Source organism: Marixanthomonas spongiae (genome assembly GCF_003095375.1).
Taxonomy (GTDB): domain Bacteria; phylum Bacteroidota; class Bacteroidia; order Flavobacteriales; family Flavobacteriaceae; genus Marixanthomonas; species Marixanthomonas spongiae.
Genome location: NZ_QEHR01000002.1, coordinates 173,015 through 230,685, shown reverse-complemented (window position 1 = coordinate 230,685; position 57,671 = coordinate 173,015). Strand labels below are relative to the sequence as shown.

Below are 57,671 nucleotides of genomic sequence, written 5' to 3'. Positions count from 1 at the left end.
TTAATTTGATGCGGGTCAGCACTTTTTTGGTGTATAATGGAAAGTCCGCATTTAACAGCCAACCAAAATAGCCGGGTTCTTTTTCAATGATATCGGTTACTTTTTTGCCTCTGTGCTTTCCGAAACTGAACACTTCTTCGCCTTGTTTATTATACCCTACAAACCCAGCAAAATCTGCGTAGTTTTTATGGGCACTAAAGGTGGAAAGGAAGTTAATGTCGTTTTCTACATCCTCATAACGGTCCAACTGGGCTTTCAACACTTCGTAAGTGGCATTGGTATCGGCTTCGGCGCTGTGGGCATCGGTCAAGTCTTTATCGCAATAAAATTTGAACGCCGCTTCCAAGGTGCGTTTTTCCTTTTTATGGAATATGGTCTGTACATCTACCGCTTTTGCTTTTTTTAGGTCAAAATCCACTTCGGCTCGCAACAGTTCTTCGGCCAATAACGGGATATCGAACCGGTTGCTGTTATAGCCGGCCAAGTCGCTGTCTTTCATCAACTCCTGCACTTTATGCGCCAGTTCTTTAAAGGTAGGTTCGTTTTCCACCATTTCGTTGGTAATACCGTGAACAGCTGTAGTAGAAGGCGGTATGGGCATCTCAGGATTTACGCGCCACGTATGGCTTTCTTTGTTTCCGTTGGGGAATACTTTCAAGATGGAAATTTCCACAATCCTATCTTTGGCCACATTGGTCCCGGTGGTTTCCAGGTCGAAAAAACAAATAGGTTTGGTTAGGTTTAATTCCATAATTTGGTTTCAGGGTTTTAAAAGTTGAATGGCCTCGGAAGTATTTATTTCCGAAGGATATTTCGCCAAAAAACTTAACTTATATGTCTCTATTCACATCCCAAGCCTCCAGGTAATCGGCCACGGCTTTTACAAACTGGCCGCCCAAGGCACCATTTACCACACGGTGGTCATAACTGTGGGAGAGGAACATCTTGTACCGGATGCCGATGAAGTCGCCTTCTGGGGTTTCAATAACCGCCGGCACTTTGCGAATGGCGCCGAGTGCCAAAATACCCACTTGTGGCTGGTTGATAATAGGCGTTCCCATAATGCTGCCAAAGGTCCCCACATTGGTCACCGTGTAGGTTCCGCCTTGAATTTCGTCAGGTTTTAATTTGTTTTGACGAGCACGGTTCGCTAAATCGTTCACCGCTTTGCTCATCCCAACCAAGTTAAGTTGATCTGCATTTTTAATGACCGGAACAATCAAGTTGCCATCTGGTAAGGCAGCTGCCATACCCAGGTTTACGTTTTTACGTTTTATTATTTTATCACCGTCAACAGCAATGTTCATCAACGGGTAGTCTTTCAATGCTTTGGCAACGGCTTCCATAAAGATGGGCGTAAAGGTGAGCTTTTCGCCTTCGCGCTTTGCAAAATCGCCTTTCACTTTGTTGCGCCAGTTCCAGATATTGGTCACGTCGCATTCCACGAAGGACTGCACGTGTGCTGACGTTTGCACGCTATCGACCATGTGCTTGGAGATCATTTTGCCCATACGGGTCATTTCGATCACCTCATCCTCCCCATTTACCGAAACGGCAGGTTTTGGTGCCGGTGCCGGTTTTGATGCTGCAGGCTGTTGAGCGGTTTCCTGTTTAGGCTGCGCTGGTTGTTCGCCTCTGTTTTCAACATAGGCCAACATATCGTTTTTGGTGACGCGGCCGTCTTTTCCGGTTCCTGAAATGGAATCCAGTTCCGATTGAGATATACCTTCTTCTTTGGCTATATTCTTTACCAGGGGTGAGTAGAAGCGCTCGTCGCTGCTTTCTATTTCGGCTTGTGTGGTTTGTTTTGCGGTTTCCACCTTTTCGGCAACGGCATCTACCATTTCCTTGTCCGGTTTGGTTTCTACGGTTGACGATTCGGGGGTACTGGTTTCTTCACTGCCATCGCCTTCGGTTTCTATAATGGCAATGGTTTGCCCTACTTGCACCACATCGTCTGTGTCGAACAATTTTTCAACTAAAACGCCATCCACTTCGCTGGGGACTTCACTGTCCACTTTATCGGTAGCGATTTCTAGAACGGCCTCATCGGCCTCTATGGTATCGCCTACTTCTTTAAGCCAGTTTGTAACGGTTGCCTCAGCAACACTTTCGCCCATTTTAGGTAGTTTCAATTCAAATTTTGCCATAACGTTGTGCAAGTGGTTTTTTTCGATTTAACGGTGCAAAATTAATCAAATTTTAATCGTTTTATGTTTCAAAAACCTTAAAATACAAGAACGCTGCCTTTTTCGTCGCTTTTATCGCTGCCAATTATAAAATTACAGCCCGGCGGGCGTATCCTGAATTGGTTGTCCTGGTTTTTGAACTTGCGCATCACCATAAAAATCTGCCGGTAAGGCATATAGTCCACATCAAAGATGAACAAAGTGTTTGTCAATTCCGTTTCCTGAAAAATTGTTTTGGAAGAGGCCGTTAAGGGAATGCCTATTGTTTCTGAAAGCGATTTCAGCAATTGCAGGTTTTCGGTCAACACAATGGCTTTTTTGGGTGTAAGATCCTGTTTTTTTCTTTTTTCGGAAGAAGAACCTTTTACCCTTTTCGCCAACGATACCCCCGTATTCACTGAAGCATTCAGCAGCACGTTGGAATTAAAGTGCTTTTTGTAAAAGATCTGCATCGCTCCATAAAACCGATCCAGGTACGCAGCATCTTTCTGGGTGCTTTCCCCTTTGTAGTGCAAGGTTTCGGTAGCACCAATGTAATAATTGTTGTAGCCCGCTTGTTCAATTTTATAGGAAAGGTCGATGTCTTCGCCATACATAAAGTAATCTTCATCAAAGCCGCCCACTTGGTTGTACACGCTGCGTTTTAAAAACATAAATGCCCCCACCAATACGGGCACTGGGGCTGTTGCGTTTTTTGAAACCCTTGTGGCATAATATTTTTTAGTCAGGCCCAATATTTTCAACAACGAGACCCAAGGCGTGGGGATGTTGCGTTTGCTTTCGGGAAGGAAATTGCCCGTACCGTCTAAAAGATAGACCCCGACCGCTCCTATTTTTTTGGAAGACTCTGAAATACCCAGGCATTTTTCAAACGTTCCTTCGGCCACGGCAGTATCTGGATTTAAAATACACACGTATTCTCCTTTGGCGACTGCTACGGCTTGGTTGTTCGCCTTGCTGAAGCCTACATTTTCTTTGTTTTCAATCAGCGTGATTTCAGGAAAAAGCTCTTTTACCATTTGGCAACTGTCATCTGGCGAGGCGTTGTCGATCACGATGATTTCTGCGTCAATGTTTGTAACGGCCCGTTGTACGCTCACGATGCATTGGTGCAGAAAATACCGTACGTTATAGTTAAGGATGACTACGGAAAGCTTCAAACGTTATTGGTTTTTTAAAGAGGTTTCAAACGGAATGCGGTTCACGATGCTGCGGCCCAAGGTCACTTCGTCTGCATATTCCAGCTCATCCCCTACCGAAATACCGCGGGCAATGGTTGTGGTGGTTATGTTGTAGGGTTCAATTTGCTTAAAGATATAGAAATTGGTGGTATCGCCTTCCATAGTGGAACTCAAGGCAAAAATAAGTTCCTGTACCGTTCCTGCTTTCACTTTTTCAACCAACGAATGGATGTTGAGCTCGCCGGGTCCCATGCCGTCCATTGGTGAAATTTTACCGCCCAGCACGTGGTAGTGGCCTTTGTACTGGCTGGTGTTTTCAATCGCCATGACGTCTCGGATGTCTTCGACCACACAAACAATTTCTTCAACTCGGTTCGGGTTAGCACATATTTCGCACAGTTTTTTATCTGAAATATTATGGCAATTGGCGCAAAAATTTATCTCTTCCCGCATTTTCCACAAGCTTTCTGAAAGTTGCCGCGTTTGGTTTTCGGGCTGCCGCAACAAATGCAACATCAACCTAAGGGCGGTGCGTTTTCCAATGCCCGGAAGCTGGGACACTTCGTTTACAGCGTTTTCCAATAATTTTGAAGAAAATTCCATGCGTTATGGTAAGATAAAAAAATGCTTCAGAAATATACCATTCCTGAAGCATTTTTAAACATTATAATTGTATTTAATTTTTAATGAATTTTTTGGTCACCGTTCCTGCTTCGGTATTGAGCCTTACAAAGTAAATTCCTTTGTTTAAACCTGAAACAGGTATTGTGTGTGTTCCGGTAATCGAAACGTTTGGTTGATACACCACCAATTTTCCGAGGGTATCAAAAATACGGATATCAGCTTCCAGGTTCTGCGATAGTTTTAAGTTCAGCTCATCATTTGCTGGGTTTGGAAAAATCTGTATGTTTTCTTCAGAAATCTTATCCTCAACCCCCAAGGTAGGTACTTCAACAGGCGATGCCCAAAGGCCTCTTCCGTAGGTTGCGGCATAAATCATGTCGGTTTCGTTGTTGATCTCCAATTCGTTTACCTGAACATTCGGGATGTTGTTGCCGTATGGTTGCCATTCGTTCAGTTCGTTGTCGATGTAATAAATTCCGTAGTTCATTCCCAAATAGAGTCCATCGGCGCCATTATCGTCCCAAACTATTGAAAGCGCGCTAAAATTTGGTAGGTTTTTACGATACCCTTCCCAAGTTTCACCGCCATCGTTAGACACCATCACTTTATTATTACTTGCAACGGCTACAGCAACTTTGTTTGGGTTTGTAGGATGTACGGCAATATAGTTTATCCTACCACTGCCTTGAATTGTATTACTATCCCAATTTGTAGCACCGCCGTCATTAGTTTTATAAAATGTAGATGACCTACTGGCATACATCACTTGATTATTAGAAGGCGCTATTTTTAAGTTATCTAAATTCCCTCCAAAGCTTTGGGATATTGACGACCAGCTATTTCCTCTGTTTACTGATTTATATACCCTACCGTAACCTGTATATAATGTTGCAGGCACTACGGGATCCTGTTCAAATGGGGTGACCCAATTTCCGGAAGCAGGCTCGTTAAGCCCTACATAGCTCGCTCCACCATTCGATGAACGGTATAAGACTCCATTTTGTGATGTTCCATATAGGTAGTTTGAATTGTCATAATCCACAAAACCTTCCATACCATCGGCACCCAGCCAGTCTCTCCAACCTGTGACTTCTGTATACACCGAAGACCCATTATCTTGAGAACCTCCGGTAACGATAATGTCTGGGGTTTGCGAAACGCCTATTTTATAAAACTGGCGAATGCCGAGCCCTTCAGTTAGGTCGGTGTAGTAATTGGCATTCACGTTATTGGTGTCATCGGCTTTAAAAATTCCGCCATCAGTTCCTAAAAACAAGGTGGTGCCTACGAATTCCATAACATCCACATCGGCATGACAGTATCCTATGTTTGCTCCAGCAGCATTACCTGGAATCCAGTCTGAAGTTATATTAAAGGTAACTCCTCCATTGGTTGAACGCCACGTTAAAATACCTGCAATATGAACCTCACTTGCATCTGTTGGGTTTACGGCTATGTCCATATCCCTTGGCGCTTGCCCTCTGTTGTCCTGTGCGGTGGTACTGTAACCAAAATAGTTTTTGCCCGAATGGTTCAGCTCTGTAAAACTATCGCCTGCATCGTTCGAAACATAAAAACCGCCAAAGGTTCCTCCGTTAGTGGCTTCCAAAACATAAACCACCGAACTGTCATCGGCCGAAACACCGATCATTTTTGGGCCGCTGCTAAACCCTCCCACTTGGGTGAAGGTAGCCCCACCATCAGTCGATTTGTAAAATCCATTTCCGGAAGCATACACCACAGAGGTGTCATCTGCTTTAAATTCTACATCGTACGACCTTGAATCGGAGGTTACCTGTTGCCAGTTGGCACCGCCATCGGTACTTCTATAGGTGCCTGCGTTTTGGGAAGATGCAAAAATTATGTCCGTGTTATCGGGATTGATCACTATTTTATTGATGAGTGAGTTGCTAATGTCTGCCAATAGGTTCCAAGTAGCGCCAGCATCGGTTGATTTAAAGATCATCCCGCTCGTAGAACCGAAAAAATACGTATCAGCGTCTGTAGGATCCATGGTTACGGCATAGACGCTCAAATTGGTAAAGTTGTCGTTCAACGGGGTCCAGTCCTGGCCGCCGTTGGTGGTTTTCCACACGCCACCTGTATTGGCTCCAATGATTATATGGTCGTTGTTGGCAGCTTCAACCGCAAAACCGGTAATTCGGCCTACACCAGGGTTCCATCCTGAGGTTGCGTTCCAGTTTGTTGGCCCCAATTCGGTCCAGTTGTCATTTAATACTTCCCTGGAATCGGCTGTTCGGTTTAAATAAGCATTGTAGCGTTGCAGCTCTTTTATATTTTCGACAGCTGGAGTGATGTATCCATTTTCATTCTGAAGGCGCAAGGCATTGTATTCCCAACGTTTAAATTGTTTGTAGCCTGTGCCACGGCCTTTGTCCTTTCCAGCGAAATAGGTTTCGGCACTGTCGATTATATCCTGTACTTTATAGGTACCGGCATCGATCATTTTCAAATATTCTTGAGAAAATGCCGTCGTTGCCATAAGGGCAAAAACAGCAATAAGTAAAAGTTTAAAACGCATCATTTCAATAAGTTAAAAGGGTAATAAGACTAATTTTACATAAAGTTTCCAAATGTAATCAAAAATAAAGTTTCACAGCTCGTTAAACTTTGTATTTTTGACCCATTCTTACAATAAGCCTAACATTTTATGCAGCCTTTACACATTCTTTTATTGATTGCGGGGTATTTTGGGATTTTGATGCTTATTTCCTATTTCACCGGAAAGAACGATAGCAACGAAGCCTTTTTTAAAGCCGAAGGGAAATCACCTTGGTACATCGTGGCCTTTGGAATGGTAGGCGCATCGCTCTCTGGGGTTACGTTTATCTCGGTGCCCGGTTGGGTGAAGGATTCGCAGTTTAGCTACATGCAAGTGGTCTTGGGCTATTTGGTGGGGTATTTTGTCATCACCTTTGTTTTGTTGCCTATCTATTACCGAATGAACGTCACCTCCATCTACCAATATCTGAATAATCGTTTTGGCATTGTAAGCTATAAAACAGGAGCGTTTTTCTTTTTTGTATCGCGGGTTCTGGGAGCCTCGTTCCGGCTGTTTTTAGTGGCTACCGTATTGCAGTATTTTGTTTTTGAGGCTTGGAACGTTCCTTTTTTCATTACGGTTATCCTCTCTATTTTATTGATCTGGATTTACACCGCGCGTGGCGGCATTAAGACCATCGTCTGGACCGATACACTCCAAACCCTGTTCATGCTGGGCTCGGTCGTGATAGCGATTTACTTCGTTAAAGACGAACTGAACTGGACCTTTGCCGAGCTCTTTTCGGCCCCTGAAATAGCCCCCTACACCAAAACGTTTTTTATGGACAGCTTTTTGGATAAAAATTATTTTTGGAAATCATTTTTTGGTGGGATGTTCATCACCATTTGTATGACGGGGCTCGACCAAGATATGATGCAGAAAAACCTGACCTGCAAAAGCTTGAAAGACGCCCAAAAAAACGTGCTCTCCTACAGTTTTGTGTTTATTCCGGTTAACTTATTGTTTCTTTTCTTAGGCGCATTGCTTTTTGTCTATGCCCAACAAAACGGGATTGGCGTGCCTATGCTCGATGGAAAAGAAAAAACAGACCTGCTATTTCCCGAGATTGCCCTGAACGGCGGAATGGGATTGGGGCTTAGCATTATGTTCCTATTAGGCTTGATCGCTGCTGCCTATTCCAGTGCCGATAGTGCCCTTACTTCGCTCACCACGAGTTTTTGCATTGACTTTTTGGGCATTGAACGAAAAGAAGTAAAGCACCAAAAAAGCATTCGCAAACAAGTGCATATAGGGGTTAGCGTGCTATTGGTCATCGTGATCATCGCGTTTAAATACTTGTTGGATAGCAGCGTGATCGATCTATTGCTGAAAGCCGCCAGTTACACCTACGGCCCGTTATTGGGACTATTTGCCTTTGGTATCTTCACCAAGATGCAGATAAAGGACAAATGGGTATGGTTAGTCGCCATCCTCTCTGTAGCCATTACCTTTTTTATAGGAAGCATCCCCCCAGAGTACATAGGCGGCTACCACTTTAATTACGAACTGTTGATCGTAAACGGCGCTTTGACCTTTTTGGGCCTAATATTGATTAGACGCCAAAAGAACTAAGGTACAGGCCACTTCAACTTCGATGTTGTTTTTTTTCAGAAGATCGTAAAATTCAGGATTTTCGGTTCCAGGGTTAAAAATTACCCGGTTGGGCTTCAGTGATATAATATAATCGTAATATTCCTCTTGCCGTTTTGGGTTTAAATACAAGGTAACGGTATCGATGTTTTTAAAACCCCTCTTTTCCGTGGATATTTGCACCCCGGCCACTTCGCCTTTGCGCAGGCCCACTGCTTCGACAGGATGGTTGTTGTTCACCAATCTATTTATGGCAAGATTAGAATACCGCGACGGCTTTAAACTGGCGCCCAAAACAAGTGTTTTTTTCATAATGCTGTAGTTTTTTCGGTATTGAATATACAGTGCAACCCGCCAACTTTCGCTAAAACTATGTTAAAAACCAACATTTGTGTAACATAGTGGAGGCAGGCTCGTCTATTGAGTAGCATTAATTTCGACTTTGTTGTGAAATTTTTACGTTGATGGTTAGTGTTAATATTAGCAACAAAGTCATAAACCCGGAGCCTTGTGTTCCGGGTTTGTTATTTATATGTTAAAGCTGCCAAAAAGTGAAACATTCTGTATTGCGAACCGTCTTTTAAGTGATTGTTAGGTTATCGACAATTTATTTGAATTGGAGATCAAAATCGATTTTTGTTTGTTAAGCTATAAAAGCCTTCCTGAAACTGGGAAGGCTTTTTATGTTTTTGCTATGTTTAGGAAATTACCACCTAATGATCACACTTCCCCAAGTAAACCCACTTCCAAAAGCAGCTAAAACCACTATATCGTCTTTTTTAATTTTTCCGGCTTTGTGGGCCTCAGAAAGGGCGATGGGGATAGATGCTGCCGTGGTGTTTCCATATTTTTGTATGTTATTGAACACTTGGTCGTCGCTCAACTTCAACTTCTGCTGAATAAACTGTGATATACGCAAGTTGGCTTGATGCGGAATAAGCATGTCAATATCGCTTGTGGTAAGCCCGTTTGCTTCCAGGCCTTCGTGAATCACTTCTGCAAAACGGACAATCGCGTGTTTAAACACAAACTGTCCGTTCATATAGGGATAATATGGAATGTCCTCTTGGGGGTTTTCAGCTATTATCTCTGGCACCCAATGCTCGGTGCTGGGTCCTTGAAGGGCCAACTCGTCTTTGTGTTTCCCTTCGCTGTGCAAATGGGTCGATAAAATCCCACCTTGGTCATCTTCGCTCCGGGAAACCACCGCTGCCCCGGCCCCATCACCAAAAATTACCGAAACACTGCGGCCGCGGGTGGTAAAATCGAGTCCGCCACTGTGGTTTTCACTTCCTATCACCAAAATATTTTCATACATTCCGGTCTTTACAAATTGATCGGCTACCGACATCGCATAGACAAAACCGCTGCATTGGTTGCGCACATCCAGTGCCGGGATGGTTTTCATATCCATGAGTTCTTGCACTTCTACACCTCCGCCTGGAAAATACATGTCGGGACTCAAGGTGGCGAAGACGATCATGTCGATGTCCGTTGCCTTCAGATTGGCTTCTTTTAGGGCCATTTTGGCTGCCTTAACGCCCATAACCGAAGTAGAGTTGCCATCGCCTTTTTTTATGTGGCGACGTTCCTTAATGCCTGTACGCTCTTGTATCCACGCATCGTTGGTGTCCATTAGTTTTGAAAGATCGTCATTGGTAACGACATTTTCGGGCACGTAATGGCCAAGCCCTGTTATTTTTGAAGTAAACATATAAATAAGGTATAAACGAACAGGCAAGATAAGCAAACAAGTGTTTGGAGCGAAATAATTATTCTTCTTATAGTATGCGCGCATAGTATTTTTGAGAAGCCGCATTGCATTTTTTTGAGTATCTTTTCAAAAAAATTATAATCCTCATGAAAAAATTTTCAACATTATTTATTTTTCTGCTTATTGCTTCAGCATTTTATGCTCAAGTTGACAAAAATTATCAAAAACCCCCTAAAGAAATCCTCGATTTAGTGGAAGCACCTCCCGCTCCCTCTGTTATTATCGATGATGAAGGCGACTATGTCGTTCTCTTGTACAGAAATGCCTATAAATCGATTGCAGAACTTTCTGAACCCGAAATGCGCCTGGGCGGTTTACGCATCAACCCACAAACGAACATTGGCAGCCGCACCAACTACTACAACAATATTGAAGTAAAAAAAGCCACAGACAAAGGATCGCAAGCTGTTTCCGGACTTCCTAAAAACCCCCGACTGTCAAACTTTAGCTGGTCGCCCAACCAAAAAATGATTGCTTTTTTACATACCGGTGAAGACGGTGTTGAAGCCTGGGTTTTAGATGTGGAAAAAAGTTCGGCTAAAAAATTGACGCCGGCCACTGTCAACGCCAATATGGGCGATGTGTTAAATTGGTTTAAAGACAGTTCGGCCTTACTGGTAAAAATGCTTCCCGAAAACAGGAAAGCGTTAATCAACACTGAGGAAGCCGTACCCGAAGGGCCAACTATTTCGGTAAGTGACGGAGAAAAGGCACAAAACCGCACCTATCAAGATTTGTTAAAAAACCCGAATGATGAAGCCAATTTTGAACAACTGGCGCTTTCAGAAATCAAAAAAGTCTCCGTTAATGGAACGATCACACCTTTTCTACCTACCGCGATGTACCGAACTATCAGTTTTTCGCCCAATGGGAACTATATTTTGGTTTCAGCAATCAAAAGACCGTTTTCGTATTTAGTACCCTATTATCGTTTTCCTTACCAGCAAACGGTTTACGACACCAACGGCAATGTGGTTACAGTGGTAAATAACGTGCCTTTGGACGAAGTTAGACCAAAAGGGTTTATGGCTACGCGAACCGGCAAACGAAACTTTAACTGGCGCAACGATCAACCGGCAACCTTATACTGGGTAGAAGCTTTAGACGAAGGAGACCCAGACAACGATGTAGAGTTTAGAGATGCCGTGTACCAAGTGAAAGCCCCGTTTAGCGGTAAAGGAAAAGAAATTTTAAAAACGAAAAACAGGTTTTCAGGCATTATTTGGGGCGATGCACAAAACGCCATCGCTTACGATTATTGGTGGAACGACCGAAATACCAAGACCTACCTTTTTAACCCTTCAAATTCAAAACAACAACCCGTTATTATTTCAGACCGAAATTACCAAGACCGGTACAGTGATCCGGGTAATTTTGTGACCACTCAAAATAAATATAACCGTCCTGTTCTGGACCTCAACAACAACACAGCCTATTTAATGGGTGATGGTTATTCTGAAAAAGGGCAGTTTCCTTTTGTTGACGAATTCAATTTAAAAACCCAGAACACCAAACGTATCTACGAATCGAGCTTTACCGATAAAAAGGAAGATTTGTACGATGCGATTGATATGAAAAAAGGAAAAATATTGGTTAGGATTGAATCGCAAAATGAATACCCCAATTATTATTTCAGGAATATCAAGAAAAAGAACGATTTAACGCCTGTAACCTCTTTTGAAAATCCTTTTAAAAGTTTACAAAACGTTCATAAAGAAGTAATCACCTACAAACGTGATGATGGACTTGAACTGGAGGGAACGTTATATCTGCCCGTTGGTTACGATATGGACAAAAAAGAAAAAAAGCCGATGATTCTTTGGGCATATCCACGGGAGTTCAAGGACAAAAGCAGCGCATCGCAAAACACGACCAATCCCAATGAATTTATCTACCCGTTTTGGGGAAGCCCTATTTACTGGGTGACACAAGGCTATGTGGTGTTGGACGATGCCGCTTTCCCTATTGTTGGTGAAGGCGACGAAGAGCCTAACGATACCTTTAGAACGCAGTTGGTCGCCAATGCAAAAGCAGCCATCGATGCAGTGGATGCCAAGGGCTATATAGACAGGGACCGCGTTGCCGTTGGCGGGCATAGTTATGGGGCATTTATGGTGGCCAATTTATTAAGCCATAGCGATCTGTTTGCTGCAGGTATTGCCCGAAGTGGCGCCTATAACCGTACGTTGACGCCTTTTGGTTTTCAAAGTGAAGAACGCAGTTATTGGGACTCACCGGAAACGTATTACACCATGTCTCCCTTTATGCATGCCGATAAAATGAAAACACCGCTATTATTGATTCACGGTCAAGCTGACAATAACTCGGGCACCTACCCGCTGCAAAGCGAACGGTATTTTAATGCCCTAAAAGGCTTAGGCGCAACTGCGCGCTTGGTGATGTTGCCAAAGGAAAGCCACGGTTACCGCGCCAAAGAAAGCATTTTGCATTTACTTTGGGAGCAGGATCGATGGTTGGATATGTACGTGAAAAACAAAGAGAATTAACTGAGTGGATTTAAAAAAGGGTGCGGAAATCGCACCCTTTCAAACAACCTAACCAATAAATAATTGGTAACTTTTTACTTTTTCATAGCAATTTTTCAAAGTAATCCAATTACTTGATGTAAAGATACGCTTTTTGTGTTTAATTTAATTGCTAAAAAGCTAAACAAAAAGTTAAATCTTTGCTAAATATACCGCTTATAATTATCGATATTCACCTGTGCGCCCAGATCGTTCAGCAGGTTATACAGGCCAAAAAATGTTCTATTGATGTACAAGAAGTGTTTGGAGCCTCTATTTCCATTCATTTTACGCAATTCGGTGTCTTTGGAATATTTATCGCTTAGTTCAGCAATTTTTCCGAAGAACTCCTCATCGGAAAAATCAAAGGTTTCCCCATGGAAGGGCTTTGTGAACAGGCTCAACATTTCGTGGAACAACTCTGAAAAAAATTTCATTTCTTCGGGAGAATCGTCCTTTCGTAAAATTTCGAGTTCGTACATTTTTTCCATAAAAACATCGGGGTTGTTGATGTTTTCTGGCTTTGCCAGCTCAAAATATGGCGTATAAAATGCTTCGGGCACATTTTTTATGCAACCAAAGTCAATAGCGATTAAGTTCGCCTCTTTGTCAACCAAAAAATTACCGGGATGTGGATCGGCGTGCACGCTTTTCAGCTCGTGCATTTGAAACATATAGAAATCCCACAACGCTTGCCCTATTTTATTAGCTTTTTCTTTGTTGGTATTGTGCTTGGTAAATTCCGAAAGGTGTTCGCCGTGCATCCAGTCCATCGTGATAATGCGATCGGTTGACAATGCTTCGTAATACTTCGGAAATTTTAAATTCGGAATCATAGCACAGGCTTCAGTAGCCGCCTTACTTTGGGCAACTTCCAGTTTATAATCGGTTTCTTCCAAAAGTTTTCCTTCAATTTCCTTGAAGTATTTTTCAGAATCCTTTCCTTTTAAATTGAACATCTTAATGGCAAACGGCTTTACCAAGGCCAAATCGCTGCTAATGCTGTCGGCAACGCCGGGATATTGGATTTTAACGGCAAGTTCTTTTCCGTTCTTGGTGGCTTTATGCACTTGGCCAATACTGGCTGCGGCCACGGAGTTTTCATCGAAGGTATCGAACAAGTCTTCCGGCGTTTGATTAAAGTACTTTTTGAAGGTTTTCCGAACCAAAGATGCAGAAAGGGGCGGCACTTGAAACTGCGCTAACGAAAACTTTTCCACATACGCTTTGGGCATGATGTTTTTTTCCATGCTGAGCATTTGGGCAACCTTAAGCGCACTTCCTTTCAGGTTTTTTAGGCCGTCGTAAATATCTTCGGCATTGCTTTCGTTCAAAGCGTCTTTGTTCAGGTCTGGGTTGACCAATTTCCCGCTGTAATATTTCAGGTAATTGCCGCCTACTTTAACACCGGTACTTACCAGTTTACTGGCGCGCTTTATTTTTCCGGTGGGGATGGAATCGAGTGTTTTCATTTAGTTCATTTTATCTTTCCATAGAAATTTTCCGAAGTCCACCACGCTTTCCAAGGGAGTGTTGTCGAACACATCGAAAATGGCCCGGACCGATTTTTCGATCACGATATCGGTTTTTTCGAACGCGGCCGAATTGTCTTCCATCCAGTATTTTAAGATGAACAGCGTTTGCAACCAAGCCCCTTCAGAAAATACCGAAACGGGCTGCTTTAATATCTTTAGGTTTTTTTCTTCGTTCTTTTGGCTTATCAGGTCTGACGCAAACTCTTTTACCCTACTGCGCAAACCTTTAAGTTGCGCGAGGTTTTTCATTATGTCTTTGTGTTCTTTTAGGGCGAAAAGCACGTAACTTCGGTTTACGGTGAGCATTTCAAAAAACGTATAGAAAAAGGTGAGCATCTTCTCTTGGTTGCTGAAATTTTCGAAGTTTGGGTCTTTGTGAGCCAATTTCATGGAGTGGTCAAAAAACGTGTTCCATATTTCGTTGCGCAAACCATCGAATGAACCGAAGAAATTGTAAAATTCCTGTTCGGTCATACTGTGTTGCTTACTGAATTTATATACACTTTTGGGCGTTTGCTCGTTTTCCAGCACATAATCCATATAGACCGAGATAATGTCATCGCGGGTCATTTTTTTCTTTTTTGAAGGGGTTTTCCTAGTTGCCATGGTATCCTATTTTTTACGCAAATCTTGCTATTTCAGTTCAAAATCATTTCATCCAAAGATAAGAAACGTTTAACGCATTTTATTGTTTGTTAAACAAAAGGTTGTGTTAAAGTTTCTGCTTGTTTGGTAGGCTTAAAAACGTGTTCCTTACAATAGTGACAAGCTGTCATATTTCATGAAAATGGTATTTTATTTGTCCTATTTCTTTCAGAAGAAAACAAAACTTACATAACTATGAGCAAAGGAACCATTAATGTATCGGTCGAGAATATTTTTCCGCTGATCAAAAAGTTTTTATACAGCGACCATGAAATCTTTTTACGCGAGCTGATATCGAATGCAACAGATGCAACGCTAAAACTGAAACACTTGGCCAACATTGGCGAAGCGAACGATGTTGCCTACGGAAACCCGAAGATTGAGGTAAAAATTGACAAGGAAAACAAGACCCTTCATATTATAGACGAAGGGATAGGGATGACCAAAGACGAAGTTGAAAAGTACATCAACCAGATTGCTTTTTCCGGAGCCGAAGAATTTATAGAAAAATACAAAGACAAAGATGGCGAAGATTCAGGAATTATCGGTCATTTTGGCCTTGGCTTCTATTCTTCGTTTATGGTGGCCAACAAAGTGGAAATCATCACAAAAAGCTTTAAGGATGAACCCGCTGCCCACTGGGTTTGCGATGGTTCGCCAAATTTTACCTTAGAGGAAGCCGATAAAAAAGAGCACGGTACCGAAATCATCCTGCACATTGCCGAGGATGAGACCGAATTTTTGGAAGAAGGCCGCATTCGCGAACTTTTGGTCAAGTACAACAAGTTTATGCCCATCCCCATCAAGTTTGGGATGAAAACGGAAACCTTGCCGAAACCGGAAGGTGCCAAGGAAGACGATCCGGCACCTACCAAAGAGGTGGACAATATTATCAACAACCCCAACCCGGCTTGGACCAAGCAACCCACCGAGTTAGAAGACAAAGATTACAAAAGTTTTTACCGGGAGTTATATCCCATGCAGTTTGAAGAGCCGTTGTTCCACATCCATTTAAACGTGGATTATCCGTTTAATTTAACAGGGATTTTATATTTCCCAAAAATGACGAACGACCTCAACATACAAAAGGATAAAATCCAGCTGTACCAAAACCAAGTGTTCGTCACCGATAATGTAGAAGGGATCGTTCCTGAATTTTTAACGATGCTCCGCGGGGTGATCGATAGCCCGGACATCCCGTTAAACGTGTCGCGAAGTTATTTACAAGCTGATGGCGCGGTTAAGAAAATATCCAGCTACATTACCCGTAAAGTAGCCGATAAGCTAAAATCGCTCTTTAACGACAACCGTGAAGATTTTGAGAAAAAATGGAACGACATTAAAGTCGTGATCGAGTACGGTATGTTGACCGAGGACAAATTTTTTGACAAAGCACAAAAATTTGCGCTCTACCCAACCGTCGATGGTGATTATTTCACTTTTGACGAATTACAGGAAAAAATAAAAGACAACCAGACCGATAAAGACGATAAATTGGTGGTGCTGTACGCTTCAAATAAAGACGAGCAGCACAGCTACATTCAAGAAGCAAAGGACAAAGGCTACGAAGTGTTGCTGTTGGATTCGCCAATCGTGTCGCACTTGTTGCAGAAGCTGGAAAGCAGTAAGGAAAACATCAGTTTTGTACGGGTGGACAGCGAGCCGGTTGAAAACTTGATCAAAAAAGACGAGGAGCAGGTTTCTAAACTTTCCGATGAGGAAAAAGAAACACTGAAAACCTTTTTGACCGAAACGGTGCCTTCAGAAAAATTCACCGTGCAACTGGAAGCGATGGACAGCAACGCCAATCCATTTGTTATCACCGAACCTGAGTTTATGCGCCGTATGAAAGAAATGCAACAAACCGGCGGTGGCGGTATGTTTGGAATGGGCAACATGCCCGAAATGTACAACCTGATTGTGAACACCAATCACGAACTGGTTTCCGAAATACTGAACACCAAGACCAAGAAGAAAAAGGAACGTTTGGTAAATCAAGCCTTGGACCTTGCCAAGTTGAGCAAGAACCTATTAAAAGGCGAAGATATGACGGCGTTTATCAAACGCAGTTATGAGATGATTAAATAATTAATTTTCGAGAACACTACAAAGACCGCTTCAACAGGCGGTCTTTTTTTTTGGTACTAATACTTTCTTAAACCGCTTCGTATGTGTTACAGGTTTTATATTTTTAAGCTATGAAAAAGGCACTTCTTATTTTCGCAGTATTAATTGCAGGCTTCAGTTGCAAGAATATTACGGAAAAAAATACCGAGGAAATAATGCCCGTGGAACAGGACAACGGCATTGGCGATGGCGCCCCTTCCCTATCAGCAGCTTTTGCACAAGGGGTTGAAAACACGCATAACAAAGAAGCTTTTTTGGCACATAACAACGTTTCTTTTGATATTACATTGAATTTTAAAGGCAAAGAACGTTTAAATGGCAAGTTTACCATGCGGACCAATTCTTCAAAAATAAAATTTGAGTCAGAAGAGGGGAATATCATTATTTACGACGGGGAGGATGTTTTTATAAGCCCGGTCGATGCTACACCGCAATCGGCCCGTTTCGATATTTTTACCTGGCCCTACTTTATGGCCTTGCCTTTTAAGTTGACCGATACCGGTACCGTTTTGGGTCCCGTTGAACAAGTAACCGAAAAAGGACAAGACTACTCCAGTGCAAAACTCACCTTTAAGAACGGCATTGGCGATACGGCAGACGATTGGTACATGGTTTATGTGGATAACAACACCAATTTACTGAGTTACGCAGCCTATATCGTTACCTATGGGAAAAGCGTTGAAGAAGCAGAAAAAACACCACACGCCATTTTATACGCGAACTATCAAGTGGTTGACGGCATTGCCCTAGCCGACAAGTGGAAGTTTTACAACTGGAACAGCGAAAAAGGCTTGTATGGCGAACCTATTGGCGATGCGGTTTTAAGCACTATTAAGTTTGTGGAATCGGTTGATTACAGCATCCCAGAGAATTCAAAAACCATAAAAGCCCCAAACTAAACGATATGACGAATTTACCTTGGCATCAATACCTCATGGGCGTGCTTTACATTTTGGCAGGCGTCAACCACTTTAGAAAACCAAAGCTATACGAGCGCATAATGCCGCCGTACATCCCCGCCCATTCCACCATGGTGTTATTGAGCGGCGTGGCTGAAATGGTTTTTGGGTTAATGCTGTTGAACAAAGACACCCAAAGCATTGCCGCTTGGGGCATTATAGGCATGCTCATTGTATTCTTTACGGTACACATTTATATGCTGCAAGATGAAAGAGCCGCAATGAAACTGCCCAAATGGGCTTTGATCCTTCGTATTCCGCTGCAATTTGCCCTGATTTATTGGGCCTATCTTTATACGTAATGGATTTGTTTTCGGCCGAAGAACATACCGATGCCATCCTCTTGAAGCTGCCCGATGCCGATGTGGTTTATCATCCCGGTTTCCTATCAAGAAAAAGTGCCGATGCCTATTTTGAAACGTTGCTGAACGGTACCCCTTGGCAACAAGACCATATTAAAATATTTGGAAAAACACACCAACAGCCGCGATTGAGGGCTTTGTATGGCGAGCAGGGCAAAAGTTATTCGTATTCGGGGATCACGATGCACCCATTGCCATTTACTTCGGTTTTAAAGGAAATAAAAGAAAGAGTGGAAGCTGTTTCCGAAGCACACTTCAACGTAGTGTTGCTCAACCTTTATCGCGATGGACAGGACAGCAACGGCTGGCACAGTGACGATGAAAAGGAATTGGGCGAAAATCCCATGATCGCCTCGATAAGTTTAGGTGCCGAACGGGTGTTTCAATTAAAGCACAAGAAAGACAAAACCTTGAAAAAATCACTTGTTTTACAGCACGGGAGCCTTTTATTGATGAAAGGAACCACACAAGAAAAGTGGAAACACCAAGTGCCAAAAACTAAAAAAGCGACCACAGCCCGAATTAACTTGACTTTTAGGACAATTAAATAAAATTTGGTTACCTTATAATTATGGTTGAAGAACAAACTTTTACACCAAGGGAACTCGACCGCATAATAGAAATGGCCTGGGAAGACCGCACACCGTTTGAAGCCATTACCTATCAATTTAACATCAGCGAACAAGAAACCATCAAAATTATGCGCCATCAGCTAAAACCTTCCAGTTTCAGGATGTGGCGCAAACGGGTTCAAGGACGAAAAACCAAACATAAAAAATTGCGCGAGACGGGGATGGGGCGTTTTAAATCCAGCCGCCAAAAACAAATAACTCACAATACCATTTCAAAAAGATGATGTTACCCAAAAATATCATTGAGCACTTCGGCGAGACGGATGCCGCCTTTTTGCAGTTGCATTCTCAACACGTCCATATAGTTGTACATATACGGGTACCATAACTTTTGGCCAACTTTTGTATTGTCGTAAATATTTTCGCAGAGCGCCCGGCTTTCGTACATCCAGTCTTCTATGGTGCCTTGTTGTATCTGTTTCAATTCTTTTTTGGAAAGTTCTTTTTGGTTTGCGGCCAGTTCAGAATACGACATCTTGTATTCGGCAATCATTTTGCTGTCCCAAACTTTGTGCAAGTTGGTTCCTTTTTTAAACCACTGTACCTGAAAATCGTTTCCGCCTTTGTCTATGGCTTGTCCTATATGCAACGGTTGATGAAGGTCGCCAATAAGGTGCACCAGCATCTTTAAATAAAACACTTTGTCTTTTTTTGATGCTTCCTCATCTTTGAGCACCTCCACGCTTTCGTGGATGGCCGTGATGATATCCCCTTTTTCATTTTTGGGATGCGTCTCATAAGTAGCACCAAAAGGAAAGTTTACATAGTGCCAAGGGCCGTATTTACGATATTTACTATCGCTTTTAATTTCGTCTGCATAGGTGGAGACCAAAGCCAGGGACTGGCCGTCCAGTAATTGTTCAATGTGCCGTTTTGCTTTTTTGGTTAGATAGTTTTCTGCGATCTCACCGGTTGCACGGTGACCGTTTCGCCCCCAATCTTCAGCAGCTTGAGCTGTGGCAAGAGCGAAGACCAATAATACCAGTAGCATTGATTTCTTTTTCATATTGTTCGTTTTTTTTCTGAAGAACTATGAAGCAAAGATACCATTCCTTGTTTTAAGTTAATATGACAAATAGTTGGAAAATCCAAAAAAAGAATTATATTTGTTTAATATCATTTTAATATCAAATTAAATTTAACCATCATGTCAAACGAAAAAACAATTACTCCAGCCAACGGCTACCTTATGCTGTTCGTGTTTTTTATCATTATCGCAGCGGGCGTTGTTGGCCTGTTGCTTACCAAAAACCCTTGGTTTGTCGCCCTGTTCTTTTTGGGGCTATTGACCCTGCCCGGTTTTGTGCTCGTAAACCCAAATGGTTCAAGGGTTTTACTGCTATTCGGAAAATATATGGGCACCATAAAAAAGAACGGGCTTTTTTGGGTAAACCCGTTGTATGTTAAGAAAAAAATATCACTTCGTGCCCGAAACTTCGACAGCGAACGTTTAAAAGTGAACGACAAACTGGGAAACCCGGTTATCATCAGCACTATTTTGGTTTGGCGTGTACGCGATACGTTTAAAGCCGCTTTCGATGTGGATAATTATGAAGAATTTGTGCGCATACAAACCGACGCCGCCGTGCGCGAACTGGCCAGTAAATACCCTTACGATAATTTTGCCGATGAGGGCATGGATGCCGATATTACCTTACGTTCCAGTATGAAAGAAGTGAACGAAGCCTTGGTAAAAGGCCTGGACGAACGCCTTACCATCGCCGGCATTGAAGTATTGGAATCGCGAATTGGTTATTTGGCCTATGCCAACGAAATTGCCAGCGCCATGCTTAAAAGGCAACAGGCAACCGCCATCGTGGCAGCGCGCCATAAAATCGTGGAAGGCGCCGTGAGCATGGTCGAAATGGCCCTGGAAGAACTGAGCAAAAAACAAGTGGTCGATCTGGACGAAGAGCGCAAAGCCGCCATGGTAAGCAATTTAATGGTAATTTTATGTGGCGACAAAGATGCTTCGCCCGTTGTGAACACAGGTACTTTAAATATGTAATATGCGGGTTTTTAAAGAAACACAACGGTTTGATCAATGGTGGCTGCGTTTAATTGTTACAGCGGTAATTGCAGTTTGTGGGTTATCCATTGCCAATGCTTTTGAAATAAAAGATAAAGATACCGTCCAATTTTGGATACACCTTACCCTATCGATTTTAACAATTCTGGTCTTGGTGTATTTATTGCTGTTTACCAAACTGGAAACCAAAATAGACGAAATAGGCATTCATTACGCCTTTTGGCCGTTCAACTTAAAATCACGGTTATTGCGCTGGCGGGACATAGTATCCTGCACTGTACGAAAATACAGACCTATTGCCGAATATGGCGGATGGGGCTACCGCACCGGGTTTACCAAAAACAGCGGCGCCTTGAACGTAAAAGGCAACACCGGCATACAAATAGAATTTAAAAACGGAAAAAAATTGCTGTTGGGAACACAAAAAGAAGCCGAAGCAAGGCGTATTTTAACCACCTATTCAGAAAAAATCAACCGGCAAAATAACTTGATATGAAAAAACTGTTTATCATTTTTGTTTTATGTTTTTTCGGAACTGCTTACCCCCAAGAAAATTTCACTTCCGAAGCATTGAAGATAACCCCTTTGGTAGAAGGCACATTGTTGCTTCCTGAAACTTCGGCAAAACCACCACTTGCGATACTTATTGCCGGTTCGGGCCCTACCGACAGGAACGGCAACCAGAGCATGCTGAAAAACAACTCACTCAAATATTTGGCCGAAGCCCTGACCAATAACGGCATTGCGACTTTTCGATACGACAAGCGAATCGTGAAACTCATAAAAATGAACAAGGTGGATGAAGAAAGCGTAACTTTTGATGATTTTATAACCGATGCCGTTGCCGGTATCGAGTATTTTAAAAACAACGCCCGTTTTGGCAAAATCTACGTTATTGGCCACAGCCAAGGTTCCCTGGTTGGGATGATCGCTGCACAAAACAGGGCTGACGGCTTTATTTCCATTGCCGGTGCCGGACAGGAAATAGACGATGTCATTGTCGATCAACTGGCAAAGCAAGCGCCTAAATTGGTTGACAATGCCCGAAAATCATTCGATGACCTCCGGGTAAATGGGGTGGCTCAAAATTACAGCCCGGGGCTGGCCTCTATTTTACGCCCGGCCATTCAACCTTTTCTGTACAATTGGATGCAGTACAATCCCCAAGAAGAACTTGCCAAACTAAACGTTCCCGTATTGATTGTAAATGGTGATAAAGACCTTCAGGTACAAATTAGCGAAGCCGAAGCATTGCAAAAAGCAAAACCAAATGCCACGTATAAAGTAATCCCAAAAATGAACCACGTATTAAAAGAAATAGATGGCGGTTATGTCGAAAACAGCCAATCGTACAGTCAAGCCGAGCTTCCTGTTTCAGAAGAATTGATTGCCGTGATCACCAAATTTATTGAAGCTAATTAATATGCCCAAAAAGAAAGCCTTCGCCTTGCGCGTTAATGAAGATATGATGAAAGCCGTTGAAAAATGGGCTGCAGATGAGTTCCGCAGTACCAATGGCCAAATTGAATGGATGTTGCACGAAATGCTGAAAAAAGCCAATAGGCTTCCCAAGAAGAAAGAGTAAGGTTTAATTTTTCAGCAAATAATTGTATTTTGCACGCAAACTAATTAACCATGCAAGACGACATTACCCAAGAAATTGTTGAAACCACGCCCCTATTTACCAACGATACCATTGTATTTGGTGTCTTGATGCTTACCTTGGGGTTTATTTTTTATACGTCCTCAAAAGAAACCGGATTTTGGAGTTCTTTCTATAAAATTGTGCCCGCGTTGTTCATGGCCTATTTTTTACCGGCTTTATTGACCACGTTTGGCGTAATCGCGCCTGATTGGGTAAGTGTTTCTGAAACTGGCGAGGTGGTAGAACACAGCTCTAGCCTCTATTATATGTCCAGCCGATATTTATTGCCCGCCGCTTTGGTACTTATGACGCTTAGTATGGATTTAAAAGCTGTATTTAACTTAGGACCAAAAGCACTCATTATGTTTTTTACGGGAACCATTGGGATTGTAATTGGTGGGCCACTTGCCGTTTTGATTATAGGGAGCATTTCACCTGAAACCGTAGGCGGAGCTGGTGCCGATGCCGTTTGGAGAGGCCTCTCTACCTTGGCGGGAAGCTGGATTGGTGGTGGCGCCAACCAAACCGCTATGCTGGAAATTTACGGTTACAACCAAGAATTATATGGCGGAATGGTGTTTGTGGACATTGTTGTCGCCAATATTTGGATGGCGATCATTTTAATAGGGATCGGGAAATCGGCTCGGATTGATAAGTGGTTGCAATCGGACACCTCGGCCATTGAGGCCTTGAAACAAAAAGTTTCTGATTATGCCGCGACCGTAGATCGCAATCCAACCTTGACCGATTTGATGATTTTGGCCGCCATTGCTTTTGGAACGGTGAGCGTTGCCCACTTTGGCGCTGGATACCTAAGTGTATTTTTTGAAGACTTTGTAAACAGTTTTCCAAAAGGCATTACCCGAAACGTCTTTACCTTTTTAAGTTCGTCGTTCTTTTGGATGATCAGTATCACTACGGTGATCGGGGTTTTACTTTCTTTCACCAAGTTAAGAAGTTATGAAGGGGCCGGTGCCAGTAAGTTTGGTAGCGTGTTTATCTACATCTTGGTTGCCAGCATTGGAATGAAAATGGACCTGACCCTTATTTTTGAAAATTTCGGACTTATTTTCATTGGCTTGGTATGGATGATTATCCACGCCGGCTTATTGATTTTGGTGGCAAAGCTCATCAAAGCCCCCTACTTTTTCCTTGCCGTGGGCAGTCAGGCCAACGTGGGCGGTGCGGCTTCTGCGCCTATTGTGGCGTCGGCATTTCACCCTTCCTTGGCCACGGTTGGCGTTTTGCTAGCGGTTTTTGGCTATGCCATTGGTACGGTCGCAGCCATACTTTGTACGGTATTGATGCAGCTGGCTGCTACAGCATAAAAGTTAAGTTTCGTTATTCCACTAGCAATTTGATGGTTGTGCCTTCTCGAACCGATTTATTGAATAAGGTAACGAAATAACTACCAGTGCTCATTTCAGTAGGCAATAGAATTTTAGTTTGTAATTGGTTTACTTCACCCTTGTAAAGTTGCTGCCCTAATATATTGGTAATTTCAACGGAATAATCAGTATTTTGAGGAAGTTGAAAAGAAATATAATCTTTTGCGGGGTTTGGGTAAATCGCCACAGTTTGCTCCTTAAAATCTGCAACGTTCAGAGGATCAGTTTTAAGTTTTACCGCCCAATAATCTGAATCACCATGATTGCCACTTACATCGCCGTCATTAGAACGTGCTTCCGAAGCTACAATATATCCGCCATCGTTGGTTAACCCTATTGCCTCGCCATATTCAGAAAGGCTTCCGCCCATATTTTTTTCCCATAGCAAAGCTCCGGAATTATCCAACCTTACGATCCATGTATCGCTCTCGCCATAATTTCCCCCAACATCACCATCTAAAGAAGCAGACGCTCCCACAATCACATTCACCCCATCTGAGGTATGGAGTGCGCCGTATCCCCAATCTTCGTTGCTTCCACCATAGGTTTTCTGCCATATTATGCTACCTGTGGCGTTCAGTTTGACCACCCATATATCTTTCATGCCGTGATTATTGGTAACATCCCCATCATTTGAACTGCTAAACCCCGTGATAAAGTACCCTCCATCTGATGCCTGACCCACATTATGGGATTGATCTTCACTACTACCGCCCAAGGTTTTTTGCCATTGCAAAACGCCTGTTGCCGAGAGTTTTATTACCCAATAGTCCTCGGCACCATGGTTGCCACTCACATCCCCGTCATTAGAAAGGGTAAAACCTGTTGCAATATAGCCACCATCTGAGGTCGGTTCAATATCCCTAAGTGAATCAGAGTCGCTTCCGCCATAATTGTTTTCCCAAGTTATGTTGCCCGATGCGTCCAACTTTACTATCCAAAAGTCGAGATTGCCATTATTACCACTTACATCACCATCGGCAGAATTTGAATTGCCCGCTACAATATAACCACCATCTGAAGTTTGATGAATCGCTTGAGCCTAATCCAAGCCACTGCCACCATAGTTCTTTTCCCATTGTAGATTACCGCTACTGTCCAGTTTTACTATCCAGTAGTCATAATTTCCATAGTTGTTGCTTACATCACCATCATTAGAGTTGGACCAACCTGCGGCAATATAGCCTGTATCGGTGGTTTGCTGCACATCGTAACAAAGATCGCTATTGCTGCCGCCGAGTGCTTTTTCCCAAGAGAGACTACCAGCACTGCTTAGCTTTATGAGCCAATACTCAAAAAGGCCATGACTGCCTGTGATCTCCCCGTCGCTCGAAAAGGTAATCCCACCAAGTATATAACCGCCATCGTTAGTTTGTTGTACTTGTGTGGGATAGTCGCTACCGGTGCCCCCTGAGGCTTTTTGCCAATCTATGTCCGGAGCTTGGGCAAAATTCATAACGGGCCAAGCCATTAAACATATACACGTCAATTTTCTTAAAAAAAATGCAGTTGAAGTTTTCATGATTCCTAGTATTTTAAAGACCGAAGTCGAAATTTCAAGATATCGCTGCATAATAGGCCAGTGAAAGGAAGAAGAAAATGTCAAGACCTAATATTGAAATAAAGATACGACAAAATTTTCAATTTTTTAAAAAAATCACGCAATAACACTCTAATTTTAAGGAGTTTACACTTTTTTTTAGAGCCTTTTACGGGTTTTAAAACAAATTTTATAGTCAGGATAAATCAACAACAGGGTTTTGTTGAGATTTTTGTTCCTTTTTCTATTTATTTTTTGCAAAAAAACACATCTTTGCATCCTTAAAAATTTTCTTATGCGACACTATTTTCTCATCGTAGTCTTTTTTCTTGGAACTGTATTTTTAATACTTTCTGCTTGCTCCAAATCAAACCCCGCAAATCAAATGACGCTTTCCGGAAACGTGAAAGGATTGAAAAAGGGTACTTTGTTGCTACAGAAGGCTGAAGACTCTTTATTGGTGTCTGTAGATTCGGTGAGTGTTGACGGCGATCCCAACTTTACATTTATTGAAGAAATAGAAAGTCCTGAAATATATTATCTCTACCTGCGCTTAAAAGATGGCACCCTGCGAGAAGACCGTATTCCTTTCTTTGCCGAGCCGGGCAAAATAGCCATTAATACCAGCCTTAAGAAATTTGGGGACGACTACATCATTAGAGGATCAGAAAACCAGAAAGCACTGGAAGCGTATAAAAAGCTCATGAAACGGTTTGCCAACAAAAATTTAGACTTGATAAAAGAAGAATTGACCGCCCAAAAAGACAACAACGATTCCCTGCTCAAGGCTATTAAACGCAAAAGGTTGACCGCTCTTTCCAGCAAATATTTGGCAACGGTCAATTTTGCCATAAACAATAAAGACAAAGCAGTAGCCCCATATTTATTGTTGACCGAGATTTACGACGCCAACGTGAAATACCTGGACACGGTGTACACATCGTTAACCCCAAAAGTAAAAGACTCCAAATACGGAACGCTTTTGGAGTCTTATATTGCTGAACGAAAAGCCGAAACCGACAGTTTATAAGGCGTTGATTTTATCGATCAATTTTCTGCCTTCGGTTTCCAATTCTTGGTTAATCGCTTTAAAGTGCTGTTTTTTGTTGTCAACATCTTTTTGGTTCACTTTCACGATCAAAGCATCGAAAAGTGCGATGGTTTCATCGATAATCTTTTCAGACTCTTTGGTTTCCTTTTCTGGATGGGTAAGCTGCCATATATAGACCGCCTCGATAATATCGCCCAACACGTAGTTGATGTCTTTTTTTAAATTGCGTTTACTTGCCATATTGTTTTTCCCCGCAACGGCGGGAATTTTTTAAGTTAAACTGATTATTTTCAATTTTTAAAATTTCGGCAAAGATACGAACAATCAAGGAATATAAACCTCTAAAAGTGTGGCAGAAGTGGAATCTATTATGATGGAAGCAAAGCAAGCAGGAATCAATACCGTTTCGCCTTTTTTTATAGTTTCTGAACCTGTTTCGGTTTGTAGCACCGCTTCCCCATCGGTGCACATATACACCACGAAGGAGTCTATTTTTTTTAGATCTCTTTTAAAGCGTTTGGTAAGGTTCAGCTTATTGGTTTCAAAGTAGGGAAGGCTTTTTAAAGGTATAATTTTATCTTCGGTATCTGTATAAGCTATCTTTGCTTCTATATTGTTGTATGAGATGGCATCTTTTGCCAAATCGGTGTGCAGCGTGCGCATATTGCCGTTTATATCGGGGCGGTCCCAATCGTAAATTCTGTAGGTAATGTCTGATGTTTGTTGTATTTCAGCCAACAAAATACCTTTACCTATGGCGTGGACGGTTCCCGGAGCAATAAAAAAGGCATTCCCGGCCGTTACGGGTTCTTCGTGCAAGATGTCTGAAATTTTACCTTCTGAAAGGAACTTGAGGTAACGGGTTTCGGTCATGGGGGTATTGAAGCCCAATATCAATCGCGCGTCTTTTTCGGCATTGACGATGTACCACACCTCGGTTTTACCAAAACTGTCATGTCTCTTTTTTGCCAGTTCATCGCCCGGATGCACTTGTACCGAAAGGTCTTGATGGGCATCGATAAACTTAAACAGAAGGGGGAACGTATCGCCAAACCGCGTGTACACCTTTTCGCCTACCAATTCGGCTTTATACCGGGCTATCAACTTGGACAAACCCTGTTTCTTTAGGGCTCCGTTGCTTACTGTTGAAACGGCGTCTTCTAAACCTGAAATCTCCCAACTTTCACCAATATGCTGGTTGTTGTCCGATTCGTCTTTATTGAAAAATCGAGCTAATTTTGTTCCGCCCCAAACTTTTTCTTTAAGGATAGGCGTAAATTTCAAAGGGTACAATGCTGGGAGTTTGTTCATTGTTTAACCGGTATAGATTACAAAATTGCGGGGGGTTTCGTAGAGCTTTACCGAAATTTCAAAGGTGTCGTCCAGCCTGTTGCGGAGCTTGTTCCATATCACTATGGCAATGTTTTCCACCGTGGGATTCAAGGTTTTAAATTCTTCTACTTCTATATTGAGGTTTTTATGGTCAAGAGGCACTTCCACTTCTTCTTTAATGATTGTTTTCAAGGTTTCCAAATTGATCAAATACCCCGTTTTGGGATCCACTTTTCCCGTAACGCCCACTTCCAGTTCATAATTATGCCCGTGGTAGTTGGGATTGCTGCATTTTCCGAAATAGTCACGGTTTTTTTCATCGCTCCATTCTTTTACATACAAACGGTGCGCCGCATTAAAGTGTGCTTTTCTGAAAACTGTTAAACTCATTGGGTTAAATGTTCTTGAAATTTATCGAATATAATCTTGAACCAAGCGGTATAAGCCGCGGGGTTTTCATGTATATCTTTCTCTACTGCTTTCATGGACATCCATTTCCAGTCGGCCACTTCATCTGGATTTATTTTTGGGGCTTCATTGTAGCTGCCTACCAAAATGTGGTCAAATTCATGTTCGGTCAGGCCGTTATCGAAGGGTGCTTTGTATATAAAAGAGGTGGTTTCCCTTAAAGGCGTTGAGAACCCCATTTCTTCTTGAAGCCTTCTCTTGCCTGCTTCTACATTGCCTTCTCCATCACGTTGGTGGCTACAGCAAGTATTGGTCCATAGCCCGGGCGAATGGTATTTGTGCAACGCCCTTTGCTGCAGCATCAGTTCATTTTTATCGTTAAAGACAAAAACGGAAAAGGCACGGTGCAACAATGCTTTTTCGTGAGCCTCCATTTTTGGCATCAGGCCTATTTTTTCGTCCTTTTGATTTACAAGGATTACTTTCTCTTCTGTCATGCAATTTCAGTTTTTTCAAAAATACGAAATAGCACCTTGTAAATAAAACCAAAAAAGCGCCCAAGAGGTTTATGGAGCGCTTTTTTGTAAAAAAAATTGATTGGATGTTGTTTAATTTTGAATAATGAACATCGACCTACGGTTAAGTTGGTGTTGTTCTTCGGTACATTTAACACCGTTGGAACACTCGTTTACCAAACGGTATTCGCCGTATCCTTTGGCACTGAGCCTATCACGGTCAATACCCTTTTTAACCAACCAGTTAAGGGTTGATTGTGCTCTTTTTTCGGACAAGGCTTCGTTATAACTGTCATTCCCGCGCGAATCGGTATGCGACTCGATATGGATTTCCAGCTCAGGGTATTCCCGAAGCGCTGCCAGTATTTTTGCCAATTCCACCTCGGCATCTGGCCGGATGTTGTAGCGGTCAAAATCGAAATAAATTGGTTGCAAGTTTAAGCGACATCCCAAATCGTCAGGCGGGCAATCCAATGGTTTCAATTGCAGCGGCACATCGATGCTTCCAGTTTCGTTTGGTGTTTCCACAAGCTTTTCATTGGACTCATAGCCCTTTTTGGCGCCTCGAACGGCATATTTGCTACCGCAATCGGCCATCAACGTATATCTGGCATTCTTATCCGCCGGCACACTTTTAATTTCTTTATTGTCGGAATCCAAGAGGGTTACCGTTGCTCCAGGCAGCAGTTCGCCAGTCTCCAGATCGGTTACCAGACCGGTAATGGTAATCTGGCATTTTTCTTTAAATAAATAAATTTCATCATCTATGCTGCCACGGGTACCCTCTCGGTTCGAGGTAAGGTATCCTATTCTCTCGCTCTCTTTTATTATAAACCCAAAATCATCTTGGTTGCTATTGGCCGGCTCCCCCAGGTTTTTTACAGGTCCGGGATTTCCTAAACTGTCCAAGGGCGTCATATAAATATCGAACCCTCCCAAACCTGCACGGCCATCGGTGGAAAAGTACAGGTTGTTTTTTTCGCTTATAAAAGGGAACGACTCCCTGGCTTCCGTATTGATAGAGTTACCCAGATTTACAGGTTTTCCGTACGTGTCATTCTCCTTAATGGTTACGTACCAAAGGTCTGACATGCCAACGGTGCCCGGCATATCCGATGAAAAGTACAAACGCTTACCATCCTTGCTCAATGCAGGATGGGCGGTGGAGTAATTATCACTATTAAAAGGAAGCTCTTTAACGTGGGTCCAAAAATGATCCCCGCTTTTGGTGGCTTTATAGAGCTTTAAACGAACGGTTTTGTTGCGGTCTTTCCCTTTTTTTCCATCAAGATAATTATTTCGGGTAAAGTACATGGTTTTTCCGTCTTTACTGAAAACGGGAGTCGATTCGTGGTATTTGGTGTTTATGTCACCAGGAAGAGGTTGTGCATTGATTAAATCTCCATTCTCATCAACATCGGCTACGTACAGGTCTAAAAACGGCTGGGCGTTCCATTCGGCCACTTTAGTGCCTTCTGAGTTTGTTTTCGATGCGGCATATACTACTTTGTCCCCGTAAAAAGAGGGACCGAAGTCTGAGGTGTTGCTATTTATGGAAACTTTTTCCAACACAAATTCCCGCGATTCCTTGGCGATGCTCTTGAGGTAGTTGGGGTCGTTCTCAAAATTTTTGATTAACATACCATTGCCTCCGCGAGCTGCGAACTGAATCATCAGTTCATCGGATTCTTTATATTTTCCGAGGCTTTTTAAAGACTGTGCAGCACGGTAATAGTATTCTGGTTCTGTTTGGTCTGGATATTCATTTACCAATCTTGAATACCATTTTGCAGCATTATCGTAATCACTGTTCCAATAATAGGTATCGCCCAGTTTTTGGAATATTTCCGCAGATTGGTAGCCATCCTCAATTACCTTTAAATAAATTTCACGGGCATCGATATAAGCAAACTTATCAAAGTCTTTGTTGGCTTTCTTTATTTCGTTACGCTGTGAAAAAGAAACACTGACGGTAAAGAAAAGAACGAGAAAAAAAATCGATTTTTGAGATATAGGTTTCATAGTAATTTTTTTTAAAAGAATCTAGGTGTTAAAACACGTTCGGGTTTGTTGAATAGATCAAAACGCAAGAACACCTCATAAGAACCATCGCTAAAGTCTTCAATATCGGTGGTTTGATAATCATACCCAAAACCTATGAACAGTTGATCGCTTACCTGAAACCCAGCCATAGCGCTCAATGCCGCACTCCATCTGTACGAAGCGCCCAAGGTTAATTTATCGTATAACAAGAAGTTGGCCGATGCATCCCATTGTAACGGAGAACCGCTTACTGCCTTGATCAAGGTGGCAGGTTTAAATTTTAGGTTTTCGTTGATATCAAACACATAACCCGCGATTAAAAAATAGTGTAACCGTTCGGCAGGGATCACATCTTCGCTAGCATCGAAGTCTTTCAGCGAGGATTCATCAAAATGCTTGGTGGTTAAAAAGTTGGGTACTGATAGACCGGCGTAGAACTTTTCGGTATTGAAATAGACACCAGCGCCAATTTGTGGCTGTAGTTTATTGTCTATGTTGTTTTCAAAAAGATATTCTGGGTCAAAAATATCCAATTTATTGAAATTCACATCCAAAATATCCAACCCAGCTTTAAGACCAAAAGATAGTTGCGAAGCGTCTGATGTGTTAATGGTATAGGAATAATCTATATTAACATTAGACTCTACCGACGGCCCTATTTCATCACTTGTAATGGACAATCCCAGTCCCATGTTGTCCAAAGTACCAATGGGCGAATTGACGGTAAACGTACCTGTTTTTGGCGCTCCTTGAAGCCCTGTCCATTGCGTACGTAACAAGAGGCCAAAACTCAACACATCGCGTGAACCAGCATAGGCCGGGTTTACAATCTGCGTATTGTACATATACTGTGTGTATTGTGGATCTTGCTGGGCGTTGCTTGAAAAGCTCCCAAGTAAAATCAAAACTATAATAGCTAAATAACTGTGTTTCATCGTTATGTATTTTTATACCCCCGGAGTATTACCTCCGGGAGGTTTTTGACTTTCTATCTGTTTATATATAAGTATCCTGAATAACTGGCTTTTCCTGGATTATCGCCCGGGAAGGAAAGTATGTAAAAATACGTTCCCGTAGGCAATTCTTCGTTGGCACGGATGGTCGCCCTTCCGTTAGATTCGCCCTCAAAGACATTTTCCTTGCCGTTAGAGCCACCATATCCATTGGTTTCCCAAACCAGAACTCCCCATCTGTTGTAAATTTTCACATTGTTGTCTGGGTAATCCTGAATTCCAGAAATGATGAAGTAATCGTTCAGGTTATCGCCATTAGGGGTGATACCATTGAATATTTCAAAGTCTCCTTCAGGATCTACGTTAGGCAATACTGTAACAGTAGGATCATCTGGTTCGCCGTCTCCGTTGTTGTCAACATCTTCGTCATTATTTGGATCGTCAGATTCATCCGTTACACTAGTTCCTTGTTCGTCTTCTCCAATAACAGTGGCCTGGTTGATTACTTGTCCAGCTTCTATATCTGCATCATTAATGCTATATATTGCCGTAAATGTTGTATCATCGGTCTCGTCTGGCGCAAGTGAAGCAATTGGGCCTCCTTGAATTTCGATACCTGGAAGCGGATCCTCTATCGTGATATTGTATAGGGTCACGTTTCCGGTATTGGTTACGCTGAATGCATAAGAGATTGTTTCCCCTTCTTGTGGGATTCCATCGCTATTTTCATCGTTGAATACTCCAACTTTCTCAAGGGACATAGATGGGTCTTGGCACAATATGGTTACCGTTGGGTCATCATCGTTGATCGTAGCACCCGAAACGTCGCTTACTACATCTCCTTCTGGGGTAGTACCTTCGGCAGTTGCTTGGTTTACTACTTGACCAGCATCAATATCGGCCTGTGTTATGGTGTAAGTCGCCGTAAATGTTGTAGCGTCTGTCGCTCCTGAAACCAAGTTTATCGGGCCACCGTTCACCGTCACCAGTGGATCGGTTACCGTTACGTTGGTAAGGTCAACAATACCTGTATTGGTTACGATAAAGTCATATACAATTGTTTCGCCTACTTGCGTACAGCCATCGCCATTTTCATCGGAAAAGGTTCCTATCTTCACTAAAGCAATACCTCCATTTTGACACAATACCGTTACCGTTGGATCGTCATCGTTTATGGTCGTTCCAGAGTCGTCTGAAACTACATTTCCGTTAGGATCAACTCCTTCAGCCGTGGCTTGGTTCACCACCTCACCGGCATTGATATCTGCTTGGGTAATGGCGTAACTGCCACTGTAAACCCATTCTTCGTCAAGGTCCAGTTCGCCGTTTCCATTTGCATCACCACTGTCTGGCCCTGCAATGGCACCACCCAACAATGGGTCGGTTACATTTATGGAAGTCAAACTCACGTTGCCTTGGTTGGTCACACTGAACGTATAACCTATGGTCTCTCCCACATCGCTACAATCATCCCCGTTTTCATCATTGAAGACTCCTGTTTTCACTATCGCGATGGCAGCATTTTGACACAGCACTGTAACGGTAGGATCGTCATCGCCTATGGTCGCTCCAGAGTCGTCAGTAACGGTCTCACCAGATGGTGCTTCACCTTTGGCGGTAGCTTGGTTTACCACTTCCCCAGCGTTAATATCCGCTTGGGTAATGGTGTAAGTAGCTGTATATATCCATTCTTCGGAAATATCCAGTTTATCATCACCATCAGTATCTCCACTATCTGGCCCTGTAAGGGTTCCTCCTAACAATGGATCCTGTATTGAAATAAATGAGAGGCTTACATTCCCTTCGTTGGTTACACTGAAAGTATAACTTATCGTTTCCCCTACATTACTACAACCGTCTCCATCTTCATCATTGAAGACACCCGTTTTTACTATCGCAATAACAGGGTCTTGACACAAGGTGGTTATTGTTGGGTCATCGTCGTTGATTGTCAAGCCAGACTCATCCGTCACCACTGCTCCATCTGGTGCAGTGCCTTCAGCTGTAGCTTGATTAATTACTTCTCCTTTATCGATATCGTCCTGGGTGATCACGTAGCTTCCCGTGTATTCCCAGGTCTCGTCCACGTCGAGTTCGCCGTCGCCGTCCGTGTCACCGGTCGGTCCATTGATTGTTGCGATCAGTGGGTCGGTCACGTTTACGTTGGAAAGGCTCACGTTGCCTTCGTTGGTAACAGTAAACGTATAGTTGATCTCCTCACCGGGCTGTGAACAGTCGCCGCCATCGTCATAGCTGCTTGTCTTAACAATAGCTATGGCTGGGGTTTGACATAGTTCAGTCTCGGTTGGATCATCATTATCTACTGTGCTTCCTGAGTCATCAGTCACTACGGTTCCATCTGGAGCTGTTCCTTCTGCTGTGGCAGTGTTGGTCACGCTTCCATTATCGATGTCGGCCTGTGTGATTACATATGTTCCAGTGTACTCCCACTCTTCGGTTACATCCAGTTCACCATCACCATCCGTGTCACCTGTTGGTCCGCTGATCGTTGCGATCAATGGATCCGTCACACTTACGTTTTCTAAACTTACGTTCCCTTCGTTGGTTACCGTGAAGGTATAGTTGATCTCTTCGCCAGGTTGTGAACAGTCACCACCATCGTCATAGCTGCTTGCCTTAACAATTGCTATGGCTGGGGTTTGACATAGTTCAGTCTCGGTTGGATCATCATTATCTACTGTGCTTCCTGAGTCATCAGTCACTACGGTTCCATCTGGAGCTGTTCCTTCTGCTGTGGCAGTGTTGGTCACGCTTCCATTATCGATGTCGGCCTGTGTGATTACATATGTTCCAGTGTACTCCCACTCTTCGGTTACATCCAGTTCACCATCACCATCCGTGTCACCTGTTGGTCCGCTGATCGTTGCGATCAGTGGATCAGTTACATTTACTGAAGATAAACTTACGTTCCCTTCGTTGGTTACCGTGAAGGTATAATTGATCTCTTCTCCGGGCTGTGAACAGTCGCCACCATCGTCATAGCTGCTTGTCTTGACTATCGCTATGGCCGGGGCCTGACATAACGTGGTCGTTGTTTCATCATCAGTCGTTGTAGTTGTTCCTGAAAGATCTTCCACTGTTGTTCCGTCCGGTGCTGTTCCTTCAGCCGTGGCTTGGTTGATCACTTCGCCCGCGTCGATATCGTCTTGGGTGATCACGTAGCTTCCCGTGTATTCCCAGGTCTCGTCCACGTCGAGTTCGCCGTCGCCGTCCGTGTCACCGGTCGGGCCGTTGATCGTTGCGATCAGTGGGTCGGTCACGTTCACGTTGGAAAGGCTCACGTTGCCTTCGTTGGTAACAGTAAACGTATAGTTGATCTCCTCACCGGGCTGCGAACAGTCGCCGCCGTCGTCATAGCTGCTTGTCTTAACAATAGTTATGGCCGGTTCTTGGCAAAGAGTCGTGGTTGTTTCATCATCTGTAGTGGTCATGCTTCCTGAAAGGTCTTCCACTGTTGTTCCGTCCGGTGCTGTTCCTTCAGCCGTGGCTTGGTTGATCACTTCGCCCGCGTCGATATCGGCCTGGGTGATCACGTAGCTTCCCGTGTATTCCCAAGTCTCGTCCACGTCGAGTTCGCCGTCGCCGTCCGTGTCACCTGTTGGGCCATTGATCGTTGCGATCAATGGATCAGTTACATTTACTGAAGATAAACTTACGTTCCCTTCGTTGGTAACGGTAAACGTATAGTTGATCTCCTCACCGGGCTGTGAACAGTCGCCGCCGTCGTCATAACTACTTGTCTTAACAATAGCTATGGCAGGTTCTTGGCATAACGTGGTGGTTGTTTCATCATCAGTCGTTGTAGTTGTTCCTGAAAGGTCTTCCACTGGCGTTCCGTCCGGTGCTGTTCCTTCAGCCGTAGCTTGGTTGTTCACTTCGCCCGCGTCGATATCGTCTTGGGTGATCACGTAGCTCCCCGTGTATTCCCAGGTCTCGTCTACATCGAGTTCGCCGTCGCCGTCCGTATCACCGGTCGGGCCGGTGATTGTTGCAATCAGTGGGTCAGTTACATTAACTGATGATAAACTTACGTTCCCTTCGTTGGTTACCGTGAAGGTGTAATTGATCTCTTCGCCAGGCTGCGAGCAGTCGCCGCCGTCATTATAATCGCCTGTTTTGACGATCGCTATGGCCGGTTCTTGGCAAAGGGTCGTGGTTGTTTCATCATCAGTCGTTGTAGTTGTTCCTGAAAGGTCTTCCACTGTTGTTCCGTCGGGATCTGTCCCATGTACTGTGGCTTGGTTTACTACTTCACCCGTATCGATATCCTCTTGAGTAAGCGTATAATTAGCTTCATATACCCAAGTTTCAGTTTCTTGTAAGATTCCGTCGCCGTCATCTCCTGAGACCAGTACTATTGGTACAACCGGGTTTGGTGCTTCCAATAAAGGATCTGTTACTGCTATATCAGTTAACGGAACATTTCCTTGGTTGGTCACGGTGAAGGTGTACGTAATGGTTTCACCCACATTAGTGCAACCATCTTGATCTTCATCATTAAATCCACCTGTTTTCACGATAGCTATGGCGGGTGCCGGGGTTTCTTCTATAAGAATGTAAACCGTAGCTAAATCTGTAGCAATTGGGCTCCCGTCATCAACAATTCCATACACAAATTGGTCATTTCCAGTGAAATCGGTATTTGGTGTATATTCAAATGATCCATCGGCGTTGATTGTCACTGTTCCGTTTGAAGGACCGCTTACTGGGCTAATTGCAATATCTACTGATTGGTTATCCCCTTCTGGGTCATTATCGTTATCCAATACATTTCCTGAAACGATTGCATTTATTTCACCATAATACGCGTCATCATTCGCCACTGTAATATTAGCGTTATTCTCTACTATATATATCGTTACTGTGGCGGTGTCACATAATGCTGGACTGCCATTGTCGCAGATGGTGTATTCAAAGGTGTCTTCTCCTACGAAACCAGGGTTTGGCGTATAGGTATATGTCCCGTCTGGGTTCACCGTTACCGCACCGTTGGCAGGAGCCGTATTGTTTGTAACCGTAATTGGATCTCCATCGGGATCAAAATCATTGCTGATTACAGTTCCACTAACGGGCACATCCACTTCGGTTGTATTTGTATCATTATTTGCAACCGGAGGATCATTTTCAAGAATTGGATCGTCAACAATTTCAATAGTAACCGTTGCCGTATCGCAGGCCACTGGGTTTCCAGCGTCGCACACTTGGTACTCAAAGGTGTCCTCGCCCACATAGTCCGTGGCCGGGGTATAGGTATAGGTGCCGTCTGGATTGAAGGTCAACGAACCATTGCTCGGACCGCTTACCAAAGTAAAGGTTTCCGTGCCGGTCGGACCGTCAGGGTTCAGGTCATTGGTCGATACATCGCCATTTACAGGCAAGTTCACAAAGGTGTCGTTGATGTCGTCGATCGCCAAGATCTCGTTTCCGCCATCATTAGGGTCGATACTGATGTAGACTGTAGCAACGTCTGTTGCAACAGGAAAACCATCGTCCTCAACTCCATAAACAAACTGATCTGTACCAATATATCCTGCGTTTGGGGTATAGGTAAAACTACCGTCTGCATTGATGCTCAGCGTCCCGTTTGTTGGGCCACTGATAGGGGTTATTGCTGTGTCAACATTTTGGTTATGGCCTTCTGGATCTGTATCATTGTCCAGTACATTTCCTAAAATATCTTGATCTGGCAAACCATAATACGCATCGTCATTAGCTACTGTAGAATTGCAGTCGCAAGCGATTACTTGAATGGTCACTACTGCCGTATCGCAAAGCGCGGGATTTCCGTTGTCGCAGATGGTGTATTCAAATGTGTCCTCTCCTGTAAAGCCAGGGTTTGGTGTGTAGGTGTACGTACCGTCAGGGTTGATCGTTACCGTTCCGTTGGCTGGAGTCGTGTTGCCTGTTACGGTGATTGGATCGCCATCGGGATCATAGTCATTAGGAAGTACATTTCCGTTAACGGGTACGTCAATTTTGGTTGTATTCGTATCGGCATTGGCCACTGGAGGATCATTATCCGGGCTACCGACAGGCTGTACTTCTATATAAACCGTTGCCGTATCGCAGGCCACCGGATTGCCGCCGTCGCACACTTGGTACTCAAAGGTGTCTTCGCCCACATAGTCCGTAGCCGGAGTGTAGGTATAGGTGCCATCTAAGTTTAAGGTCAAGGAACCATTGCTTGGTCCGTTAACCAACGTGAAGGTTTCTGTATCGCTTGGGCCATCGGGATTAATATCGTTCGTAGATACATCGCCACTTACGGGCAGGTTCACAAAAGTGTCATTAATGTCATCAATGGCCAATATCACATTTCCGCCATCATTTGGATCAATACTGATATAAACCGTAGCGATATCTCTGGCTTCTGGACTTCCATTGTCATAAATTTCATACACAAAGCTGTCAGTACCGGTATAGCTTCCAAATGGTGTATAGACAAATGTACCATCAGCATTTAGAACAAGCGATCCGTGAACAGGGCCATATCTCGGACTCAGTAGTGTATCCACTGTCTGATTATCACCTTCTGGGTCGGTGTCGTTGTCCAACACATTCCCTACAATGTCTTCGCTTGGGAAACCGTAGTAAGCATCATCTACTGCAGTAGTCATATTCTCCGTACCATCCACAACTTGTATGGTGACCGTCGCGGTATCGCACAGCGCAGGGCTACCATTGTCACAGATAGTATATTCAAACGTGTCCTCGCCCGTAAAACCTGGGTTCGGCGAATAGGTGTACGTACCGTCAGGGTTGATCGTGACCGTTCCGTTAGTCGGGGGCGTGTTGCCCGTTACCGTAATAGGATCACCGTCGGGGTCAAAATCGTTCGAGAGCACGGTGCCGTCCACGGGCGTGCCCTCTTGGGTGCTGTTCGTATCGGCATTGGCCACTGGTGGGGCGTTGTCTGGACTTCCTTCTGGTTGAATTTCTATATAGACCGTTGCGGTATCGCAAGCAACCGGATTGCCACTATCACAAACTTGATATTTAAAGGTATCCTCGCCCACATAGTCATTTTCAGGATAATAAATATAAGTGCCATCGGGATTAAAGGATAAACTACCATAAGCCGGACCTTCAACTAAGGTAAAGGTTTCCGTGCCAACTGGACCGTCAGGGTTCAGGTCGTTTGTCGAGACGTTGCCGCTTACCGGCAGGTTCATAAAGGTATTATTAATATCATCGATGGCAAGGATTTCATTTCCGCCATCATTGGGATCAATACTGATATAGACCGTAGCGATATCCCTCGCTTCCGGACTTCCATTGTCATAAATCTCGTACACAAAGCTGTCTGTACCGGTGTACCCTGTGTTTGGCGTATAGGTAAAGGTCCCGTCAGCATTAAGGACAACCGTTCCGTTGCTTGGGCCGTTGCTCGGGCTGACAGTTGTGTCAACATTCTGACCGTCGCTCTCTGGGTCGGTGTCGTTGTTTAACACGTTTCCTGTGATGTCCGTGTCCGGGAAACCGTAGTACGCATCGTCCACGGCAGTGGTCATATTGTCCGTACCGTCCACAACTTGTATGGTGACCGTTGCTGTATCGCACAGCGCAGGGCTACCATTGTCACAGATAGTATATTCAAACGTGTCCTCCCCCGTAAAACCTGGGTTCGGCGAATAGGTGTACGTACCGTCAGGATTGATCGTGACCGTTCCGTTAGTCGGGAGCGTATTGCCCGTTACCGTAATAGGATCACCGTCGGGGTCAAAATCGTTCGGAAGCACGGTGCCGTCCACGGATGTGCCTTCTTGGGTGCTGTTCGTATCGGCATTGGCCACTGGTGGGTCGTTGTCTGGGCTGCCTATGGGCTGTACCTCAATATAAACCGTTGCCGTATCGCAGGCTACCGGGTTTCCAGTGTCGCACACTTGGTACTCAAAACTGTCCTCGCCCACATAATCCGTGGCCGGGGTATAGGTATAGGTGCCGTCTGGGTTCAAGGTCAACGTACCGTTGCTCGGTCCGCTCACCAAAGTAAAGGTTTCCGTGCCAACTGGACCGTCAAGGTTCAGGTCATTGGTCGATACATCGCCGTTTACAGGCAGGTTCACAAAGGTGTCGTTGATGTCGTCGATAGCCTGAATACAGTTGGACAGTATGGTCACAGATATTTCAGCATCACAACCATTGGCATCGGCTACGCTAATTGTATAATCTCCTTCTTCTAAGCTATCAAAAGTGCCTGATGCTTGAGGCGTTCCTCCGTCAATACTGTATAAATATGGAGAAGTTCCTCCAAATGCTTCAACAGTTACAGCGCCTAATTCATTACAAACGATATCGGTTTGTGAAACTATTTCTAAAGAAAGTGCTTCAGAAGGTTGTAATACTTCGGCGCTATCGGTTGTAGTACAGCCATTGACATCGGTAATTGTCACCGAATAGGTCCCGGCTGTTAAATTAGACAAATCTTCGGTTGTAGCTCCGTTGCTCCATTCAAAAGAATAAGGTTGGGTTCCGCCTGTAACGGTAAGGTCTAAAGAACCATTATCACCTCCAAAACAGGAAATATTGGTTACGGCAATACCAGAACTTAACATATTGGGTTCGTTAACCGTTGTTGTGGCTTCAGCAGTACATTGTGTAACGGTGTCGGTTACGATAACAGAATAGGTACCTGCGCTCAATCCAGTAATGGTTTGTGTGGTTTCGCCTCCTGGCGACCAAGCATAGGTAAATGAACCTGATCCTCCAGATACAGCAACAGTGGCTGTCCCGTCATTATCCCCATTACAGGTTACGGGCGTTGAAGAAGCCGTGGCACTTAATCCTTGGCATGTTCCTGGGTTAACAGTCGTTGAGGCTGTTGCAGTACATCCGTTTGCATCGGTCACTGTAACAGTATAGGTACCTGCACTCAATCCAGTAATGGTTTGTGTGGTTTCGCCTCCGGGACTCCAACTATAAGAATACGGAGGTGTTCCGCCTGAAGGATTTGCAGTGGCCGTGCCATCGCCTGTTGTTGGACCGCTTTCATCGGTTGAAGTGGCGGATACGTTTAATGCATTTGCTGGTTCGGTTATGGTTACACTCTGCTCAACTGGCTGACACTGCGTTCCATCGATGGTTACACTTACGGTGTAAACACCAGCTGGTTGGTTTGAAATGGTACTTGAAGTTGCACCACTATCCACTTGGGGAGGAACGGTGTTCCAAGTAAAGGTAAATGTTGCTGAAGGATTAGCAGCAGAACTTGCTGAAACTTTTGCCATTCCTCCGTTTTCACCTGTACACGGTACGTTTTTAACATAATCTACTGTTATGACAGCGTCACAATCGTTTACACAATCTATCACAACACCTTGCTCTATTTCACAGTCATTTGCATCGGTTATGGTTACCGTATGTGTACCGGAGGGAAGATTAGTTGCAGTTGCCGTTGTTTGGTTATTTGCGCTGGCACTCCATTGATAAGAATATGGAGGGGTGCCACCTGATGGGTCAGCTGTTGCTTGTCCATTTTCACACCCTCCTGTTGCAGAGGCGTTTTCTTTTGTTATTTGTACGCTCAAGGCTTCAGGTTCGGTAAGCGTTACTGAAATAGAATCGGTATTTCCTAAAGAATCGGTTACTTCAATAGTATAAACTCCGGCAGTGAGGTTATTAAATGTAGGACTTGATTGTGATGTTCCCCCATTTAAGGAGTACTCATATGGTTCAAGGCCACCAGTAGCCTGAACGGTTATAGACCCGCTATTTTCACCGAAGCATTGTACGTCTGTTTTGTTATCCAGTGTAAGCTCTAAATCTTCATAACAATTGGCATCTACGTTTACGCCTCCAGCTATTATCCAAGACTGACCATTTACATTTTGTCCATTTTGTTTGTTTCTGGTATCTACTGTTATAGTTACCTGGGTTACATTTCCAGGTACATCTTCCAGTGTTAGGGTAGGAATGGATAAACAGCAAGTACCGCCTGGTAAACTAGGATCGGAACCATATAAAAACACTTGGTCTTTAACCCCACCTGCTTCAGCTTTCAGCAGAAGGTATCTACCGTCATTCGTCAATTCGGAAATTGGAGTCTCAACAACCAAATCCCTAGGGGAAGAAAATGCTGGAATATCAATGGTAAAACTTTGAATGTCATTGACTCCACTTAAATCTGTAAATTTCCCAGAGTTTGCAGTGGCATCTGGAACATTTCTGAAAGCATACACTACGAGTGACTGAAGTTTGTTTTTTACATTAGGATTGGTATAAGTTACTGTTGAAGCACTACCAGATACAAGCCCTCTGTACACCCATATATTTGAGCTAGAACCCATTGGCACTGAACGGGACAGGGTGTGCGATACATTTGCATTGTCAACCACTTCAACGGTCTGGCCTGGATTATTGCCTTTGTAAACAATCTCAACTACATATTGATATACGTTTCCGGCATCAGGTATGGTAGCAGTTGTGGTGGTATTGCCGTTGGCATTGTAACCATATTCATCAACAACCTTATTGCTTCCACATTCAAAGTTCCATCCTTCTATATCACAGGTAAGTACAATCGACTTTTCTACAGAACATCCATTGGCGTCTGTAATGGTAACATCATAAGTACCAGCGCCTAAATTTGTTGCCGTTTGGGTGGTTTGGCTTCCAGCATTTGCACTCCATTGATAGGTATATGGAGCTGTTCCATTAGATGGGTCAACCGTGGCACTTCCGTTGCTGCACTGCCCGGCTTCTGTTGGGTCGGTCTTTTCTACGGAAGCCGTTAGTTGACTAATCAGTGTAATTTCTTCTTCATCATCAACCGCTGGCAAGGTACATCCCGTCCCATAACTTCCCGAATAGGATACTTCTGCCCTAAAATTACCTTCAAAATCTTCTGAACCAGTATAAGTAAACGTGCCAGATGCTGTATTTGAAGTTCCTACAGATACATTGTTCAAGAAAAACTCCCACTCCACGTCTCCCGATACTGGGCTGCATTCACCTGAATACACATCGGCATCATAGGCAACGGAATTATCACACACATTCTGTTCAATCTCGGCAGTCACCTCTGGACAGGGTACGCAAATATCTGGATTATTAAAGGTAAGGGTCTGTTCATTACAATCAGCATCGATATATTGCATAACAGCTTCACCTGTATTTTGTTCAATGCCACATGCATCGGACCCAACAGAAACAATACTATAATTAAGGGTGATGGTCTCATTAGAGACATGGTTTACATACCAAGATAGCAGATCGCCGCTTGCAGAAGCGGTTCCTTTACTTGCTGAAATAGAGCCCGAAACATAATCGAAGCCCGAATCAATGGTATTGGTCACCAATGCCTGCCCACTTATTTGCGTTGCGGCTGGCGTTAGCTGTCCTAATATGGTGTTGTAGATGTTCATTAAATCGGGCGCATTTTCCGTAGTGAACAAACCAGCATTTTGGATACCGTCTATAGTTTTGGTCGCAGCAGTTTGTTGCCCGCCCTGAATAGCATTGAAAAGACCAACACTAAAAATATTTTGGTTATAGACCTCTCCACCTTTTGTGGTGGTCTGCGCATTTATACCTGCTTGAATAGCATTTAATTGACAGGGGGTGTCAACTCCGCTATTAGAGCAACTGTTACCGTGATTGTCGCGGTTTGCGACACCATCGGTCAACAACACAATGCTTCTATTTGTGTTGCAGTCGAAGGTAGCTTGATTACTCAAAACTTGATCTGCCTTGACCATTGCAGCTTCAATGTTGGTATTCCCATTGGTCACCAACCCATTGATCGCGTCGATAACATCTTGTTTTCCTGAACTTCCAGTTAAACCTATATCGGTGCTTGCTGAAGCAGCATAACTAACAACCGCTATCCTGTTCATTCCTGTTGGGTTATTCGCAAAAAAGTTATTGACGAAATCTATAGCGGCATCCTTTGCATAATCGATTGGCTCAGGCTTAGGCCCATCGTCCATACTACCAGATCTATCAATGACAAGAACAACCTCTGATGGCGCAACACTTGGATTACCGGTTACTTCAAGTTCTACATCATATTGATTGCAGAGGGTTGGGTTTTCTGTTACCGTTCTATTAACAACGATTGCCTGCGCAAACAATGAACTTGCAGAAAAAAGAAAGAAGAGCATGAAGAAAACCGTGCCACTTTTTTTATTTAGTATGTTTCGGAGTTGTAAAAATCTTTTCATAAAATTAATTTTAGGTTAACACCTATATTTTATTGCTATATCAATTCTTTTTTTATCCTTCATTCAGGTCTGGAACAAAAACTTTTAAAACCGTACTTGCCGCCCCTTGTTTACAAGATGCAGACTTTGCCTCTACCTGTATGCAACTCCACCGTTGTGTGGGGGTACCTTTGGGGACCGTTACCTTAACAGTGAATTTATAGGATTGTCCAGGGTTTACAGAAACTGCATCACCGCTGGCAACAGCTCTACCGTTGTTGTTTTTTACATCAATTTTTTTATTATTTATCGCTATGTCCAAATTCACATTTGCTTTGGTGGTTCTGTAAGCAACAGAATTTGAACACGGCTCTTCAAGCTGCTTAAGGGCTATGGTGTAGCTTTCAGAAGCACTGGATGTATTGGTAAGCACCATATCGTAAACAGCTCCATCTTCATCTGCAGATTTCGAATTTCTATTCTTTTCCACAATTAATGTAGCATCGCAAGACTGGGCATTTACTCCAGAAACAATGAAAAATGCAAAAAGAAAAGTACAGGTTAGTAGTTTTCCAAAAAAAGGGATTTTTTTAATACTCATAACTTTAAGGTTTGAATCTTGATCACAAGAACGTTCTATATTTGATACTGTATGTTGGTGAAAATCTTTGATTACTTCATTTAAAAAATTGAAATAAACTTCAATAAGTAGAGGAATATCTAAAATTTTACACTTACGTATGTCGCCAAATAATAGATTACTTATCGTTTGCTTTTAACAAAGGTACGTAGGAAAAAACGTTAAGGATTTACAAAAACCCAACTATTAGTTCAAATGCAATAAATTTTCGTTGAACTACAAGAATTAGGGTGATTTAACAATTAAATTTGTAGGAAACACATATACGTATAAGTACGTACAACGTTGATGTTTAAAAGGATTAAACGATTTTTATTTGTGAGAACACTTACATTCAAAACTATTGGAAACACCTATTAAAACCTTTGTGAAAACCCGTATCTTTGACGCCAAATTTGAACAGCCATTATGTCAATTAAACGTGAAATTGAACGCAGGAGAACCTTCGGGATCATCTCTCACCCCGATGCCGGGAAAACCACTTTAACCGAAAAACTGTTGCTTTTTGGCGGGGCCATACAGGAAGCGGGTGCGGTAAAAAGCAACAAGATAAAAAAAGGGGCCACGAGTGATTTTATGGAGATTGAACGGCAACGGGGCATCTCGGTCGCCACTTCAGTTTTAGCATTTGAATATGAAGGCATTAAGATAAACATCCTCGATACGCCAGGGCACAAAGACTTTGCCGAAGACACCTTTAGGACCCTTACCGCCGTTGACAGTGTAATCGTTGTTATTGACGTGGCCAAAGGGGTTGAGGCCCAAACAGAGAAATTGGTCGAAGTATGCCGCATGCGCAATATCCCCATGATTGTTTTTATCAACAAAATGGACCGGGAAGGGAAAGATGCGTTTGAGCTGTTAGACGAAATAGAGCAAAAATTGAACCTACGGGTAACCCCTTTAAGCTTTCCTATTGGAATGGGTTATGACTTTAAGGGAATTTACAATATTTGGGAAAAAAACGTCAACCTTTTTAGTGGCAGTAGCCGAAAAAATATTGAAGAAACCATCGAAATTGAAGATTTAAGCAATCCTGAACTCGACGAACTTATAGGTAGCGACGCGGCCCATACGTTAAGGGAAGAACTGGAGCTTGCCAAAATCTACCCTACGTTTAATCGTGAAGAATACCTAAACGGCGAACTGCAACCTGTTTTCTTCGGTTCGGCATTGAACAACTTTGGCGTACGCGAATTGTTGGACTGTTTTGTTGAAATAGCCCCAAAACCGCGTCCTAAAGAAAGCGATACGCGCTTGGTAAAACCAGATGAAAAAGATTTTACGGGCTTTGTGTTTAAAATACACGCCAATATGGACCCCAAACACCGGGACCGGCTGGCTTTTGTTAAGATTGTCTCTGGCACCTTTGAACGCAATACGCCTTACCTGCACGTACGTAATGGCAAAAAGCTGAAATTCTCCAGCCCCAATGCCTTTTTTGCTGAAAAAAAACAGATAGTGGATATTTCCTATCCCGGTGATATAGTTGGGCTTCACGACACCGGAAATTTCAAAATAGGCGATACGTTAACAGAAGGCGAAGAAATGCAGTACAAAGGTATCCCCAGTTTTTCGCCGGAACATTTCAAATACATCAACAACGCCGACCCAATGAAAAGCAAACAGCTGGAAAAAGGGATCGACCAATTAATGGATGAAGGCGTTGCACAGCTTTTTATCCTAGAACTGAATGGCCGAAAAGTGATTGGTACCGTTGGCGCCCTCCAGTTTGAAGTGATTCAATACCGTTTGGAACATGAATACGGTGCCTCGTGCCGATATGAAAATCTCAACGTTCACAAAGCCTGCTGGGTAGAGCCCAATGACCCTAAAAGCGATGAATTTAAGGAGTTTAAACGCGTTAAGGCAAAATACTTGGCGAAAGACAAGCGGGACCAACTGGTATTCTTCGCCGATTCTGCCTTTACTTTACAAATGACCCAAACAAAATACCCTAATATTAAACTACACTTTGTGAGTGAGTTTAAATAGGGTATTCTTCTCTATTCATCATGTTTTGAATTTACCTGTACGCATCCTGTAAGCAGGTATTTTTTGAAAGCTGCAATAGTGCGTTCAAGATTCAACCATCAAGAAGTTGAAGCACGCATGTATGCATGTATATTCTTTAAAAAAACTATAAAGCAAGGTCTTCTATGCTTCACCCGTTGGTCCGAAATTTAAAGGGATTGCCGGTTGCTCTTGTTCTTTCACTTCGCCATGGGCTTTTTCGAACCGTTGTATATTATCGTGCAAGGCTTTTAACAACCGCTTGGCATGTTGCGGGGTTAAAATTATACGGGATTTCACCTTGCTTTTGGGCACGCCCGGCATGATGCTCACGAAATCTAAAATAAACTCGGATTGCGAATGATTGATAATCGCCAAGTTGCTGTAAATGCCTTGGGCTACGCTTTCGTCCAGTTCAATATTAATTTGTCCTTGTTTCTTTTTTTGTTTGTTTTGATCGTCTGACATTGTGTTTTATTTATATTATTTTGGGAAGTTTCAATACAGTCCCGATTTTAATCGGGTCCAGCCACTTCTTTTGTTATTAGTTATTTCCGCCTACACTAAAAAGTTCCGGCGGACAAGCGTGGCTTCGGCTTCCCTCAACCACCTTTTAATTATTGATTATTAAATATAAAAGAAAAATCCCGTATGGACGGGATTTTTCAGTACTTATCTAAACTATTCTATGTTTAGTTAAAATTCACTTCTTGTTTCTCGCGGGTCATTTCTTCCAGTTCCTCTTTGCTTCCTACGATTATGGAATCGTATTCGCGCATACCGGTACCGGCAGGTATTTTATGACCTACAATAACATTTTCTTTCAGTCCTTCTAAAGTATCCACTTTACCGCTTACCGCAGCTTCGTTCAATACTTTTGTGGTTTCCTGGAACGATGCAGCAGAAATAAACGACTTGGTTTGCAGCGACGCTCTGGTAATACCCTGCAATATTGGGGTTGCAGTTGCATTAACGGCATCCCTTGCTTCAACCAATGCTTTGTCATTACGCTTCAAGATAGAGTTTTCATCCCGCAGATCACGCGGCGAAACGATCTGCCCTTCCTTAAGGGTTTCACTATCCCCGGCGTTTTCAACTACTTTCATTCCGAAGATTTTATCGTTTTCTTCAATAAAGTCATCTTTATGAGCTAATTGATTTTCCAAGAACGTGGTATCGCCACTATCAACAATACGTACTTTACGCATCATTTGGCGAACGACCACCTCAAAGTGCTTGTCGTTGATCTTCACTCCTTGCAGACGATAAACTTCCTGAACTTCGTTCACCAAGTACTGTTGTACTGCTGAAGGTCCTTCAATTCGTAAAATATCTTCTGGAGTAATGGAACCATCAGAAAGCGGCATTCCGGCACGTACATAGTCGTTTTCTTGAACCAAAATCTGGTTGGACAACTTCACCAAGTACTTCTTTATTTCGCCCACTTTAGACTCCACAATGATCTCCCGGTTACCGCGTTTTATTTTTCCGAAGGACACCACACCGTCAATCTCGCTTACTACGGCAGGATTGGATGGGTTACGGGCTTCAAAAAGTTCGGTCACTCGTGGCAGACCACCGGTAATATCCCCAGCTTTTGAAGATTTACGTGGTATTTTCACCAACACTTTACCAATCTTGATTTTTTCCTCATCGTCAACCATAATGTGAGCTCCCACAGGTAAGTTGTACGAACGGATCACTTCATCTTTTTTTCCGAGAATTTGAAGCGTTGGTATTTTCTTTTTATTTCTGGATTCTGAAATTACCTTCTCCTGGAACCCAGTCTGCTCATCTATTTCAACCTGATACGTAACACCTTGCTCGATGTTTTCGTACTTAATCTTACCGGCAAATTCTGAAATGATCACCCCGTTGTACGGATCCCATTCGCAAACCACATCGCCTTCCTTAATTTTATCACCATCTTTTACATATAGTGTAGAACCGTAAGGAATGTTATTGTTACTCAAGGTAATTCCGGTTTTCGGATCGATGACCTTTATTTCGGAAGTACGGGAAATCACGATATCGATTTGTTTTCCTTCGGCATCTTCACCTTTAACCGTTTTCAGGTCTTCAATTTCAGCTTTACCATCGTATTTGGCAACCAGCTTGTTGTCTTCTGAAATGTTTCCGGCAATACCACCCACGTGGAATGTACGCAAAGTAAGCTGTGTACCGGGTTCTCCAATGGATTGCGCCGCTACAACACCTACTGCTTCCCCGCGTTGTACCATTTTATTGGTAGCAAGGTTGCGGCCATAACATTGTGAGCAAATTCCTTTCTTGGCTTCACAAGTTAATGCAGAACGTACTTCTACGCTATCAACAGCAGAATCACCGATAATCTTGGCGGTTTCTTCTGAAATATGCTCGCCTGCTTCAGCCAATACTTCTTTATTCAATGGGTTTATTACATCGTTTAATGCAATACGACCAATGATCCTGGCTTCCAAGGTTTCAACAACCTCTTCGTTTTTCTTCAATGCGGAAACTTCAATACCCCTTAAGGTACCGCAATCTACTTCGTTAATGATAACATCTTGCGATACATCTACCAAACGACGCGTTAAGTAACCTGCATCGGCCGTTTTAAGTGCGGTATCGGCAAGACCTTTACGGGCACCGTGAGTAGAGATAAAGTATTCCAAAATTGAGAGCCCTTCCTTAAAGTTGGACAAAATTGGGTTTTCAATAATCTCACCACCACCGGAATTGGATTTTTTAGGCTTCGCCATCAATCCACGCATACCGGTCAGCTGTCTAATTTGCTCTTTACTACCACGTGCTCCAGAGTCAAGCATCATATACACAGAGTTAAACCCTTGCTGGTCTTCGCGGATACGTTTCATAGAAAGTTCCGTTAATTCGGCATTGGTAGCTGTCCATATATCAATTACCTGGTTGTAGCGTTCGTTGTTGGTAATAAGCCCCATATTATAGTTGCCTACAATACCGTCCACTTGTTTGTTGGCATCTTCGATCATGGTTTGCTTTTCAGCAGGGATAATGATATCACCTAAACTAAACGACAAGCCACCTTCAAAGGCAAACTTGTAGCCTAATGTTTTAATTTCATCCAAGAACGCTGCCGTTTTTGGTACGCTGGTTACTTTAAGGATTTTCCCAATAATATCACGAAGCGACTTTTTGGTCAATACTTCATTAATATAACCGGCTTCTTCTGGTACTTCTTGGTTAAATATCACCCTACCTAAGGTAGTTTCGATAATTTGGTATACCAATTCGCCTTCTTCATTGAAATCCTTGGTACGTATTTTTATCTGTGCATTAAGATCTACTCGTTTTTCATTGTAAGCAATCACTGCTTCTTCTTCTGAATAGAATGTTAAGCCTTCACCTTTTACTTTTACATCATCTGTGGACTTCCGCAACTTGGTCATATAATACAGCCCCAATACCATATCTTGAGACGGTACTGCTACCGGCGAACCATTTGCAGGGTTCAAGATATTGTGAGAAGCCAACATTAACAATTGAGCTTCCAAGATTGCTTCTGGCCCCAATGGAAGGTGTACCGCCATCTGGTCACCATCAAAGTCAGCGTTGAATGCCGTACATACCAATGGGTGCAGCTGGATTGCTTTCCCTTCAATTAATTTAGGTTGAAAAGCCTGAATACCCAAACGGTGCAAGGTAGGAGCACGGTTCAATAATACGGGATGTCCTTTCAATACATTTTCAAGGATGTCCCAAACTACGGGCTCTTTCTTGTCTATAATTTTCTTGGCAGACTTAACTGTTTTTACAATTCCTCGTTCAATTAATTTTCTAATTACAAAAGGCTTGTACAGCTCGGCGGCCATATCTTTTGGAATACCACATTCAAATAGCTTCAACTCCGGTCCTACAACAATTACCGAACGTGCTGAATAATCCACACGTTTACCCAGTAAGTTTTGACGGAAACGCCCTTGTTTCCCTTTCAATGAATCTGAAAGTGATTTTAACGGACGGTTGCTATCTGTTTTTACTGCTGAAGATTTACGTGTATTATCAAACAATGAATCTACAGACTCTTGAAGCATCCGTTTTTCATTACGTAGAATTACTTCAGGAGCTTTAATTTCCATCAATCGTTTTAAACGGTTGTTCCGGATGATCACACGACGGTACAGATCATTTAAGTCTGATGTTGCGAAACGACCACCGTCCAATGGCACTAATGGACGCAATTCCGGTGGGATAATTGGCACCACCTTCATAATCATCCATTCGGGTTTGTTTTCCCGGTTTTTATTGGCTTCGCGAAGTGCTTCAACTACTTGAAGGCGTTTTAACGCTTCAGTTTTACGTTGCTTAGAAGTTTCGTTGTTTGCTTTGTGCCTTAATTCGAAAGACAGGGCATCCAAGTCGATGCGCTGTAACAATTCTATTAAACACTCAGCACCCATCTTGGCGATGAATTTATTAGGATCGCTGTCTTCCAGGTATTGGTTTTCAACTGGAATCGCTTCTAAAGCATTTAAATATTCTTCTTCTGTAAGGAAATCCATTTTTTGAAGTGGTTCTCCTTCTTCATTCTTGGCGATACCGGGCTGGATGACGACATATCTTTCGTAATAGATAATCATATCCAACTTCTTGGACGGCAATCCAAGCAGGTATCCTATTTTGTTGGGTAAACTACGGAAGTACCAGATGTGTGCAACAGGAACCACTAAATTAATGTGCCCTACGCGATCACGACGTACTTTCTTTTCGGTTACCTCTACACCACAACGGTCACATACGATGCCTTTGTAGCGAATTCGTTTATATTTACCACAGGCACATTCGTAATCCTTAACAGGACCAAAAATACGCTCACAGAAAAGGCCGTCACGCTCTGGTTTGTGCGTACGGTAGTTTATTGTTTCAGGTTTAAGTACTTCTCCGCGCGATTCTGCCAAAATCGATTCAGGTGAGGCTAAACCAATAGAAATTTTGTTGAATTTCTGAACTGTGTTTTCTTTATTTCTTGCCATAATGCTGTGTACTAATCTTGTTATGTTTGAAATGGGACGATTTGCAGCGTCCCTACGTAAGAGTTAGAGGTCCCCGCTTGCGCGGGGAGCTATTACTCTTCTAATCTAATGTCAAGTCCCAGACCTTTTAATTCGTGCATTAACACATTAAAGGATTCTGGCAACCCTGGTTCTGGCATGGTTTCGCCTTTCACGATACTTTCGTATGTTTTGGCCCTTCCAATAACATCATCAGATTTTACGGTCAATATTTCACGTAGTGTGCTGGAAGCTCCATAAGCCTCAAGCGCCCAAACCTCCATTTCACCAAATCGCTGACCACCAAATTGGGCTTTACCACCCAACGGTTGTTGCGTAATCAATGAGTATGGTCCTATAGAACGTGCGTGCATCTTATCGTCAACCATGTGGCCCAGTTTCAGCATATAAATAACCCCTACTGTTGCAGGTTGGTCAAAACGCTGTCCGGTTCCACCATCATATAAATGCGTGTGCCCAAATCTTGGTATGCCAGCTTCGTCGGTCAATTCGTTGATTTGGTCTATGGTAGCACCGTCAAAAATTGGGGTAGCAAACTTGCGACCTAATTTTTGTCCAGCCCATCCAAGAACCGTTTCATAAATTTGACCAATGTTCATACGCGATGGTACCCCAAGAGGGTTCAACACGATATCCACTGGGCTTCCGTCTTCTAGGAACGGCATATCTTCTTCGCGAACAATACGCGCTACAATACCTTTGTTACCGTGACGTCCCGCCATTTTATCACCTACTTTGAGTTTACGTTTTTTAGCGATGTAAACCTTGGCAAGTTTTAAAATTCCTGATGGCAATTCATCTCCAACAGAAATGGTAAACTTCTCACGACGCAAGCTACCTTGTAAATCGTTTTCTTTAATTTTATAGTTGTGCATCAAATCGGCAACCATGGCGTTAAGGTTGTCGTCGGTCGTCCACGTACCTCCAGTTAAATGCGTATAATCGTCAACGGCATTTAACATTTTTAAGGTGTATTTCTTGCCTTTTGGGAATACCGTTTCCCCAAGGTCGTTTGTTACCCCCTGAGCGGTTTTTCCGCCTATAATTGCAAATAGTTTTTCAACCAATACATCTTTCAATGCATCAAATTTGGCATCGTAAGCGATTTCAAGGGCAGCGATATCCTCTTTGTCCTTAGCTCGCTTGCGCTTGTCTTTAATGGCGCGTTCAAAAAGTTTTTTATCAATCACCACACCGCGCAATGATGGAGAGGCTTTTAATGAAGCATCCTTTACATCACCCGCTTTATCGCCAAATATGGCGCGAAGCAGTTTTTCTTCAGGTGTAGGATCGCTTTCCCCTTTTGGAGTAATTTTTCCTATTAAAATATCACCTGGTTTTACTTCGGCCCCTACGCGAATCATTCCGTGCTCGTCAAGGTCTTTGGTCGCCTCTTCGGAAACGTTAGGAATATCATGCGTCAACTCTTCATTTCCTAATTTGGTGTCACGTACCTCTAAGGAATACTCATCAATGTGGATTGATGTAAATATATCGTCCCGAACTACGCGTTCAGAAATCACGATCGCATCCTCAAAGTTATACCCTTTCCAAGGCATAAAGGCCACTTTCATGTTTCTACCCAATGCCAATTCACCTTTATCGGTTGCATAGCCCTGACAAAGTACCTGTCCTTTTTTAACCCGGTCGCCTTTGCTTACAATTGGTTTCAGGTTAATGGAAGTACTCTGGTTGGTCTTTCTGAATTTTACCAGTTGGTACGTTTTTGAATCACTGTCAAAACTTACCATACGCTCATCGTCGGTACGGTCGTATTTAATGGTGATTTCGTTTGCGTCAACATATTCCACTTCGCCATCGCCCTCAGCATTGATCAATACACGGGAATCTGACGCTACTTGGCGCTCCAGACCGGTACCTACAATAGGCGAATCGGCTCGCAATAACGGTACTGCCTGGCGCATCATATTACTTCCCATCAACGCACGGTTGGCATCATCGTGTTCCAAGAATGGAATCAAGGATGCAGAGATAGAAGCAATCTGGTTAGGTGCCACATCGGCATAGTTAAGCGTGTTCGGTTCTACCACGGGGAAGTCACCTTCCATACGGGCAATTACACGATCGCTGTCTATTTGTCCATCTTCCTTTAGTGGAATGTTTGCTTGTGCGATCAACTTTTCTTCCTCTTCTTCAGCAGAAAGATACATCGGTTCGCTCTTTAAATCAATTTTACCGTCTTCTACCTTTCTGTAAGGTGTTTCAATAAAACCTAAATTGTTTACCTTGGCATATACCGAAAGCGAAGAAATCAAACCAATGTTTGGTCCTTCCGGTGTTTCAATGGGGCACAACCTTCCGTAGTGCGTGTAGTGAACATCACGAACCTCAAACCCTGCCCGTTCTCTTGAAAGACCTCCAGGCCCTAAGGCTGAAAGACGACGCTTGTGCGTAATCTCGGCCAGTGGGTTGGTCTGGTCCATAAATTGCGACAACTGGTTGGTACCAAAGAACGAGTTGATCACCGAAGAAAGCGTCTTCGCGTTGATCAAATCGATCGGGGTAAACACCTCGTTGTCACGAACGTTCATACGCTCACGAATGGTACGTGCCATACGCGCTAAACCAACACCAAATTGAGATGACAATTGCTCCCCTACGGTACGTACACGACGGTTACTAAGGTGGTCAATATCGTCAATCTCGGCTTTAGAGTTAATCAGCTCGATTAAGTATTTTACAATGGTTATGATATCTTCTTTGGTAAGCACTTGCTTTTCCATGTCGATATCAAGACCTAATTTTTTGTTCATTCGGTAACGTCCTACTTCACCAAGGTTATAGCGTTGGTCTGAGAAGAACAACTTGTTGATGATCCCGCGGGCGGTTTCCTCGTCTGGCGGTTCGGCGTTACGTAATTGTCTATAGATATGCTCTACCGCTTCTTTTTCTGAATTGGTAGGGTCTTTTTGCAAGGTGTTGTGGATAATCGCATAGTCGCCTTGCTGATTATCTTCTTTGTGCAACAAGATTGTTTTGGTACCGGAATCCAATATTTCTTCAATGTGCTCTTTTTCGAGCTCGGTATCACGGTCCAACACAATTTCATTCCGTTCAATAGAGACCACTTCGCCTGTATCTTCGTCCACAAAATCTTCGTGCCATGTTTTTAGTACACGGGCAGCGAGTTTACGGCCCAAGTGTTTTTTAAGGCCGGTTTTGGTGGCTTTGATTTCTTCGGCAAGGTCGAATATTTCAAGAATATCTTTATCCCGTTCAAAACCAATGGCGCGGAACAATGTTGTTACCGGCAACTTTTTCTTTCGGTCGATGTACGCGTACATCACGCTGTTGATATCGGTAGCAAATTCAATCCAAGATCCTTTAAAAGGAATGACCCGGGCTGAATATAGTTTGGTTCCGTTTGCGTGAAAAGATTGCCCAAAGAATACACCGGGCGAACGGTGCAACTGAGAGACCACGATACGCTCTGCACCGTTGATGCAAAATGTACCGCTTGGGGTCATGTAAGGAATTACCCCTAAGTACACGTCCTGGACGATGGTTTCAAAATCTTCGTGCTCAGGATCGGTACAATATAATTTTAAACGTGCCTTTAAGGGAACGCTGTAGGTAAGGCCCCGCTCAATACATTCCTGAATGGAATATCTTGGTGGGTCCACAAAGTAATCTAAAAACTCTAATACGAATTGGTTGCGGGTATCTGTGATGGGAAAGTTTTCCATGAAGGTATTGTAAAGCCCTTCGTTACCCCTTTCTTCTGATTTTGTTTCAAGCTGGAAAAAATCCTGGAAGGATTTGATCTGGATGTCCAGAAAGTCCGGATAGTCCGGTTTGTTCTGTACAGAAGAAAAATTCAATCTTTCAGTTTGCGTTGCTGACATCTATGGACGGAATTTTAATTAAAAAAACTACTATTGCATATACTCAAAAAACCACTAACCTTTATATACGCAAAATGGTTTAGGCCTATTCCGCCCCGAATTATCGGGGCTGGAAGGCCTAAACCTTAAGGTTTAAAACTCGGTGAGCTTACTTAAGCTCAACCTCTGCTCCTGCTTCTTCTAACTGAGCTTTTACTGCTTCAGCTTCGTCTTTAGCAACACCTTCCTTAATTGGAGATGGAGCGTTATCCACTAATTCCTTAGCGTCTTTAAGACCAGCACCTGTCAATTCTTTAACCAGTTTTACAACTGCCAATTTAGAACCTCCCGGAGCTTTTAGGATTACGTCGAATTCGGTTTGCTCTTCGGCTTCTTCGCCTCCGCCAGCAGCACCGCCAGCAACAGCTACAGCTGCAGCAGCAGGCTCTATACCGTACTCTTCTTTTAATATTTCAGCTAACTCATTAACTTCTTTTACAGTTAAGTTAACCAATTGTTCTGCGAAATCTTTTAAATCTGCCATTTTCTATCGTTTTAAAATAATTGTATTAATATGTGTAATTTAATTAGTGCTAAATTTTTATCCTTCTTTTTCAGAAAGGGTCTTAACAATACCCGCGATTGTACTACCACCTGATTTAAGTGCCGAAATAACATTCTTGGCAGGAGATTGAAGCAATCCAATGATGTCTCCAATAACTTCTTCCTTAGATTTAATTTCAACCAGCTTATCAAGTTGTTCGTCGCCTACGTAAATCGCTTCTTCAACAAACGCTCCTTTAAGCAATGGTTTTTCAGATTTTTTCCTGAATTCCTTGATTACTTTTGCTGGGGCGTTCCCTGTTTCAGAAACCATTAACGAGGTATTGCCTTTAAGAACTTCAGACAGTTGGCCGAAGTCCTTGTCGGTGCTTTCCATTGCTTTAGACAGCAAGGTGTTTTTTACCACGTTCAAGCTCACTCCTGCTTTAAAGCAAGCGCGACGCAATTTTGTAGTAGCTACTGCATCAAGCCCCGAGATATCGGCTAAATAAATTATGCTGTTCTCGGATAACTGTGCAGTCAAACTTTCAATTACTTGTGATTTTTCTTCTCTTGTCATAAGTTCTCAATTTTACTGCTCAGTGAAACGCTTGGTGTCGATCGCTACGCTAGGGCTCATGGTGCTAGACATGTAAATGCTTTGAATGTACACACCTTTTGCTGCCTGAGGCTTCAGTTTAACGAGTGTTGTTAATAATTCTCTTGCGTTCCCGGCAATTTTATCGGCATCGAAAGATGCTTTTCCTATTGCTGCGTGCACGATACCGGTTTTGTCAACTTTAAAGTCGATTTTACCAGCTTTTACATCGGAAACCGCTTTAGCAACATCCATTGTTACCGTACCTGTTTTGGGGTTGGGCATTAATCCTCGTGGTCCTAAAACCCGTCCTAACGGCCCTAATTTACCCATAACGCTAGGCATGGTTACAATAACGTCAACATCTGTCCACCCTCCTTTTATTTTCTCGAGGTACTCATCCAACCCAACGTAATCTGCTCCGGCTTCTTTGGCTTCGGCTTCCTTATCTGGAGTTACCAAGGCCAATACCTTTACATCCTTACCTGTACCATGCGGTAAGGTAACAACGCCACGAACCATCTGGTTTGCTTTACGTGGATCCACGTTAAGCCGAACCGCAAGGTCCACAGAGGCATCGAAATTTACGTTGGTGATTTCTTTTATTAAAGCGGAAGCTTCGGCTACGGTATAGGACTTGTCCTCTACTTTAAGCTTAGCTTCTTTTTGCTTTTTTGTTAATCTTGCCATTTTATAGATTCTTTTTCTTGGTTAAAAAGGAGCAGCTCCTTTTACTTTCACTCCCATTGACCGTGCAGTACCGGCTACCATTTTCATGGCAGACTCTACGGTAAACGCATTAAGGTCGGGCATTTTGTCTTCTGCAATAGCTCGTACTTGATCCCATGAAATAGATGCTACTTTTCTTGCGTGCGGCTCGCCAGATCCTTTTTTGGCCTTGGCGGCTTCAAGAATTTGTACAGCGGCGGGTGGGGTTTTAATAACAAAATCGAACGATTTGTCTTTATAAACCGTAATCGCAACTGGCAACACTTTTCCTTGTTTGTCTTGGGTCCTGGCGTTAAATTGCTTACAGAACTCCATTATGTTCACACCGGCAGCACCTAAAGCTGGTCCTACTGGAGGCGACGGGTTAGCGGCACCACCTCGAACTTGCAACTTTACTACTTTATCTACTTCTTTTGCCATTGTTTTAATTTTACTGTGATTTTTCCTTATGTGGAAGCTAAAGAAAAAACCTATTTATATAGCGTGTAACAATTAAATTTTC

General features: G+C 43.2%; 42 protein-coding genes (2 of these 42 running past the window's edge). 14 read left to right on the top strand and 28 right to left on the bottom strand.

Annotated elements, in window-relative coordinates; genetic code table 11:
* The 5 genes from DDV96_RS03625 to DDV96_RS03605 all read right to left on the bottom strand — a co-directional run.
* Positions 1–751 carry the 5' portion of a 3'-5' exonuclease gene (locus tag DDV96_RS03625; protein WP_116693379.1) on the bottom strand. It extends 23 nt beyond the left edge of the window, so 751 of the gene's 774 nt are visible here — the first part of the coding sequence; the start codon lies at positions 749–751; its stop codon lies beyond the left edge, outside the window.
* A 79-nt stretch (positions 752–830) separates the two neighbouring features.
* The gene (locus DDV96_RS03620; protein ID WP_116693378.1) at positions 831–2,150 is read right to left on the bottom strand and encodes a dihydrolipoamide acetyltransferase family protein; all 1,320 of its coding nucleotides are present in this window, start codon (positions 2,148–2,150) and stop codon (positions 831–833) included.
* 77 nt (positions 2,151–2,227) lie between these two features.
* Positions 2,228–3,349: a glycosyltransferase family 2 protein gene (locus DDV96_RS03615; RefSeq protein WP_116693377.1), complete on the bottom strand. Its 1,122-nt coding sequence runs from the start codon at positions 3,347–3,349 to the stop codon at positions 2,228–2,230.
* Between the two features lie 3 nt (positions 3,350–3,352).
* A complete protein-coding gene (recR, locus tag DDV96_RS03610) occupies positions 3,353–3,973 on the bottom strand; it encodes a recombination mediator RecR (RefSeq protein WP_116693376.1) in 621 nt (206 codons plus the stop codon).
* A 73-nt stretch (positions 3,974–4,046) separates the two neighbouring features.
* Complete coding sequence (locus tag DDV96_RS03605; protein WP_116693375.1) at positions 4,047–6,539, bottom strand: T9SS type A sorting domain-containing protein; 2,493 nt, start codon at positions 6,537–6,539, stop codon at positions 4,047–4,049.
* A 126-nt stretch (positions 6,540–6,665) separates the two neighbouring features.
* On the opposite strand from DDV96_RS03605, the gene DDV96_RS03600 reads away from it, so the two are divergent.
* Positions 6,666–8,129: a sodium:solute symporter gene (locus tag DDV96_RS03600; RefSeq protein WP_116693374.1), complete on the top strand. Its 1,464-nt coding sequence runs from the start codon at positions 6,666–6,668 to the stop codon at positions 8,127–8,129.
* Here the strand turns inward: DDV96_RS03600 and DDV96_RS03595 are convergent.
* On the bottom strand, positions 8,100–8,462 hold the full coding sequence (locus tag DDV96_RS03595) for a CoA-binding protein (protein ID WP_165805968.1): 363 nt from the start codon (positions 8,460–8,462) through the stop codon (positions 8,100–8,102). The genes DDV96_RS03600 and DDV96_RS03595 overlap by 30 nt on opposite strands.
* Positions 8,463–8,853: 391 nt before the next feature.
* Entirely contained in the window at positions 8,854–9,861 is a 1,008-nt protein-coding gene (locus tag DDV96_RS03590; RefSeq protein ID WP_116693581.1) for a 3-oxoacyl-ACP synthase III family protein, read from the bottom strand.
* 146 nt (positions 9,862–10,007) lie between these two features.
* Between DDV96_RS03590 and DDV96_RS03585 the strand changes: the two genes are divergently transcribed.
* Complete coding sequence (locus DDV96_RS03585) at positions 10,008–12,428, top strand: alpha/beta hydrolase family protein (protein WP_116693372.1); 2,421 nt, start codon at positions 10,008–10,010, stop codon at positions 12,426–12,428.
* A gap of 182 nt (positions 12,429–12,610) precedes the next feature.
* Here the strand turns inward: DDV96_RS03585 and DDV96_RS03580 are convergent, their stop codons facing one another.
* Together DDV96_RS03580 and DDV96_RS03575 are read right to left on the bottom strand one after the other, a co-directional pair.
* A complete protein-coding gene (locus DDV96_RS03580) occupies positions 12,611–13,918 on the bottom strand; it encodes an ABC1 kinase family protein (RefSeq protein WP_116693371.1) in 1,308 nt (435 codons plus the stop codon).
* Positions 13,919–14,587, bottom strand: coding sequence for a TetR family transcriptional regulator C-terminal domain-containing protein (locus DDV96_RS03575; RefSeq protein ID WP_116693370.1), 669 nt, complete (start codon positions 14,585–14,587; stop codon positions 13,919–13,921).
* A gap of 234 nt (positions 14,588–14,821) precedes the next feature.
* Between DDV96_RS03575 and htpG the strand changes: the two genes are divergently transcribed.
* The 5 genes from htpG to DDV96_RS03550 all read left to right on the top strand — a co-directional run bounded on the left by htpG (position 14,822) and on the right by DDV96_RS03550 (position 18,930).
* Positions 14,822–16,714 (top strand): molecular chaperone HtpG, encoded by a 1,893-nt coding sequence (gene htpG, locus DDV96_RS03570; protein WP_116693369.1) that lies wholly within the window; start codon positions 14,822–14,824, stop codon positions 16,712–16,714.
* Between the two features lie 110 nt (positions 16,715–16,824).
* Positions 16,825–17,652 (top strand): DUF6503 family protein, encoded by an 828-nt coding sequence (locus DDV96_RS03565; RefSeq protein WP_116693368.1) that lies wholly within the window; start codon positions 16,825–16,827, stop codon positions 17,650–17,652.
* A 5-nt stretch (positions 17,653–17,657) separates the two neighbouring features.
* Positions 17,658–18,014, top strand: coding sequence for a DoxX family protein (locus tag DDV96_RS03560; protein WP_116693367.1), 357 nt, complete (start codon positions 17,658–17,660; stop codon positions 18,012–18,014).
* Complete coding sequence (locus DDV96_RS03555; RefSeq protein WP_116693366.1) at positions 18,014–18,625, top strand: alpha-ketoglutarate-dependent dioxygenase AlkB family protein; 612 nt, start codon at positions 18,014–18,016, stop codon at positions 18,623–18,625. Before DDV96_RS03560 ends, DDV96_RS03555 begins: the two co-directional genes overlap by 1 nt.
* A gap of 20 nt (positions 18,626–18,645) precedes the next feature.
* On the top strand, positions 18,646–18,930 hold the full coding sequence (locus DDV96_RS03550) for a TIGR03643 family protein (protein ID WP_116693365.1): 285 nt from the start codon (positions 18,646–18,648) through the stop codon (positions 18,928–18,930).
* A gap of 2 nt (positions 18,931–18,932) precedes the next feature.
* Here DDV96_RS03550 and DDV96_RS03545 read toward each other — a convergent pair whose 3' ends face one another.
* Entirely contained in the window at positions 18,933–19,712 is a 780-nt protein-coding gene (locus tag DDV96_RS03545; RefSeq protein WP_116693364.1) for a S1/P1 nuclease, read from the bottom strand.
* A 141-nt stretch (positions 19,713–19,853) separates the two neighbouring features.
* Here DDV96_RS03545 and DDV96_RS03540 point away from each other — a divergent pair, with 141 nt between their 5' ends.
* The 5 genes from DDV96_RS03540 to DDV96_RS03520 are packed head-to-tail and all read left to right on the top strand — an operon-like array spanning position 19,854 to position 23,708.
* Positions 19,854–20,714, top strand: coding sequence for an SPFH domain-containing protein (locus tag DDV96_RS03540; protein ID WP_116693363.1), 861 nt, complete (start codon positions 19,854–19,856; stop codon positions 20,712–20,714).
* 1 nt (position 20,715) lies between these two features.
* Positions 20,716–21,231: a hypothetical protein gene (locus DDV96_RS03535; protein WP_116693362.1), complete on the top strand. Its 516-nt coding sequence runs from the start codon at positions 20,716–20,718 to the stop codon at positions 21,229–21,231.
* On the top strand, positions 21,228–22,157 hold the full coding sequence (locus DDV96_RS03530; RefSeq protein WP_116693361.1) for an alpha/beta hydrolase family protein: 930 nt from the start codon (positions 21,228–21,230) through the stop codon (positions 22,155–22,157). Before DDV96_RS03535 ends, DDV96_RS03530 begins: the two co-directional genes overlap by 4 nt.
* A 1-nt stretch (position 22,158) precedes the next feature.
* On the top strand, positions 22,159–22,320 hold the full coding sequence (locus DDV96_RS03525; RefSeq protein ID WP_116693360.1) for an Arc family DNA binding domain-containing protein: 162 nt from the start codon (positions 22,159–22,161) through the stop codon (positions 22,318–22,320).
* A gap of 50 nt (positions 22,321–22,370) precedes the next feature.
* A complete protein-coding gene (locus tag DDV96_RS03520) occupies positions 22,371–23,708 on the top strand; it encodes a DUF819 family protein (protein ID WP_116693359.1) in 1,338 nt (445 codons plus the stop codon).
* Between the two features lie 13 nt (positions 23,709–23,721).
* Here DDV96_RS03520 and DDV96_RS03515 read toward each other — a convergent pair whose 3' ends face one another.
* Together DDV96_RS03515 and DDV96_RS03510 are read right to left on the bottom strand one after the other, a co-directional pair.
* On the bottom strand, positions 23,722–24,696 hold the full coding sequence (locus DDV96_RS03515) for a T9SS type A sorting domain-containing protein (protein WP_116693358.1): 975 nt from the start codon (positions 24,694–24,696) through the stop codon (positions 23,722–23,724).
* Between the two features lie 114 nt (positions 24,697–24,810).
* Positions 24,811–25,290 (bottom strand): hypothetical protein, encoded by a 480-nt coding sequence (locus DDV96_RS03510; RefSeq protein ID WP_133240808.1) that lies wholly within the window; start codon positions 25,288–25,290, stop codon positions 24,811–24,813.
* 313 nt (positions 25,291–25,603) lie between these two features.
* Between DDV96_RS03510 and DDV96_RS03505 the strand changes: the two genes are divergently transcribed.
* Positions 25,604–26,338 carry a DUF4369 domain-containing protein gene (locus DDV96_RS03505; RefSeq protein ID WP_116693356.1) on the top strand — a complete coding sequence of 245 codons (735 nt, stop codon included), beginning with the start codon at positions 25,604–25,606 and terminating at the stop codon, positions 26,336–26,338.
* Here DDV96_RS03505 and DDV96_RS03500 read toward each other — a convergent pair.
* The 8 genes from DDV96_RS03500 to DDV96_RS03465 form a co-directional block, all read right to left on the bottom strand.
* A complete protein-coding gene (locus tag DDV96_RS03500; protein WP_116693355.1) occupies positions 26,333–26,599 on the bottom strand; it encodes a hypothetical protein in 267 nt (88 codons plus the stop codon). The two genes, DDV96_RS03505 and DDV96_RS03500, sit on opposite strands and share 6 nt — an antisense overlap.
* Before the next feature lie 84 nt (positions 26,600–26,683).
* Positions 26,684–27,670 carry a type I phosphomannose isomerase catalytic subunit gene (locus DDV96_RS03495; protein WP_240607666.1) on the bottom strand — a complete coding sequence of 329 codons (987 nt, stop codon included), beginning with the start codon at positions 27,668–27,670 and terminating at the stop codon, positions 26,684–26,686.
* A 3-nt stretch (positions 27,671–27,673) separates the two neighbouring features.
* Positions 27,674–28,081 carry a 6-pyruvoyl trahydropterin synthase family protein gene (locus DDV96_RS03490; protein WP_116693354.1) on the bottom strand — a complete coding sequence of 136 codons (408 nt, stop codon included), beginning with the start codon at positions 28,079–28,081 and terminating at the stop codon, positions 27,674–27,676.
* Positions 28,078–28,596, bottom strand: a complete 519-nt coding sequence (gene idi, locus DDV96_RS03485) for an isopentenyl-diphosphate Delta-isomerase (protein ID WP_116693353.1) — start codon at positions 28,594–28,596, stop codon at positions 28,078–28,080. The genes DDV96_RS03490 and idi overlap by 4 nt, the downstream gene beginning before the upstream one ends.
* A gap of 111 nt (positions 28,597–28,707) precedes the next feature.
* Complete coding sequence (locus DDV96_RS03480; RefSeq protein WP_116693352.1) at positions 28,708–30,636, bottom strand: OmpA family protein; 1,929 nt, start codon at positions 30,634–30,636, stop codon at positions 28,708–28,710.
* Between the two features lie 11 nt (positions 30,637–30,647).
* Positions 30,648–31,592, bottom strand: coding sequence for a PorP/SprF family type IX secretion system membrane protein (locus DDV96_RS03475; protein ID WP_116693351.1), 945 nt, complete (start codon positions 31,590–31,592; stop codon positions 30,648–30,650).
* A gap of 53 nt (positions 31,593–31,645) precedes the next feature.
* On the bottom strand, positions 31,646–43,792 hold the full coding sequence (locus tag DDV96_RS03470) for a DUF7507 domain-containing protein (RefSeq protein ID WP_116693350.1): 12,147 nt from the start codon (positions 43,790–43,792) through the stop codon (positions 31,646–31,648).
* 52 nt (positions 43,793–43,844) lie between these two features.
* On the bottom strand, positions 43,845–44,372 hold the full coding sequence (locus DDV96_RS03465) for a hypothetical protein (protein WP_116693349.1): 528 nt from the start codon (positions 44,370–44,372) through the stop codon (positions 43,845–43,847).
* A gap of 447 nt (positions 44,373–44,819) precedes the next feature.
* Here DDV96_RS03465 and DDV96_RS03460 point away from each other — a divergent pair, with 447 nt between their 5' ends.
* The gene (locus tag DDV96_RS03460; protein WP_116693348.1) at positions 44,820–46,406 is read left to right on the top strand and encodes a peptide chain release factor 3; all 1,587 of its coding nucleotides are present in this window, start codon (positions 44,820–44,822) and stop codon (positions 46,404–46,406) included.
* A gap of 162 nt (positions 46,407–46,568) precedes the next feature.
* On the opposite strand, the gene DDV96_RS03455 is transcribed toward DDV96_RS03460, so the two are convergent.
* From DDV96_RS03455 to nusG, 8 genes are all read right to left on the bottom strand, one after another.
* A complete protein-coding gene (locus tag DDV96_RS03455; protein ID WP_116693347.1) occupies positions 46,569–46,892 on the bottom strand; it encodes a DUF3467 domain-containing protein in 324 nt (107 codons plus the stop codon).
* 224 nt (positions 46,893–47,116) lie between these two features.
* A complete protein-coding gene (gene rpoC / locus DDV96_RS03450; protein ID WP_116693346.1) occupies positions 47,117–51,415 on the bottom strand; it encodes a DNA-directed RNA polymerase subunit beta' in 4,299 nt (1,432 codons plus the stop codon).
* 92 nt (positions 51,416–51,507) lie between these two features.
* A complete protein-coding gene (rpoB, locus tag DDV96_RS03445; protein ID WP_116693345.1) occupies positions 51,508–55,320 on the bottom strand; it encodes a DNA-directed RNA polymerase subunit beta in 3,813 nt (1,270 codons plus the stop codon).
* A gap of 148 nt (positions 55,321–55,468) precedes the next feature.
* Positions 55,469–55,843 (bottom strand): 50S ribosomal protein L7/L12, encoded by a 375-nt coding sequence (rplL, locus tag DDV96_RS03440; RefSeq protein ID WP_116693344.1) that lies wholly within the window; start codon positions 55,841–55,843, stop codon positions 55,469–55,471.
* A gap of 57 nt (positions 55,844–55,900) precedes the next feature.
* Entirely contained in the window at positions 55,901–56,422 is a 522-nt protein-coding gene (gene rplJ / locus DDV96_RS03435) for a 50S ribosomal protein L10 (RefSeq protein ID WP_116693343.1), read from the bottom strand.
* Between the two features lie 12 nt (positions 56,423–56,434).
* Positions 56,435–57,130, bottom strand: a complete 696-nt coding sequence (rplA, locus tag DDV96_RS03430) for a 50S ribosomal protein L1 (protein ID WP_116693342.1) — start codon at positions 57,128–57,130, stop codon at positions 56,435–56,437.
* A gap of 21 nt (positions 57,131–57,151) precedes the next feature.
* Positions 57,152–57,589 carry a 50S ribosomal protein L11 gene (gene rplK / locus DDV96_RS03425; RefSeq protein ID WP_116693341.1) on the bottom strand — a complete coding sequence of 146 codons (438 nt, stop codon included), beginning with the start codon at positions 57,587–57,589 and terminating at the stop codon, positions 57,152–57,154.
* Between the two features lie 72 nt (positions 57,590–57,661).
* Positions 57,662–57,671: the 3' end of a transcription termination/antitermination protein NusG gene (nusG, locus tag DDV96_RS03420; RefSeq protein ID WP_116693340.1), read on the bottom strand. Its footprint extends 545 nt past the window's final position; the window shows 10 of its 555 coding nt (coding positions 546–555); its start codon lies off the right edge, out of view; it ends in the stop codon at positions 57,662–57,664.

Bases quoted from the DNA above. Each gene is read 5' to 3' on its own strand.
- DDV96_RS03620 (WP_116693378.1), bottom strand. From the start codon at position 2,150: ATGGCAAAATTTGAATTGAAACTACCTAAAATGGGCGAAAGTGTTGCT.
- recR (WP_116693376.1), bottom strand. From the start codon at position 3,973: ATGGAATTTTCTTCAAAATTATTGGAAAACGCTGTAAACGAAGTGTCC.
- DDV96_RS03605 (WP_116693375.1), bottom strand. From the start codon at position 6,539: ATGATGCGTTTTAAACTTTTACTTATTGCTGTTTTTGCCCTTATGGCA.
- DDV96_RS03600 (WP_116693374.1), top strand. From the start codon at position 6,666: ATGCAGCCTTTACACATTCTTTTATTGATTGCGGGGTATTTTGGGATT.
- DDV96_RS03590 (WP_116693581.1), bottom strand. From the start codon at position 9,861: ATGTTTACTTCAAAAATAACAGGGCTTGGCCATTACGTGCCCGAAAAT.
- DDV96_RS03585 (WP_116693372.1), top strand. From the start codon at position 10,008: ATGAAAAAATTTTCAACATTATTTATTTTTCTGCTTATTGCTTCAGCA.
- DDV96_RS03580 (WP_116693371.1), bottom strand. From the start codon at position 13,918: ATGAAAACACTCGATTCCATCCCCACCGGAAAAATAAAGCGCGCCAGT.
- DDV96_RS03575 (WP_116693370.1), bottom strand. From the start codon at position 14,587: ATGGCAACTAGGAAAACCCCTTCAAAAAAGAAAAAAATGACCCGCGAT.
- htpG (WP_116693369.1), top strand. From the start codon at position 14,822: ATGAGCAAAGGAACCATTAATGTATCGGTCGAGAATATTTTTCCGCTG.
- DDV96_RS03565 (WP_116693368.1), top strand. From the start codon at position 16,825: ATGAAAAAGGCACTTCTTATTTTCGCAGTATTAATTGCAGGCTTCAGT.
- DDV96_RS03560 (WP_116693367.1), top strand. From the start codon at position 17,658: ATGACGAATTTACCTTGGCATCAATACCTCATGGGCGTGCTTTACATT.
- DDV96_RS03555 (WP_116693366.1), top strand. From the start codon at position 18,014: ATGGATTTGTTTTCGGCCGAAGAACATACCGATGCCATCCTCTTGAAG.
- DDV96_RS03550 (WP_116693365.1), top strand. From the start codon at position 18,646: ATGGTTGAAGAACAAACTTTTACACCAAGGGAACTCGACCGCATAATA.
- DDV96_RS03545 (WP_116693364.1), bottom strand. From the start codon at position 19,712: ATGAAAAAGAAATCAATGCTACTGGTATTATTGGTCTTCGCTCTTGCC.
- DDV96_RS03540 (WP_116693363.1), top strand. From the start codon at position 19,854: ATGTCAAACGAAAAAACAATTACTCCAGCCAACGGCTACCTTATGCTG.
- DDV96_RS03535 (WP_116693362.1), top strand. From the start codon at position 20,716: ATGCGGGTTTTTAAAGAAACACAACGGTTTGATCAATGGTGGCTGCGT.
- DDV96_RS03530 (WP_116693361.1), top strand. From the start codon at position 21,228: ATGAAAAAACTGTTTATCATTTTTGTTTTATGTTTTTTCGGAACTGCT.
- DDV96_RS03525 (WP_116693360.1), top strand. From the start codon at position 22,159: ATGCCCAAAAAGAAAGCCTTCGCCTTGCGCGTTAATGAAGATATGATG.
- DDV96_RS03520 (WP_116693359.1), top strand. From the start codon at position 22,371: ATGCAAGACGACATTACCCAAGAAATTGTTGAAACCACGCCCCTATTT.
- DDV96_RS03510 (WP_133240808.1), bottom strand. From the start codon at position 25,290: ATGAAAACTTCAACTGCATTTTTTTTAAGAAAATTGACGTGTATATGT.
- DDV96_RS03505 (WP_116693356.1), top strand. From the start codon at position 25,604: ATGCGACACTATTTTCTCATCGTAGTCTTTTTTCTTGGAACTGTATTT.
- DDV96_RS03500 (WP_116693355.1), bottom strand. From the start codon at position 26,599: ATGGCAAGTAAACGCAATTTAAAAAAAGACATCAACTACGTGTTGGGC.
- DDV96_RS03495 (WP_240607666.1), bottom strand. From the start codon at position 27,670: ATGAACAAACTCCCAGCATTGTACCCTTTGAAATTTACGCCTATCCTT.
- DDV96_RS03490 (WP_116693354.1), bottom strand. From the start codon at position 28,081: ATGAGTTTAACAGTTTTCAGAAAAGCACACTTTAATGCGGCGCACCGT.
- idi (WP_116693353.1), bottom strand. From the start codon at position 28,596: ATGACAGAAGAGAAAGTAATCCTTGTAAATCAAAAGGACGAAAAAATA.
- DDV96_RS03480 (WP_116693352.1), bottom strand. From the start codon at position 30,636: ATGAAACCTATATCTCAAAAATCGATTTTTTTTCTCGTTCTTTTCTTT.
- DDV96_RS03475 (WP_116693351.1), bottom strand. From the start codon at position 31,592: ATGAAACACAGTTATTTAGCTATTATAGTTTTGATTTTACTTGGGAGC.
- DDV96_RS03470 (WP_116693350.1), bottom strand. From the start codon at position 43,792: ATGAAAAGATTTTTACAACTCCGAAACATACTAAATAAAAAAAGTGGC.
- DDV96_RS03465 (WP_116693349.1), bottom strand. From the start codon at position 44,372: ATGAGTATTAAAAAAATCCCTTTTTTTGGAAAACTACTAACCTGTACT.
- DDV96_RS03460 (WP_116693348.1), top strand. From the start codon at position 44,820: ATGTCAATTAAACGTGAAATTGAACGCAGGAGAACCTTCGGGATCATC.
- DDV96_RS03455 (WP_116693347.1), bottom strand. From the start codon at position 46,892: ATGTCAGACGATCAAAACAAACAAAAAAAGAAACAAGGACAAATTAAT.
- rpoC (WP_116693346.1), bottom strand. From the start codon at position 51,415: ATGGCAAGAAATAAAGAAAACACAGTTCAGAAATTCAACAAAATTTCT.
- rpoB (WP_116693345.1), bottom strand. From the start codon at position 55,320: ATGTCAGCAACGCAAACTGAAAGATTGAATTTTTCTTCTGTACAGAAC.
- rplL (WP_116693344.1), bottom strand. From the start codon at position 55,843: ATGGCAGATTTAAAAGATTTCGCAGAACAATTGGTTAACTTAACTGTA.
- rplJ (WP_116693343.1), bottom strand. From the start codon at position 56,422: ATGACAAGAGAAGAAAAATCACAAGTAATTGAAAGTTTGACTGCACAG.
- rplA (WP_116693342.1), bottom strand. From the start codon at position 57,130: ATGGCAAGATTAACAAAAAAGCAAAAAGAAGCTAAGCTTAAAGTAGAG.
- rplK (WP_116693341.1), bottom strand. From the start codon at position 57,589: ATGGCAAAAGAAGTAGATAAAGTAGTAAAGTTGCAAGTTCGAGGTGGT.